General features: G+C 60.6%; 57 protein-coding genes (2 of these 57 running past the window's edge). 41 read left to right on the forward strand and 16 right to left on the reverse strand.

Going from position 1 to position 56,525, the window contains the following annotated elements:
• Positions 1-220 carry the 5' portion of a hypothetical protein gene (locus tag ELH03_RS08510; RefSeq protein ID WP_128410533.1) on the reverse strand. The gene continues 92 nt to the left of window position 1, outside the view, so the window shows 220 of its 312 coding nt (coding positions 1-220); the start codon lies at positions 218-220; its stop codon lies beyond the left edge, outside the window.
• A gap of 162 nt (positions 221-382) precedes the next feature.
• Positions 383-826 carry a DUF3597 domain-containing protein gene (locus tag ELH03_RS08515; RefSeq protein WP_128405297.1) on the reverse strand — a complete coding sequence of 148 codons (444 nt, stop codon included), beginning with the start codon at positions 824-826 and terminating at the stop codon, positions 383-385.
• Positions 827-1,330: 504 nt separating this feature from the next.
• Between ELH03_RS08515 and ELH03_RS08520 the strand changes: the two genes are divergently transcribed.
• Entirely contained in the window at positions 1,331-1,936 is a 606-nt protein-coding gene (locus ELH03_RS08520; protein ID WP_130766226.1) for a hypothetical protein, read from the forward strand.
• 162 nt (positions 1,937-2,098) lie between these two features.
• Here ELH03_RS08520 and ELH03_RS08525 read toward each other — a convergent pair whose 3' ends face one another.
• The 4 genes from ELH03_RS08525 to ELH03_RS08540 form a co-directional block, all read right to left on the reverse strand.
• A complete protein-coding gene (locus ELH03_RS08525; RefSeq protein ID WP_003559021.1) occupies positions 2,099-2,872 on the reverse strand; it encodes an amino acid ABC transporter ATP-binding protein in 774 nt (257 codons plus the stop codon).
• Positions 2,873-2,906: 34 nt separating this feature from the next.
• Complete coding sequence (locus tag ELH03_RS08530; RefSeq protein ID WP_003559022.1) at positions 2,907-4,061, reverse strand: amino acid ABC transporter permease; 1,155 nt, start codon at positions 4,059-4,061, stop codon at positions 2,907-2,909.
• Position 4,062: 1 nt separating this feature from the next.
• Positions 4,063-5,265, reverse strand: a complete 1,203-nt coding sequence (locus tag ELH03_RS08535; protein ID WP_128405299.1) for an amino acid ABC transporter permease — start codon at positions 5,263-5,265, stop codon at positions 4,063-4,065.
• Positions 5,266-5,369: 104 nt separating this feature from the next.
• Complete coding sequence (locus tag ELH03_RS08540) at positions 5,370-6,395, reverse strand: amino acid ABC transporter substrate-binding protein (RefSeq protein WP_018241875.1); 1,026 nt, start codon at positions 6,393-6,395, stop codon at positions 5,370-5,372.
• A gap of 363 nt (positions 6,396-6,758) precedes the next feature.
• Here ELH03_RS08540 and ELH03_RS08545 point away from each other — a divergent pair, with 363 nt between their 5' ends.
• Entirely contained in the window at positions 6,759-7,949 is a 1,191-nt protein-coding gene (locus ELH03_RS08545; protein ID WP_128405300.1) for a cystathionine beta-lyase, read from the forward strand.
• A gap of 33 nt (positions 7,950-7,982) precedes the next feature.
• On the opposite strand, the gene ELH03_RS08550 is transcribed toward ELH03_RS08545, so the two are convergent.
• Both ELH03_RS08550 and ELH03_RS08555 read right to left on the reverse strand, forming a co-directional pair.
• Positions 7,983-9,137, reverse strand: coding sequence for an FAD-dependent monooxygenase (locus ELH03_RS08550; RefSeq protein WP_128405301.1), 1,155 nt, complete (start codon positions 9,135-9,137; stop codon positions 7,983-7,985).
• A 27-nt stretch (positions 9,138-9,164) separates the two neighbouring features.
• Entirely contained in the window at positions 9,165-9,410 is a 246-nt protein-coding gene (locus ELH03_RS08555) for a zinc-finger domain-containing protein (protein ID WP_003539274.1), read from the reverse strand.
• 157 nt (positions 9,411-9,567) lie between these two features.
• Here ELH03_RS08555 and ELH03_RS08560 point away from each other — a divergent pair, with 157 nt between their 5' ends.
• The 6 genes from ELH03_RS08560 to clpA all read left to right on the forward strand — a co-directional run bounded on the left by ELH03_RS08560 (position 9,568) and on the right by clpA (position 15,436).
• A complete protein-coding gene (locus ELH03_RS08560) occupies positions 9,568-10,353 on the forward strand; it encodes an alpha/beta fold hydrolase (RefSeq protein WP_130766227.1) in 786 nt (261 codons plus the stop codon).
• 129 nt (positions 10,354-10,482) lie between these two features.
• Entirely contained in the window at positions 10,483-11,316 is an 834-nt protein-coding gene (gene cysE / locus ELH03_RS08565; RefSeq protein WP_003539276.1) for a serine O-acetyltransferase, read from the forward strand.
• A 140-nt stretch (positions 11,317-11,456) separates the two neighbouring features.
• Positions 11,457-11,660, forward strand: a complete 204-nt coding sequence (locus ELH03_RS08570) for a DUF3126 family protein (protein ID WP_003539277.1) — start codon at positions 11,457-11,459, stop codon at positions 11,658-11,660.
• A gap of 274 nt (positions 11,661-11,934) precedes the next feature.
• Positions 11,935-12,306 (forward strand): phasin family protein, encoded by a 372-nt coding sequence (locus ELH03_RS08575; RefSeq protein ID WP_128405303.1) that lies wholly within the window; start codon positions 11,935-11,937, stop codon positions 12,304-12,306.
• Positions 12,307-12,582: 276 nt separating this feature from the next.
• Complete coding sequence (gene clpS, locus ELH03_RS08580; protein WP_017988219.1) at positions 12,583-12,933, forward strand: ATP-dependent Clp protease adapter ClpS; 351 nt, start codon at positions 12,583-12,585, stop codon at positions 12,931-12,933.
• 10 nt (positions 12,934-12,943) lie between these two features.
• Positions 12,944-15,436 (forward strand): ATP-dependent Clp protease ATP-binding subunit ClpA, encoded by a 2,493-nt coding sequence (gene clpA / locus ELH03_RS08585; RefSeq protein WP_018073448.1) that lies wholly within the window; start codon positions 12,944-12,946, stop codon positions 15,434-15,436.
• Positions 15,437-15,507: 71 nt separating this feature from the next.
• On the opposite strand, the gene ELH03_RS08590 is transcribed toward clpA, so the two are convergent.
• The 5 genes from ELH03_RS08590 to ELH03_RS08615 all read right to left on the reverse strand — a co-directional run bounded on the left by ELH03_RS08590 (position 15,508) and on the right by ELH03_RS08615 (position 18,897).
• On the reverse strand, positions 15,508-15,798 hold the full coding sequence (locus ELH03_RS08590) for a Dabb family protein (protein ID WP_128405304.1): 291 nt from the start codon (positions 15,796-15,798) through the stop codon (positions 15,508-15,510).
• 57 nt (positions 15,799-15,855) lie between these two features.
• Positions 15,856-16,287 (reverse strand): HIT family protein, encoded by a 432-nt coding sequence (locus ELH03_RS08595; protein ID WP_105005871.1) that lies wholly within the window; start codon positions 16,285-16,287, stop codon positions 15,856-15,858.
• Positions 16,288-16,441: 154 nt separating this feature from the next.
• Positions 16,442-17,632, reverse strand: a complete 1,191-nt coding sequence (locus tag ELH03_RS08605; RefSeq protein ID WP_128405306.1) for a GNAT family N-acetyltransferase — start codon at positions 17,630-17,632, stop codon at positions 16,442-16,444.
• 78 nt (positions 17,633-17,710) lie between these two features.
• Positions 17,711-18,430 (reverse strand): glycerophosphodiester phosphodiesterase, encoded by a 720-nt coding sequence (locus ELH03_RS08610; protein ID WP_130766228.1) that lies wholly within the window; start codon positions 18,428-18,430, stop codon positions 17,711-17,713.
• On the reverse strand, positions 18,427-18,897 hold the full coding sequence (locus ELH03_RS08615; protein ID WP_027684848.1) for a RidA family protein: 471 nt from the start codon (positions 18,895-18,897) through the stop codon (positions 18,427-18,429). Before ELH03_RS08615 ends, ELH03_RS08610 begins: the two co-directional genes overlap by 4 nt.
• Positions 18,898-19,033: 136 nt before the next feature.
• On the opposite strand from ELH03_RS08615, the gene ELH03_RS08620 reads away from it, so the two are divergent.
• The 18 genes from ELH03_RS08620 to lpxB all read left to right on the forward strand — a co-directional run bounded on the left by ELH03_RS08620 (position 19,034) and on the right by lpxB (position 37,761).
• The gene (locus tag ELH03_RS08620) at positions 19,034-19,870 is read left to right on the forward strand and encodes a cell envelope integrity EipB family protein (protein WP_018241886.1); all 837 of its coding nucleotides are present in this window, start codon (positions 19,034-19,036) and stop codon (positions 19,868-19,870) included.
• Between the two features lie 191 nt (positions 19,871-20,061).
• Positions 20,062-21,138 (forward strand): toxic anion resistance protein, encoded by a 1,077-nt coding sequence (locus tag ELH03_RS08625; RefSeq protein ID WP_128409886.1) that lies wholly within the window; start codon positions 20,062-20,064, stop codon positions 21,136-21,138.
• A gap of 14 nt (positions 21,139-21,152) precedes the next feature.
• A complete protein-coding gene (locus ELH03_RS08630) occupies positions 21,153-22,721 on the forward strand; it encodes a substrate-binding domain-containing protein (protein WP_130659575.1) in 1,569 nt (522 codons plus the stop codon).
• Between the two features lie 7 nt (positions 22,722-22,728).
• Entirely contained in the window at positions 22,729-23,346 is a 618-nt protein-coding gene (locus ELH03_RS08635) for a 5-bromo-4-chloroindolyl phosphate hydrolysis family protein (RefSeq protein WP_128409887.1), read from the forward strand.
• On the forward strand, positions 23,346-24,452 hold the full coding sequence (locus ELH03_RS08640) for a type 2 periplasmic-binding domain-containing protein (RefSeq protein WP_128405310.1): 1,107 nt from the start codon (positions 23,346-23,348) through the stop codon (positions 24,450-24,452). The genes ELH03_RS08635 and ELH03_RS08640 overlap by 1 nt, the downstream gene beginning before the upstream one ends.
• A gap of 178 nt (positions 24,453-24,630) precedes the next feature.
• On the forward strand, positions 24,631-25,398 hold the full coding sequence (rpsB, locus tag ELH03_RS08645; RefSeq protein ID WP_003559062.1) for a 30S ribosomal protein S2: 768 nt from the start codon (positions 24,631-24,633) through the stop codon (positions 25,396-25,398).
• A gap of 255 nt (positions 25,399-25,653) precedes the next feature.
• Entirely contained in the window at positions 25,654-26,580 is a 927-nt protein-coding gene (tsf, locus tag ELH03_RS08650; protein WP_018241887.1) for a translation elongation factor Ts, read from the forward strand.
• Between the two features lie 96 nt (positions 26,581-26,676).
• Complete coding sequence (gene pyrH / locus ELH03_RS08655; protein ID WP_003539289.1) at positions 26,677-27,399, forward strand: UMP kinase; 723 nt, start codon at positions 26,677-26,679, stop codon at positions 27,397-27,399.
• A gap of 51 nt (positions 27,400-27,450) precedes the next feature.
• Positions 27,451-28,011: a ribosome recycling factor gene (gene frr, locus ELH03_RS08660; protein ID WP_018241888.1), complete on the forward strand. Its 561-nt coding sequence runs from the start codon at positions 27,451-27,453 to the stop codon at positions 28,009-28,011.
• Between the two features lie 37 nt (positions 28,012-28,048).
• Complete coding sequence (locus ELH03_RS08665) at positions 28,049-28,792, forward strand: isoprenyl transferase (RefSeq protein ID WP_018241889.1); 744 nt, start codon at positions 28,049-28,051, stop codon at positions 28,790-28,792.
• Positions 28,792-29,622 carry a phosphatidate cytidylyltransferase gene (locus tag ELH03_RS08670; RefSeq protein ID WP_128409888.1) on the forward strand — a complete coding sequence of 277 codons (831 nt, stop codon included), beginning with the start codon at positions 28,792-28,794 and terminating at the stop codon, positions 29,620-29,622. Before ELH03_RS08665 ends, ELH03_RS08670 begins: the two co-directional genes overlap by 1 nt.
• Before the next feature lie 28 nt (positions 29,623-29,650).
• Entirely contained in the window at positions 29,651-30,784 is a 1,134-nt protein-coding gene (gene rseP / locus ELH03_RS08675) for an RIP metalloprotease RseP (protein ID WP_128409889.1), read from the forward strand.
• Between the two features lie 199 nt (positions 30,785-30,983).
• Positions 30,984-33,323 carry an outer membrane protein assembly factor BamA gene (bamA, locus tag ELH03_RS08680; protein WP_128409910.1) on the forward strand — a complete coding sequence of 780 codons (2,340 nt, stop codon included), beginning with the start codon at positions 30,984-30,986 and terminating at the stop codon, positions 33,321-33,323.
• 50 nt (positions 33,324-33,373) lie between these two features.
• Positions 33,374-34,438: a UDP-3-O-(3-hydroxymyristoyl)glucosamine N-acyltransferase gene (gene lpxD, locus ELH03_RS08685; RefSeq protein ID WP_128409890.1), complete on the forward strand. Its 1,065-nt coding sequence runs from the start codon at positions 33,374-33,376 to the stop codon at positions 34,436-34,438.
• Positions 34,431-34,898 carry a 3-hydroxyacyl-ACP dehydratase FabZ gene (gene fabZ, locus ELH03_RS08690; RefSeq protein ID WP_027684836.1) on the forward strand — a complete coding sequence of 156 codons (468 nt, stop codon included), beginning with the start codon at positions 34,431-34,433 and terminating at the stop codon, positions 34,896-34,898. Before lpxD ends, fabZ begins: the two co-directional genes overlap by 8 nt.
• Entirely contained in the window at positions 34,895-35,713 is an 819-nt protein-coding gene (gene lpxA / locus ELH03_RS08695; protein WP_027684835.1) for an acyl-ACP--UDP-N-acetylglucosamine O-acyltransferase, read from the forward strand. The genes fabZ and lpxA overlap by 4 nt, the downstream gene beginning before the upstream one ends.
• A 3-nt stretch (positions 35,714-35,716) precedes the next feature.
• On the forward strand, positions 35,717-36,598 hold the full coding sequence (locus tag ELH03_RS08700) for an LpxI family protein (RefSeq protein WP_128404093.1): 882 nt from the start codon (positions 35,717-35,719) through the stop codon (positions 36,596-36,598).
• Positions 36,595-37,761 (forward strand): lipid-A-disaccharide synthase, encoded by a 1,167-nt coding sequence (lpxB, locus tag ELH03_RS08705; RefSeq protein WP_128409891.1) that lies wholly within the window; start codon positions 36,595-36,597, stop codon positions 37,759-37,761. Before ELH03_RS08700 ends, lpxB begins: the two co-directional genes overlap by 4 nt.
• A 32-nt stretch (positions 37,762-37,793) precedes the next feature.
• Here lpxB and gltA read toward each other — a convergent pair whose 3' ends face one another.
• Entirely contained in the window at positions 37,794-39,083 is a 1,290-nt protein-coding gene (gene gltA / locus ELH03_RS08710) for a citrate synthase (protein WP_018241898.1), read from the reverse strand.
• A 290-nt stretch (positions 39,084-39,373) separates the two neighbouring features.
• Here gltA and ELH03_RS08715 point away from each other — a divergent pair, with 290 nt between their 5' ends.
• Entirely contained in the window at positions 39,374-41,806 is a 2,433-nt protein-coding gene (locus tag ELH03_RS08715) for a ComEC/Rec2 family competence protein (protein WP_130766230.1), read from the forward strand.
• Here ELH03_RS08715 and lexA read toward each other — a convergent pair.
• Positions 41,787-42,506 (reverse strand): transcriptional repressor LexA, encoded by a 720-nt coding sequence (gene lexA / locus ELH03_RS08720; protein WP_027684831.1) that lies wholly within the window; start codon positions 42,504-42,506, stop codon positions 41,787-41,789. The two genes, ELH03_RS08715 and lexA, sit on opposite strands and share 20 nt — an antisense overlap.
• A 198-nt stretch (positions 42,507-42,704) precedes the next feature.
• On the opposite strand from lexA, the gene ELH03_RS08725 reads away from it, so the two are divergent.
• From ELH03_RS08725 to lipA, 13 genes are all read left to right on the forward strand, one after another.
• Positions 42,705-43,601 (forward strand): VOC family protein, encoded by an 897-nt coding sequence (locus ELH03_RS08725; protein WP_130766231.1) that lies wholly within the window; start codon positions 42,705-42,707, stop codon positions 43,599-43,601.
• Positions 43,598-44,443 (forward strand): 3-deoxy-8-phosphooctulonate synthase, encoded by an 846-nt coding sequence (gene kdsA / locus ELH03_RS08730; RefSeq protein WP_128404097.1) that lies wholly within the window; start codon positions 43,598-43,600, stop codon positions 44,441-44,443. The genes ELH03_RS08725 and kdsA overlap by 4 nt, the downstream gene beginning before the upstream one ends.
• A gap of 245 nt (positions 44,444-44,688) precedes the next feature.
• Complete coding sequence (gene eno / locus ELH03_RS08735) at positions 44,689-45,963, forward strand: phosphopyruvate hydratase (RefSeq protein WP_105005891.1); 1,275 nt, start codon at positions 44,689-44,691, stop codon at positions 45,961-45,963.
• 137 nt (positions 45,964-46,100) lie between these two features.
• Entirely contained in the window at positions 46,101-46,421 is a 321-nt protein-coding gene (locus ELH03_RS08740; RefSeq protein ID WP_128404099.1) for an FtsB family cell division protein, read from the forward strand.
• A gap of 145 nt (positions 46,422-46,566) precedes the next feature.
• Positions 46,567-47,613 carry a pyruvate dehydrogenase (acetyl-transferring) E1 component subunit alpha gene (gene pdhA / locus ELH03_RS08745; protein ID WP_003559100.1) on the forward strand — a complete coding sequence of 349 codons (1,047 nt, stop codon included), beginning with the start codon at positions 46,567-46,569 and terminating at the stop codon, positions 47,611-47,613.
• Positions 47,614-47,628: 15 nt separating this feature from the next.
• Positions 47,629-49,014 carry a pyruvate dehydrogenase complex E1 component subunit beta gene (locus tag ELH03_RS08750; RefSeq protein WP_128409893.1) on the forward strand — a complete coding sequence of 462 codons (1,386 nt, stop codon included), beginning with the start codon at positions 47,629-47,631 and terminating at the stop codon, positions 49,012-49,014.
• A gap of 15 nt (positions 49,015-49,029) precedes the next feature.
• Positions 49,030-50,391 (forward strand): pyruvate dehydrogenase complex dihydrolipoamide acetyltransferase, encoded by a 1,362-nt coding sequence (locus ELH03_RS08755; protein ID WP_130766232.1) that lies wholly within the window; start codon positions 49,030-49,032, stop codon positions 50,389-50,391.
• A gap of 19 nt (positions 50,392-50,410) precedes the next feature.
• On the forward strand, positions 50,411-51,052 hold the full coding sequence (locus tag ELH03_RS08760) for an SGNH/GDSL hydrolase family protein (protein WP_128404102.1): 642 nt from the start codon (positions 50,411-50,413) through the stop codon (positions 51,050-51,052).
• 2 nt (positions 51,053-51,054) lie between these two features.
• Complete coding sequence (locus tag ELH03_RS08765; protein WP_130766233.1) at positions 51,055-51,636, forward strand: GNAT family N-acetyltransferase; 582 nt, start codon at positions 51,055-51,057, stop codon at positions 51,634-51,636.
• 16 nt (positions 51,637-51,652) lie between these two features.
• Positions 51,653-53,101 (forward strand): dihydrolipoyl dehydrogenase, encoded by a 1,449-nt coding sequence (lpdA, locus tag ELH03_RS08770; protein WP_130766234.1) that lies wholly within the window; start codon positions 51,653-51,655, stop codon positions 53,099-53,101.
• 115 nt (positions 53,102-53,216) lie between these two features.
• Positions 53,217-53,471, forward strand: coding sequence for a GlsB/YeaQ/YmgE family stress response membrane protein (locus ELH03_RS08775; RefSeq protein WP_003539329.1), 255 nt, complete (start codon positions 53,217-53,219; stop codon positions 53,469-53,471).
• Positions 53,472-53,491: 20 nt separating this feature from the next.
• The gene (locus ELH03_RS08780; RefSeq protein WP_012757333.1) at positions 53,492-53,740 is read left to right on the forward strand and encodes a GlsB/YeaQ/YmgE family stress response membrane protein; all 249 of its coding nucleotides are present in this window, start codon (positions 53,492-53,494) and stop codon (positions 53,738-53,740) included.
• Positions 53,741-53,883: 143 nt separating this feature from the next.
• Entirely contained in the window at positions 53,884-54,855 is a 972-nt protein-coding gene (gene lipA / locus ELH03_RS08785; RefSeq protein WP_003559117.1) for a lipoyl synthase, read from the forward strand.
• 225 nt (positions 54,856-55,080) lie between these two features.
• On the opposite strand, the gene ELH03_RS08790 is transcribed toward lipA, so the two are convergent.
• The gene (locus ELH03_RS08790) at positions 55,081-55,743 is read right to left on the reverse strand and encodes a class I SAM-dependent methyltransferase (RefSeq protein ID WP_003559119.1); all 663 of its coding nucleotides are present in this window, start codon (positions 55,741-55,743) and stop codon (positions 55,081-55,083) included.
• 419 nt (positions 55,744-56,162) lie between these two features.
• Between ELH03_RS08790 and ELH03_RS08795 the strand changes: the two genes are divergently transcribed.
• A protein-coding gene (locus ELH03_RS08795) for an AAA family ATPase (protein WP_130766235.1) crosses the window boundary here: on the forward strand, positions 56,163-56,525 show its 5' portion. Its footprint extends 186 nt past the window's final position; the window shows 363 of its 549 coding nt (coding positions 1-363); its start codon is at positions 56,163-56,165; its stop codon lies beyond the right edge, outside the window.

Genomic DNA, 56,525 nt, shown 5'->3' on the forward strand with positions numbered 1-56,525 from the left:
TGAGAGCCGCATTGTAATACAGGCTTCGCGGGTCCGGCGAGCCTCGTCGCCACGAGCTTGCCTCCGGCACGCAGCGTTGCAGTGCCTTATCGTATCGAGCCAGGAGGGCCGGGTCGGTATCGACCCGAATGCCGCTATAGGATTGATAATTTGAAGGAGATTCTGCGGCCGAAATACAGGCAAGGCTAAGTGCAACACCAACGACTGCCATCAATCTCATCGGATTTAATTCTCCCTTGATCGATTATCGAAGTATCGAGCCGAACGTTATTGGTTCCAGTGCCTGCGGGCAAGCGGACGCCTCGTTCCGGCGTCCGCATCTGCCCGAGACGTTACCCGCATAGCTGCCGCCACAGACATGGCGGCAGCTATGCGTCATCGATCAATCCAGGAGATCGGCGGGTACTTTACCGCCATTTTCCGAAAGCCGCTTCATCAGCGCCTTGTGCAGCCACATATTCATTTTTGCGGAATCGTTGCTGTCGCCGGTATAGCCGAGTTCGGCGGCAAGTTCCTTGCGCTCGGTCAGGCTCGCATCCATCCCAACGGCTTTCATCAGGTCGACGATCGAGCGGCGCCAATCGAGCTTCTGGCCGCTCTTCTTCACTGCCGCGTCAAGGATCGGGACGATATCGACTGTGCCTGGAGCGGTGGCCGTGGCGGCCGGCTTGCTCTGCGGGGCAGGGGCCGCGGGCGTCGGACTGGGCGCTGCCGACGGTGAGGCAGGCGCTTGCGCCGGCTCTGTCTTTGGTGCGCCGGGGGCAACAGGTTCGGCTGCTTTCGCCTCTCCGAAAATTGCATGTTTGATCTTGTCGAAAATGCCCATTCTAAAACTCCAGTTCCATCAGATGAGAACAAGCTGAAACATGGACTTCCCGCTTGATATATCCAGACGGAAGGGGAGTTATTTTTAGTAATCTAAATCGGAGGTGGAAAAGTCAATTCGGGGGAAGGGTGTAGTCGATTTGCACGAAAACGCTGCAAATGGATCAATCACGGCCAATCTTATCGCGAACTGAGATTTGCTTGCTGGCTCTAAGTTTCCTGGCGCAATGGGGGAGGAAATACTCCGTCGGCTCTCCAGGCGCTGCGAGATATGTTTGCTTCTGGCACAGTCTGTCAGATAATTCGTATTTCAATAACCGTGAAACATCATCGCACGCCGCCGAACCGACTTGCCGCGCCGTGTTATGAAACATTCGTCATCCCTTCACGTTGCCTTGCCATGGACGTCCTGTAGTTGCAGGCGTCTGATCGATCGAAGGCACGCGCGTTCCTCGATTTTCGACTGCCGGGCAGATCGTTCGGCGGAATGGAAACGGAGGAAAACATGACCCATAACCACAATAGACTCTCCATTGCAGTGCTCGCATCCGCCTGCGCCCTCCTTGCCATGCCGGTAAGCGTTGCGCGCGCGCTCGATGTCGGCGTGTCGGTGAATGCCGGCGATGCTGTCAGCGCCGATGTCGGGGCTTCGACTGGCGGCGGGAGCGGCATCAGTGCCGATGCCGATGCTTCCGTGGGCGGCTCGAACGGCGTCAATGCCGATGCGACCGCCAATGCCGGCGGCGGCAACGGTGTCGACGCAGACGCTAACGGCCGGCTCGGCGGCGGGCGCGGCGTTGATGCCTATCTGAATGCGCGCACCGGCGGTTCCGACGGAATCGATACCAAGGCCACGGCCTCGGTCGGCAGCGGTAATGGCGTCGATGCCAATCTCGCCATCGGCGGGTTAGATGAAGCTGGTGGCAATGCCACGGCTACGCCCGGCACCACCCTCAGCGCGTCGCAGGCACGTACTCTGGAGGTCTTCCGCAGCAGGCCTGCCAATGACCAGCGCAAGATGCTCGTCCGTTGCGCCGACATCTCCGCCTCCGGCGGTGATTCCGGCCTTGCCGGTCTCTGCAGTTTGCTGCAGGCGACAGCTTCCCGCTGAACATACAAAACCCGCCGAGCCAGCGGCTCGGCGGGTCTTTTTCAAAGGATGCTTCGATCTAAAGCATGTCGCGCAAAACTGTGTAGCGGTTTTGCGACAACGACATGCGTAACAACAAAGACCTAAAGCGCGAGGAGCGAATCTGAAAGGTCGCAACGCGCTTTAGTGCAGGATCTGGCTGAGGAACAGCTTGGTGCGTTCGTGCTGCGGGTTATCGAAGAAGGCAGCCGGTTCGTTCTGTTCGACGATTTGGCCCTGGTCCATGAAGATAACCCGGTTGGCGACCTGGCGGGCAAAGCCCATTTCATGCGTGACGCAGAGCATGGTCATGCCTTCCTCGGCAAGCCCCACCATGGTGTCGAGCACTTCCTTGATCATTTCGGGATCGAGTGCGGAGGTCGGCTCGTCGAACAGCATGATCTTCGGGTTCATGCACAGCGACCGGGCGATCGCCACGCGCTGCTGCTGGCCGCCGGAAAGCTGTCCCGGATATTTGTTGGCCTGCTCCGGGATCTTGACCCGCTTCAGAAAATGCATGGCCACTTCCTCGGCCTGCTTCTTCGGCATCTTGCGCACCCAGATCGGCGCCAGTGTGCAGTTTTCGAGGATCGTCAGATGCGGGAAGAGGTTGAAGTGCTGGAACACCATGCCGACTTCGCGCCGCACCTCGTCGATCTTTTTCAGGTCGTTGGTGAGTTCGGTGCCGTCGACAATGATGCGACCCTTCTGATGCTCTTCCAGGCGGTTGATGCAGCGGATCATTGTCGACTTGCCGGAGCCCGACGGGCCGGCGATGACGATGCGCTCGCCGCGCATGACCTTCAGGTTGATGTCGCGCAGCACGTGGAAATCGCCGTACCACTTGTTCATGTTGACGATCTCGACCGCCACTTCCGTCGCGGAAACGGTGAGCTTTTTCGCTGGAGCTTCAGCCATAATATTTTCCCTCATTCTTATCGTTTTAGCGTTCTTATCGTTTGTGGCCGGTATCGAGATGGCGTTCCATGAAGCCTGAATAGCGCGACATGCCGAAGCAGAACAGCCAGAAGATGAAGCCCGCGAAGATCAGACCCGTGATCGGCGTGACGGCGCTTGCCCAGTTGGCATCGGAGAAGTTCAGCTTGACGATGCCAAGCAGATCGAACATGCCGATAATGGTGACCAGCGACGTGTCCTTGAAGGTTCCGATGAAGGTGTTCACGATGCTCGGGATGACCAGCTTGATGGCCTGCGGCATGATGATCAGCCGGGTCTTTTGCCAATAGCCGAGGCCAAGCGAATCGGCGCCTTCGAATTGTCCCTTCGGGATCGCCTGAAGGCCGCCGCGGATCACTTCCGCCATATAGGCCGAGGTGAAGATTGACACACCGATCAGCGCCCGAAGCAGTTTGTCCACGTTCCAGCCTGTGGGAAGGAAGAGCGGCAGCATGACACTTGCCATGAACAGAACGGTGATCAGCGGAACGCCTCGAATGACCTCGATGAAGGTAACGCAGAGCATCCGGATGACGGGCATCTTCGAGCGGCGCCCCAGCGCAAGCAGAATGCCGCATGGTAAGGATACGGCAATACCGACAAAGGACAGGACGAGCGTCACCATCAACCCGCCCCAGAGCGGAGTGTCCACCACTTCGAGGCCGAAGCCGCCGTGAAGAAGCCAGAAGGCGAGGACCGGCAGGACGGCGAACAGAAGAATGGCGTTCAGGCCCTTGCGCGGCGCCGAAGGGATGAGCATCGGAACCAGCAGCAGAATGAACAGGATCCCGACGATCGCCGGTCTCCAACGCTCATCGAGCGGATAGCGGCCGAATATAAACTGATCGTACTTGGCGCTGATGAAGGCCCAGCATGCACCACTCCAGCCGTCAGGCTGGATGCCGCCCTGGATCGTCGTCGCGCAGAATGTGCGGTCCGGCCCGGACCATACGGCCTGAATGAACAGCCAGTTGACGAGATGCGGCACGGCCCATGCGATGAGCGCAAGAGCCAGGATTGTCAGGATCACGTCCTTCGGGGTTGCCAGGAGATTGCGGCGTATCCAGGCGACGGCTCCCCTCTCGCCGGGGGGCGGCGGTTCGGCGGCAAGGATGGACGTTCTGACGAAGGGTTTATCGGCGACCGACATCTTATCTCTCCACCAGTGCCATCTTGGCATTGAACCAATTCATGAACAGCGACGTGAGAATGCTCAAGCTGAGATAGACGATACCCCAGATGCAGACGATCTCGATCGCTTGACCGCTCTGATTGAGGATCGTGCCACCGACGGCAACGAGATCCGAGAAACCGATCGCGATGGCGAGTGAGGAGTTCTTGGTCAGGTTCAGGTACTGGCTCGTCAGCGGCGGGATGATGATGCGCAGCGCCTGCGGCACCACGACAAGTCTCGTCACGCTCGACGGATGCAGCCCCAGCGCGCCGGCTGCCTCGGATTGTCCCTTTGGAACGCCGCGAATGCCGCCGCGAACGATCTCGGCGATGAACGAGGCGGTATAGAAGGACAGAGCGAGAAACAGCGACATGAATTCGGGGCCGACGACGGAGCCGCCCGTGAGGTTGAATTTTCCAGCAACCGGAACGTCGAAAGTGAGCGGAAAGCCGGAGACGACGAAGACCAGCAATGGCAAGCCGACGATCAGTGCGATCGACGTCCATACGGTGTGGAACGGCTGGCCGGTTGCGGCTTGGCGTTTGTGGGCCCAACGCGCGATGATGATGGTGGCGACAATCGCAATCACCAGGGCGATGCCGACCGCTATCATGCCTGTCTCGAAGATCGGCTTCGGGAAGGCCAGTCCTCTGTTGTTGAGGAACATGCTGAACGGCAGACCCACCGACTCGCGCGGCTGGGGCAAAACGGAGAGAACGCCGAGATACCAGAAAAAGATGACCAGCAGCGGCGGAATGTTGCGGAAAACCTCGACATAGACCGTGCAGAGCTTGGCAATCAGCCAATTGTGCGACAGCCGGCCGATCCCGATCAGGAAGCCGATGATGGTCGCCGTGAAGATACCGGTCACCGCCACTAGCAAGGTATTCAGAATGCCGACGACAAGTGCACGCGCATAAGTCGAGTCACTCGAAAAGCTGATCAGCGACTGGCCGATTTCGAAACCGGCGCGACCGCGAAGAAAGCCGAAACCCGATGCCGTATTGCTGCGGGCAAGGTTCACGGCCGTGTTGTGGGCCACCCACCACACAATGCCCACGAGAACAGCGATTGTTAGAACCTGGAAAAATATGCTCCGGTATTTCGGGTCGTACATTGCCGACCGGAAACTCCAGCCGGTGCCATGCAAAGGTGTCGTATCCACAGCCTCATGCGTCATGCCGCGCCAATCCCCTTGTGCCCGTTTTCGGGCTTTCTTTTTGCTTTTTTGGAAGATGGGAGGGCGGCTCGGCCGCCTTCCCGGGATTTCATGCCAAAGCTCGACTAACGAACCGGCGGTGCGTACTGGATGCCGCCCTTGCTCCAGAGAGCATTCAAGCCGCGTGCGATCTTGAGCGGGCTGCCCTGGCCGATGTTGCGCTCGAAGATTTCGCCATAATTGCCGACGCCCTTGATGACGTTGGCAGCCCAATCATTGGTCAGGCCGAGATCGGTGCCAATCTTGGTGTCGGTCTCGCTGCCGAGGAAGCGCTTGATATCAGGATTCGGCGAATTCTTCATCTCGTCGACATTTGCCTGGGTGATGCCGAACTCTTCGGCATTGATCAGCGCATAAGCCGTCCAGGAAACGATATCGAACCACTGATCATCACCTTGACGGACGGCCGGGCCAAGCGGCTCCTTGGAGATGATCTCAGGAAGGATGACGTGTTCGTCGGGGTTCTTCAGCGTCAGACGCAACGAATAGAGACCGGATTGGTCGGTCGTGTAAACGTCGCAACGACCGGCGTCGTAGGCCGCGTTGACCTCAGGAAGGTTTTCGAAGACGACCGGATTGTACTGCAGATTGTTCGTCTTGAAGTAATCGGCGAGGTTCAATTCGGTGGTCGTGCCCGACTGTACGCAGACTGCGGCGCCGGAGAGTTCGAGAGCCGACTTCACGTTCAGGCTCTTGCGCACCATGAAGCCCTGGCCGTCATAATAGGTGACAGGACGGAAGTTGAAGCCGAGTGCGGTGTCGCGATTGATTGTCCAGGTGGTGTTACGCGAGAGAACGTCGATTTCACCGGACTGCAGAGCGGTGAAGCGTTCCTTCGCGTTTGTCGGCGTGTACTTGACCTTGGTGGGGTCGCCGAACACGGCCGAAGCGACGGCCTTGCAGAAGTCGACGTCGAAGCCGGCCCAATTGCCGGAAGCGTCAGGTGCGGCAAAGCCGGTAAGGCCGGTATTGACGCCGCACTGAACGAAACCCTTTGCCTTGACATCCGTGAGTGTCGTGGCCGAAGCAGCCGAAGCGCCAAGAGCGAAAACTGCTGCGCCGATCGTTGCGGACAGAAGCTTGTTCTTCATTTTTTCCCAACCTTTTCCGTTGTCTTGTATTTTCTTGTGGGAAGTTCCGGCCGAAAAACTCTGCCGCCTCCCCATTTTCTCGACACCCTCCCGGCGCGAGTTGTTCTATCACAGTCGCAAATGTCACCATGGTCAAGTGTCGCGGTCAATAATTGCGGCAAATTTCAGCATTTTGGTAGATTGCGCTGCGTTCGTGGGCACTTGGCTATGAAATAGGCGCCTGATTGCGGAAAAATAACGCGAAAATCGTGGCTTCCACCGCTTCGCTACGTCGCCGGCGATCAACTCCTAGGGGTTGACCTGATATGGCGGGGCGTCCAAAAGTCCGGTTTTGCGTCTCCGTCGCCAAAGGCTATTCCCGACATGAAAGACAAAGACAGCTTGCTGCAGAATGCCGGCATCAACACCCGCCTGACCCATATCGGCAACGACCCTTTCGACTATCACGGCTTCATTAATCCGCCGGTCGTGCATGCCTCGACGGTGTTGTTTCCGAATGCGCGGGCGATGGAGACGCGCACGCAGAAATACACCTACGGAACGCGCGGCACACCGACGACGGATGCGCTCTGCGAGGCGATCGACGCACTCGAAGGCTCGGCCGGCACGATCCTCGTGCCCTCGGGCCTTGCGGCCGTCACCATTCCGTTCCTGGGTTTCGTCGCTGCCGGCGATCATGCGCTGGTGGTCGATTCGGTCTATGGCCCGACGCGCCATTTCTGCGACACGATGCTGAAGCGCCTCGGCGTCGAGGTGGAATATTATGACCCGGCGGTCGGCGCAGGCATCGAGGCGCTTTTCCGGCCGAACACCAAGCTCGTCCATACCGAGGCTCCGGGCTCCAATACCTTCGAAATGCAGGATATTCCGGCGATCTCGGCGGTTGCGCACCGCCACGGCGCCGTCGTCATGATGGACAATACCTGGGCGACGCCGCTCTATTTCAGGCCGCTCGATCACGGCGTCGACATCTCGATCCACGCATCGACGAAATATCCGTCCGGCCATTCCGACATTCTGCTCGGAACGGTTTCGGCCAATGCCGAGCACTGGGAGCGGCTGAAGGAATCGAACGGTGTGCTCGGCATCTGCGGCGCACCCGATGACGCCTATCAGATCCTGCGCGGATTGCGCACCATGGGCCTGCGCCTTGAGCGACATTATGAAAGCGCGCTTGCTATCGCAGAATGGCTGGAGGGCAGGGAGGATGTCGCCCGCGTGCTGCATCCGGCCCTGCCGAGCTTCCCCTCTCACCATCTCTGGAAGCGCGATTTCAAAGGCGCCAGCGGCATCTTTTCCTTCGTGCTGGCCGCTGAAGGTCCCGAAAAGTCCAGAGCAAAGGCGCATGCCTTCCTCGACGCGCTCAGGATTTTCGGTCTCGGCTATTCCTGGGGCGGCTATGAAAGCCTCGCTTTGCACGCCTATCTCAACGATCGCAAGGTCGCCAAGGCGCCGGCGGACGGTCCGGTCATTCGCCTCCAGATCGGCATCGAGGACGTGGCCGACCTCAAGGCCGATATCGAACGGGGTTTTGCCGCCGCAAGCGCGGTCTGATCGGACGCCTGGGGCGCTGTCGCTTGCAGCGCTCTATGGCAGACGCAGAGCCCGATAGCCGTAGATCCAGTCGAGATCCGCCGCCAGGCTTAGCGGCGGCTTGAGGCCGAGCACGAGATCGCGGCCGATCCGGATCGGCCCTTTCGCATGATAGGCAAACCGGTTGAAGGCGCCGCGCTGGCGAAGCTTGGCGATGCGCGGCGCCCGATGTCTTTCGAACAGCGACAGCGCATCCGCCACGGAACGGTTCGAAAGAAACGCGGCCAGTTCGTAGGCGTCTTCGATCGCCATCGCCGCTCCCTGGGCGGCAAAAGGCATCATCGCATGCGCTGCGTCGCCGATCAGAACCGTCCTGCGGCCGTCCTGCCATGCGCCTGATGTGGTTTCGAACAGCGGCCAGAACGTCAGCTTCCTATTTCTGTCGAGCAGCGAGACGATCGCGGTGTTCCAGCCGGAAAGGTGCGCCCGCAGCTGCGCCCGCTGCTCGGCCGTCGCTTCGCTTTGCCAGGCCTGCGGCGCGATATTGCCGGCGGTGATCGCCACCATGTTGAAGCTGCCGGTCTCCCTCAGCGGATAGCAGACGAGATGCGCCGAACCGCCGAGAAAAGCCGAAACGCTTGCCCGGTCGAGGAAACCCGGCGCCTCAGTTTCGGCAATCGTAAAACGGTAGGCGATATTGCCGGAAAAGCGCGGCGAGGGGCTACCCGGAATGGATTGCCGAAGCTTCGACCAGACGCCGTCAGCGCCGATCACAACATCGGCAGCCCGCTCGAAAGGCGGTAGGGTCGAATCCATCCGCACGCCAAGGTGAAGCCGGCAGAGCGGATCGGCCCTAACCGCATCCAAAAGCGCTTTCTGCAATGTGGTGCGATGCAGGACGCCATAGGGAGCGCCCCAGCGTTCCCGCGCGAATTTGCCGGCCGGCACCGCCGCGAGCTGGCGCAGCGACCCACCCGATATCAGCCGGATCGCGTCCGGCTCGAGCCAGACCTTTGACAGTCCTTCAAGGATACCGAGTTCGGCAAGGATGCGCGAAGCGTTCGGCGAAACCTGCAATCCGGCGCCGACGTCGGTGAGTTCGCCCGCCTGCTCGAAGATCTCTGAACTGATGCCCCGGCGCGAAAGCACAAGGGCAGTTGTCAGCCCTGATATTCCGGCGCCGATGATGGCGGCATGTTCGACCGGCATTGCCCGTCCGATCCGGATCTGGGCTGACTACGCCGCCTTCACGTGGAAAACGCATCCGGCCGGATTGGTCTGGCTGGGCTTGAGCGCGGAATTGAAGCGATAGAGCGTCGAGCAGTAGGAACAGACCTTCTCGTTGTCGTCGCCCATGTCGATGAAGATATGCGGATGATCGAAGGGAGCCGAAGCGCCGGTGCACATGAATTCCTTGACGCCGACTTCGATAACGCGGTGACCGCCGTCGTTCTGGAAGTGGGGAATGTTGTGGCCGGCCATGTCGCTCTCCGAATGCTTTGAAATGTGCGCGAACCTTATAAGCCTTCGCCGCAAATGTGTAGAGCCAAACCGCCGCGCCGGGCACAGTTTTTAGCCACAGTTTTTGGCTTCACGATGAAAGGCTGCTCGACTATGGTCGCGCCAAAAGGAAGGCCCGATGAACCTGAATACACCCGCATTTTCAAGCTTCACCCATGATGGATTGCAGCTCGCCTTCTTCGATGAGGGCGATCCGGCCGGTGTGCCGGTGTTGTTGATCCACGGCTTTGCCTCGACCGCAAACGTCAACTGGGTGCATCCGGGCTGGCTGAAGACGCTTGGCGATGCCGGCTACCGGGTGATCGCCATGGACAATCGCGGCCACGGCGCAAGCGACAAGCCGCACGATGCCGAAGCCTATCGTCCATGGGTCATGGCCGACGATGCGATCGCGCTGCTCGACCATCTTGGCATCCCCGAAGCCAATGTCATGGGCTATTCGATGGGCGCGCGCATTTCCGTCTTCGCCGCGCTTGCCAATCCGCATCGCGTCCGTTCGTTGGTCCTCGGCGGCCTCGGCATCGGCATGACCGACGGCGTCGGCGACTGGGACCCGATCGCCGATGCGCTGCTGGCGCCCTCGCTGGACGCGGTGACGCATGCCCGCGGCCGCATGTTCCGCGCCTTCGCCGAGCAGACGAAGAGCGACCGGGTCGCCCTTGCCGATTGCATCCGCGGCTCGCGCGATCTCGTCGCCCGCTCCGATATGGCCAAGCTCGACATGCCGACGCTGATCGGCGTCGGCACCAAGGATGATATCGCCGGCTCGCCGCAGGAATTGGCGGCGCTGATGCGGAATGCCGAAGCGCTCGATATTCCGGGCCGCGATCATATGCTCGCCGTCGGCGACAGGGTTTTCAAGCAGGCGGTGCTGGCCTTCTATGCAAGGGTCGCCCATCGCTGACAACATCGTGATGCCGAAAAAACCATGCTAAAAAACCATGGCGACGGCACCCATTTATGTTATTGGCGTTTTCCTCTATATATTGGCATTCCGAAAACGGCATTCCGGCTGGCAGCGAGGAGAGCGGCGATGGTCGCAAAGACTGACATTCGTGCTTTTGACACAGGCCATCCGCTGAAGGTGATGGATCCCATCTGGGACAGTCTGCGCGAGGAAGCCCGGCTCGCCGCCGAACGGGACCCGGTTCTCGCCGCCTTCCTTTATTCTACCGTGATCAACTACCATTCGCTCGAGGAATGCGTCATCCACCGCATCTGCGAACGTCTCGATCACCCCGACATGCAGGCGAACCTGCTTCGCCAGACCTTCGAGGAAATGCTCCTCGACTGGCCTGACTGGAGCTCCATTCTGCGCGTCGATATCCAGGCGATCTATGACCGCGATCCCGCATGCCTGCGCTTCATGGAGGCGGTGCTTTATTTCAAGGGCTTCCATGCGCTGCAGACACATCGTCTGGCCCATTGGCTCTTGAACCGCGGCCGGCGCGATTTCGCGCTCTATCTGCAGAGCCGCTCCTCCAGCGTCTTCCAGACCGACATCAATCCGGCCGCCCGTATCGGCAAGGGCATCTTTCTCGACCACGCCACCGGACTCGTCGTCGGCGAGACGGCCGTCATCGGCGACAACGTCTCGATCCTGCACGGTGTCACACTCGGCGGCACCGGCAAGGAGGGCGCCGACCGCCATCCGAAGATCGGCTCCGGCGTCATGATCGGCGCCGGTGCGAAGATCCTCGGCAATATCGAGATCGGCTATTGCTCACGCGTCGCCGCCGGCTCCGTCGTATTGAAGGCGGTGCCGCCCAAAAAGACAGTCGCGGGTGTGCCGGCCAAGGTCGTCGGCGAGGCCGGTTGTTCCGAGCCGTCGCGCAACATGGACCAGGTGATCGGCGCCGATATCTGAGCGCCCGTTGGAAACAAGGATAGGAAAAGTCGGCGGGATCCGAGCAGGGAGAGCCATGAGCAAACGGCAACCTTGCCTTTACACCGCTGCATTTCCTGTGCAAGAAGCGGCCAATCAAGACTGCTTACGGAGATGACAGAGTGAAGCCAGAAGAAATCAAGAAGCTCGACGCCTATTTCAAGCGCATGTTCAATCCGCAGATGATCGTCAAGGCGCGTCCGCGCAAGGATGATTCTGCGGAAGTCTATCTCGGCGAAGAATTTCTGGGTGTCGTCTATATCGATGACGAGGACGGCGATCGCTCCTACAACTTCTCGATGGCGATCCTCGACGTCGATCTCTGATCGTGCTCGAAAGCTTCAAAAGGACCGAACGGTGCGATCTGTTCGGTCCTTTTTTCGTTTTTTCGATTCGCAACGAGAATTTATTCAAAACTTCCGGTTGCGGCATTCTGATATATTTTAGCAAAATCAGTTAAAGACGTACGTGCCCCGGCGCGTGGGCTTTGTTATATTATTGTAATGCAACTCCTGGATGTTTTGCGGCGCACAAGACTACTTGACTATTTGTGCATTGCAGCTACCCTGCCGCCACCAACAGCCCAACGGAGGATGGCTCATGTTCAACTTTGAAGACGCCAACAAGAAGAGCAAGGAAGCCGTCGACACGGCCCTGAAGACCTATACCGACACGTCCAAGGGCTTTCAGGCAATCGCCGCAGAAGCCACTGAATATTCGAAGAAATCCTTTCAGGACGCGGTGACGCATTTCGAAACGCTGGCCGGCGTCAAGAGCTTTGAGGCTGCCTTCGAGCTGCAGACGAGCTTCGTCAAGGCGTATTTTGAAGGCTTTGTCTCCGAGACGACGAAGCTCAGTGAGATGTATGCCGATCTCGCCAAATCAGCCTACAAGCCCTATGAGGCACCGATCGCCGCTGCCGTCGTCAAGACTCCCAAGTCGGTGTCGGCGGCGACGCCTGCTGCTGCCTGAACTGATTTCAAAGGCGCAACCTGCGCTACATATTGAAAAATGAAGACCGGCTACGCATCTGTAGCCGGTCTTTTTGTTTCCACTTTCGCTGCAGCGCCCGCATGGGATCGACCGGGGACTTTTTTGGTCTTTCCCGTGCATGCCGGCCATTTCTTGATTGCAGTGTCTGACAGGGGGCTTAAAATCAGCCTATTATGAACTAAGTTAGTGTTTCAGATATTCGGCGGGAAAAGCACCCTCCCATGCTCCGCTGGATTGCTTGAGGAATGAATGACAATGATCGCAAAGCCGATCCGGATGCAGAACGACAGCGAAAGGAACGGGGACAACGCAAATCGAACCTCGGTCATCACGCGCACCAAGCCGAAGACCAAGAAGCCCAATCTTTATCGTGTGCTGCTTTTGAATGACGACTACACTCCCATGGAATTCGTCATCCATATTCTGGAGCGTTTTTTTCAGAAGGATCGTGAAAGTGCCACCCGCATCATGCTCCATGTCCATAACCACGGCGTCGGCGAATGCGGAATATTCACATACGAGGTAGCGGAAACGAAGGTCAGCCAGGTGATGGACTTCGCCCGGCAGCACCAGCATCCGCTGCAATGCGTCATGGAAAAGAAGTGAGGATCTGAACGTGCCAACATTTTCGCCTAGTTTAGAGAAGGCGCTCCATCAGGCACTGACCTTTGCCAACGAGCGGCACCACGAATATGCGACGCTCGAGCATTTGCTGCTCGCCCTGATCGACGATGCCGATGCGGCCGCGGTCATGGGTGCCTGCAATGTCGATCTCGACGCGCTGCGCAAGACGCTCGTCGAATATGTCGATAACGAACTTTCCAACCTGATCACCGGTTATGACGAGGATTCGAAGCCGACCTCCGGCTTCCAGCGCGTCATCCAGCGTGCCGTCATCCACGTGCAGTCGTCCGGCCGCGAAGAGGTGACCGGCGCCAACGTGCTCGTCGCGATCTTCGCCGAGCGCGAAAGCCACGCCGCTTATTTCCTGCAGGAGCAGGAGATGACCCGCTACGATGCCGTCAACTATATCTCCCACGGCATCGGCAAGCGCCCGGGCGTTTCGGAAGCGCGTCCCCCGCGCGGCGCCGAGGACGAAGCCGAAAGCAGCAAGCCGACGGCGCGCGGCGGCGAGGAAGAGGGCGGCCCCAAAAAGCAGCAGGACGCGCTCAAGGCCTATTGCGTCAATCTCAACGAGAAAGCCAAGGGCGGCAAGATCGATCCGCTGATCGGCCGTCACGCCGAAGTGAGCCGCACGATCCAGATCCTGTGCCGTCGTTCGAAGAACAATCCGCTCTATGTCGGTGATCCCGGCGTCGGCAAGACGGCGATCGCCGAAGGCCTTGCCAAGCGCATCGTCGAAGGCAAGGTTCCGGAAGCGCTCGCCGATGCAACGATCTTTTCGCTCGACATGGGCACGCTCTTGGCCGGCACGCGCTACCGCGGCGATTTCGAGGAACGCCTGAAGCAGGTCGTCAAGGAACTGGAAGAATATCCGGGCGCCGTGCTCTTTATCGACGAGATCCACACGGTGATCGGCGCCGGCGCCACCTCAGGCGGCGCAATGGATGCATCGAACCTGCTGAAGCCGGCCCTGTCATCGGGCGCGATTCGCTGCATTGGTTCGACCACCTACAAGGAATACCGCCAGTTCTTCGAGAAGGATCGGGCGCTGGTCCGTCGTTTCCAGAAGATCGACGTCAGCGAGCCGTCGATCGAAGATGCGATCGAGATCATGAAGGGCTTGAAGCCCTATTTCGAAGAGTATCACCACCTGCGTTATTCGAACGACGCCATCAAGTCGGCCGTCGAATTGTCGGCCCGCTACATCTCTGACCGCAAACTGCCCGACAAGGCGATCGACGTGATCGACGAAACCGGTGCGGCGCAGATGCTGCTGCCGCCGTCCAAGCGCCGCAAGCTGATCACCGAAAAGGAGATCGAGGCGACGGTCGCGACGATGGCGCGCATTCCGCCGAAGACCGTCTCCAAGGACGATGAAGCCGTGCTTGCCAATCTCGAGAAGGAACTGCGCTCGGTCGTCTACGGCCAGGATATCGCCATCGAAGCGCTTTCGACCTCGATCAAGCTGGCGCGCGCCGGCCTTCGTGAGCCGAACAAGCCGATCGGCGCCTATGTCTTCTCCGGTCCGACCGGCGTCGGCAAGACCGAGGTGGCAAAACAGCTGGCATCGTCGCTCGGCGTCGAACTCCTGCGTTTCGACATGTCGGAATATATGGAGCGGCACACGGTTTCGCGTCTGCTCGGCGCGCCTCCCGGCTATGTCGGCTTCGACCAGGGCGGCCTTCTCACAGATGGCGTCGATCAGCACCCGCATTGCGTGGTGCTGCTCGACGAAATCGAGAAGGCGCATCCCGACATCTACAATATCCTGCTGCAGGTCATGGACCACGGCACGCTGACCGACCATAACGGCAAGAAGATCGATTTCCGCAACGTCATCCTGATCATGACGACCAATGCGGGCGCATCCGAAATGGCCAAGGCGGCGATCGGCTTCGGTTCGTCCAAGCGCACCGGCGAGGACGAGGAGGCGCTGACCCGTCTGTTCACGCCGGAATTCCGCAACCGTCTCGACGCGATCATTCCTTTCGCGGCGTTGCCGACGGCCGTCATCCACAAGGTCGTGCAGAAGTTCATCATGCAGCTGGAGGCCCAGCTTTCCGAAAGGAACGTCACCTTCGACCTGCACGAGGATGCGATCGCCTGGCTGGCGGAAAAGGGTTACGACGAGAAGATGGGCGCCCGCCCGCTTGCTCGCGTCATCCAGGATACGATCAAGAAGCCGCTCGCCAACGAAATCCTCTTCGGCAAGCTGAAGAAGGGCGGTGTCGTCAACGTCACCGTCGGCCCGAAGGAAGACGGCAAGCCGGGCATCGTGCTCGAAGCCATCTCGGAAACGGCGCCGATCAAGCCGAAGCCCGAAGCCGAGGTCGTGCATCCCGAAGGCGATGATGGGGATGACGGCGAGCTGAAGACCAAGGCGGCCCGCAAGACCCGCGCCAAAGCGGTGCCGCAGGCCGAGCCTGAGGTCCGCGACGCCCCGAAGAAGGGAAGCGCGGTTCCGAAGGTTCCACGCAAGAAGTAAGATACCGTCACCGAATTGGAAAAGGCCGCGTTCTCAGCGGCCTTTTTCGTTTTCTGAACCCTGCCCACTCTTCAGAGCCTGGTGTAGTCGATCTCGAGAAAATCGGCGACCTCGGGCACCCAGCGGTCGCGCACGAAGGCAACATGCAGTGGATGGACGTTATAGACGTCATAGCCAGCCTGATCGTCGAACTCCATCGAGAAGCCGAAGGTGAAATCGTTTTTCCGGCTCGTCTGCCGAAGCTGCTCGAAATTTCGCACGCTCGGGATATTGGCAAGCACCAGCGCGTCGGCGAGGAATGACTTTTCTTCAGCCGAGCCGGATTTGTGCTTAAGTCGGAATGCGACCGTGTGGCGGATCATGATCTTGTTCCAAATGATTGTCTGGATTGAATTCTCTGAAATCGACAGGTGTTGACCCTACGCCAGCGCGGCCCTGATCTTTTCGGCATTGGCCGCAAGCACGGCACCATCCTCCATCTTGCCGGAATGCGGCTTGAGGGCCGCGCCCTCATGCCGCGGGATGACGTGGAAGTGCAGATGGAACACCGTTTGCCCGGCGGCCGGTTCGTTGAACTGGGCGATGAACACGCCATCGGCGTCGAAGACGTCCTTCACCGCATTGGCGATCTTCTGGACGACTGATATCGCATGGGTGAGGGTGGCTGGATCGGCATCGAGGAGATTGCGCGACGGCGCCTTGGGAAGGACGAGCACATGGCCCGGCGCCTGCGGCATCACATCCATGAAGGCGATGGTATGCTCATCCTCGTAAACCCGGTGCGAGGGGATTTCGCCGCGGAGGATCTTGGCGAAGATGTTGTTGTCGTCATAAGCGGCCGGGCTGGTCATCACGAATCTCCTCGTTTTTCACAGCGCCGTGCGTCTTTTCAAACGCGCAAAGGACGCTGTCGCACTTTGAATTGCTGCATAGTTTTATCCTTAAATCGATTCCGATTTAAGGAATATGCGTCGTTGATCGGGTAGCGCGGCCGGTGCGGCGGCGTCAATCCTCCTGCAGACGCTCGCCCTTGCGGAAAGGACTGTGCTCGGTCAACAGCTCGCTCATCTGTTCGACATCGGCGCGCTCGCGCGCGAGATAATCGCCGATCGCCCGGCGAAGACCGGCATGAGCGACATAATGGGCGGAATGCGTCGTCACCGGCAGATAGCCGCGGGCGAGCTTGTGTTCGCCCTGGGCGCCGGCCTCGACACGTTTCAGCCCTTTCGAAAGGGCGAAGTCGATCGCCTGATGATAGCAGACCTCGAAATGCAGGAAGGGATGGTCCTCGATGCAGCCCCAATGACGGCCGTAGAGCGTCTCGCCGCCGATGAAGTTGATCGCGCCGGCGATATAGCGCCCGTCGCGCTTGGCCATGACGAGCAGGATGTCGTCAGCCATGCGCTCGCCGATCAACGAGTAGAACTTGCGGGTGAGGTAGGGCCGGCCCCACTTGCGCCCGCCAGTATCCATGTAAAACTTGAAGAACTGGTCCCAGATGCGTTCCGTCAGGTCGCGGCCGGTCAGCCAGTCGATGCTGATACCGTTTTCGAGTGCGGCGTGGCGCTCCTTGCGCAACGCCTTGCGTTTGCGCGAGGCAAGCGTTTCGAGAAATTCCTCGTGATTGGCATAGCCGTCATTGATGAAATGGAACTGCTGGTCGGTGCGGTGCAGATAGCCGTCCATCTCGAAGACGCCGATCTCTTCGTCCGGCACGAAGGTGATGTGGGCCGAGGAGATGCCGAGCCGCCGCACGACCTCCTTCAGGCTTTCGGCGATCGCGCTCTGGATCGGCAGCCGCTGCAGCCCCTCGGCGACAAGAAGACGCGGGCCTGTCGCCGGGGTGAACGGGATCGAGCACTGAAGTTTCGGATAATAACGCCCGCCGGCCCGCTCGAAGGCGTCGGCCCAGCCGTGGTCGAAAACATATTCGCCCTGGCTGTGGTTCTTGAGATAGCCGGGCAGGGCGCCGATCAACTCGCCGCGCTCGGTCTCGAGCAGCAGGTGGTGGCCGAGCCATCCCGTCTCTGCGTCGGCCGAACCGGATTCTTCCAGCGACGATAAAAAGGCGTGTGAAACGAAAGGGTTGTAGGCAATCGTAGCGCAGGTCTTCGACGCTCCGGAAAGCTTGGCCCAGCTCTCCGGGGAAATCGCGGTGAAGGAGCGTTCGACGCGAATGGATAGTTCGTCAGTCATGGGACAAATGCGAAGCCTGTGGGAGGATGGTTTCGGCTCTGTCTCAGTCTGCGCATGATCTTGGCCAAAAAGCGAGCGTCAAGCAACCACACGCGGATCGAAGCCTTCGAAGGTCATCTGGTCTGCGTTTGCAAATGTAAGCCGACGCGCCCCTTCGTCACGCACCGTCCAGGTGATGACAGGAATGCCCTTTTCGCGTTGGCTGGTGATAAAGGGGTTCGGCAGGTCGCCATAATGATAAGAGATGAAATCGAGACCGATCTCCATCGCCTTCGCATGTGTCTTGAACGCCTCCGGCGTGTTGCCGTCGGCCGTCAGCCCGAGTGGGTAGGGTGAGCCAAGCGCCTTCAGATCGCGCAGCAGCCAGTGGTCAAAACTCATCAGCGCCACCTTGCCCTCATAGCCTTCGAGCACCTCGAGAACAGCCTCGGCGAAACCTTCGTCGTCGGCCTCGCGGCCCTTGAGCTCCAGCACCAGCGGCACCTTGCCCTTGACGAGGTCGAGGAGCTGGCGCAGCGTCGGCATCTTGTCGCTCGTGCCGCCAATGGCGATCAGTCCGAGTTCCCGGGACGTGCGCTCGCGGATGTCGCCGTGGAGGTTGCACAGGCGCTGCAGGTCCTCGTCGTGAAAGATGACCGGTACGCCGTCGGAGGCGTAGTGCAGGTCGCATTCGATCGCAAAACCCGCTTCGACGGCGCGCGAGAAGGCGGACAGTGTGTTTTCCCAGACATGCGTGTTGAGATCGTGATAGCCGCGATGGGCGACCGGCAGGTCCCTGATCCAGGCAACATTGGTCATTCTGCGATTTCCATGATAGCGTCTATCTCGACGGCGGCATTCAGCGGCAGGGCGGCCATGCCGACAGCGGCACGCGCATGTTTGCCGGCTTCGCCAAGCACGCCGGCAATCAGGTTTGAAGCGCCGTTGATGACGAGATGCTGCTCGACGAAGTCGGGCGCCGAGGCGACGAAACCGTTCAGCTTGATGACGCGCCGGATACGGCCGAGATTGCCGCCAAGTGCCGCCTTCGCCTGGGCAAGGATGTTGATGGCGCAGAGTTCTGCGCCGCGCTGGCCCGTTGCAACGTCGACGGTTTTGCCGAGATGGCCCGATACGGCGATCTTGCCGCCTTCGAGCGGCAGCTGGCCGGAGATGTAGAGAAGATTGCCGCTGATGACATAGGGAACGTAATTTGCAGCAGGCGCTGCTGCTTCGGGCAGGGTTATCCCCATCTCAATCAGGCGCGCTGCAATTTCATCGGACATTTTCGTCTCCGCTTTTGTTGTCAATTCTTCAAAAATTATGCATCAAGACTAGAATCTTTAATATGACAGTTTCGAGCCTCGATTTGGCCGAAAGCGTTCTTATAACATCGCGACCGAGTCCAACAGGAGTTAATGAATGTTCCGATCGAGTCTTGTCGCTCTGCTTCTCGCCAGCGTTTCCGCCAATGCATGGGCGGCTGCGCCCGCGGTTAGCGCTGCGATCGCGACCGGCCTCGTCGCACATCGCGCGGTCTACGATCTGGAACTGAAGGACGCTTCGGACCGCTCCGGCATCGCTGGCATGTATGGTCGCATGGTCTATGAGTTCGACGGCAGCTATTGCCAGGGCTTCACCACCAATTTCCGCTTCGTGACGCAGATCGACACCGGCGACAGCGTGCGTGTCAGCGACCAGCAGACCAAGACCTTCGAGAACCTGAAGGACGGCAAGTTCACCTTCGACACCAAATCCTTCACCGACGAGCAGCTCGACAAGGAGGTCAACGGTGCGGCGCAGGACCAGCCGGATGGTGTCAAGGTCGACCTCAAGCAGCCGGCGAACCGTGAGCTACAGCTCGCAGAAAGCCGTTTTCCCACTGAACATATGCTCGATGTGATCCAGCACGCCAAGGACGGCAAGCGCTTCTTCGAGGCGCGCGTCTTCGACGGTTCCGATGACGGCGACAAGTCGCTGGCGACGACGACGATCGTCGGCAAGCAGGAGACACCGATCGCCGAGGAAGCCGATGCCGGCAATGCCGGCGCCTTTTCCAAGACGGCCTTCTGGCCGGTGACGATCGCCTATTTCAACGAGAATGCGAAATCCGATGCTTTGCCAGTCTACCGCATGTCCTTCAAGCTCTATGAGAACGGTATCACCCGCGATCTGACGATGGACTACGGCGATTTCGTCCTGACCGGCAAGCTCGCCAAGCTGGAGCTCCTCGACCGCAAGGCCGAGGTTTGCAAGTAGGCGACGAGATCTCGCCTGTCATAAAACTGTATCATAAAATTCACTATGGTTCGGCGATCAGCGATGACTGAGTCGCCGTCTGTCGTCCTGCTTTTCGGGTCGGTGCGATCCTAGCGGGCAAGCCATTGCGATGACGTCTATCTTTTAGACTGCGTGGATCATTACGCATCGCAAGCTTGAAAGCCCGAACCATGGCCGATACCGATCTCGCGACTGTTCAAAATGCCGCCCTGCCGGTTGTCGTCGCCGATCCGGCGGAAATTGCCCGCATTTCCGATAGCATCAATATCACCGACCGCGCCGGCATCTCGGTCTATGGTGACCGCGCCCAGCAGGCGGTCAGCGATTATGCCGACAGGATCCTGCGCGAAGTCCGCAACAAGGACCTCGGCGATGTCGGCCGCTTGCTGACCGACATCATCCTCAAATCGAAGAGCCTCGATCCGGCATCATTGAAGGATAAGGGTTTCCTCAGTCGCATGTTTCTCTCGGCGAAGGCCCGGCTCGAACGCTTCAAGGCGGAATTCGAGGACGTGGCCGGCCAGATCGACCGGATCGGCCTCGAGCTCGACCGTCACAAGGATACGCTGAGGCGCGACATCGCGCTGCTCGACGACCTGCATGAGGAAACCCGGCAATCGATCATGCGGCTCGAGGCCTATGTCCAGGCCGGCAAGACTTTCGCCGAGCGTTTTCGCAGCGTCGAGCTGCCGAGGCTGAAGGCGCAAGCCGAGGCGGCGGCAACAGGCCCCGGCGGCGGCATGCTGGAGGCGCAGACCTATCAGGACAGCCTGCAGGCGCTCGACCGGCTGGAAAAACGGGTCTTCTACCTGCAGCAGGCCCGCCAGCTCGGTATCCAGCAATTGCCGCAGATCCGCATCGTTCAGGCGGGCGACGAAACGCTGATCGAGAACCTGCAGGCGACTTCGGCGCTGACGGTGCCGGCCTGGAAGCAGAAGATGGTGATCCTGCTCGGCCTGACGCGGCAGAAATCGGCGCTCGACCTGCAGAAGGCGGTGACCGACGCCACCAACGACATGATCCGCCAGGCATCCGAGATGATGAAGGATCAGGCGATCGCCATCGAGCAACAGTCGCAGCGCGGCATCGTCGATATCGACACGCTCGCCAAGGCGAACAGGGATCTGATCGACACGATATCAGGCGTGCTGCAGGTTCAGGAGGAGGGCCGGCGGATGCGGGCGCTCGCCGAGCAGCAGATGGAGCAGATGACGATCGAACTCAAGAAGGCGATGACCCAGGCGTGATCGGCAAGATGACGATGCGAGCACTGCTTTCAGGCCTGGCACTTCTTGCCGCTCTGCCCCTTGCCGGCTGCAATCCCTTCGGCCAGGGGCCGGACTTCTCGATCGTCTCGGGATCGGAGAATACCGTTCTGCAGCCGATCGTCGAGGAATTCTGCAAGCAGAAGAACGCCACCTGCACTTTCAAATATGAAGGCACGCTCGATATCGGCCTGGCGCTGCAGAGTGACCAGGGCGTCGCGCAGGATGCGGTTTGGCCGGCCTCCAGCGTCTGGGTCGACATGTTCGACACCAAGCGCCGCGTCAAGAGCCTGACCTCGATCGCTCAGACGCCGGTGGTCTTGGGCGTGCGCAGGTCGAAGGCGCAGCAGCTCGGCTGGATCGGCAAGGATGTCTTCATGAAAGACATTCTCGCTGCTGTCGAGAGCGGATCACTGAAGTTCCTGATGACCTCGGCGACGCAATCCAATTCGGGCGCAAGCGCCTATCTCGCCATGCTGTCGAGCGCGCTCGGCAACAAGCCGGTAATCGAACCCGGCGATCTCGACGACAGACACGTCCAGGAGAGCGTCCGGTCGCTGCTTTCAGGTGTCGTGCGCTCTTCCGGCTCCTCCGGCTGGCTTGCCGATCTCTATGTCGAATCCGCCGGCAAGGGCACGATCTATGACGCGATGTGGAATTACGAGGCGGTGCTGAAGGAAACCAACGACAAGCTCGCCGCCCTGTCGCAGGAACCGCTTTACGCCATCTATCCGGCCGATGGTGTGGCCATGGCGGATTCGCCGATTGGTTTCGTCGATCACGGCCGCGGGCCAGAAGTCCAGACCTTCTTCAACGATCTGCTCGCCTATCTGAGCTCGGCCCCGGTGCAGCAGCGCATCGCCGATACGGGCCGGCGCATTCCGCTGACCGGCGTTGCCGCAAAACCGAACCCAAGCTGGAATTTCGATCCCGCCCGGCTCGTGACGGCGATCCGCATGCCGGAGGCGGGCGTCATCCGCCAGGCGCTCACCCTTTATCAGGCAGCACTGCGCAAGCCGTCGCTGACCGCGCTCTGCCTCGATTTTTCCGGCTCGATGCAGGGTGACGGCGAGGACCAGCTGCAGAAGGCGATGCGTTTCCTGTTGACACCAGATGAAGCGAGCAAGGTGCTGGTGCAATGGTCGCCCGCCGATCAGATCATCGTCATTCCTTTCGACGGCAGCGTGCGCAACACCTTCATGGCGAGTGGAAACCCGCTGGAGCAGGAAGGGCTGCTGAACGAGATTTCCCGACAGAAGGCCGATGGCGGCACCAACATGTATGCCTGCGCCGAACGGGCCCTGCAGCAGATTGCCCGAACCGACAGGCTCTCGACCTATCTGCCTGCCATCGTCATCATGACCGACGGCAAGTCCGATGATCAAAGCCAGGCTTTCATGCGCGCATGGAACGCGACGGAGCCACATGTGCCGATCTTCGGCATCACATTCGGCGATGCCGACAAGACCCAGCTCGACAGCCTCGCCAAGCTGACCTCAGCGCGCGTGTTCGACGGCGGTTCGGATCTCGCCACCGCCTTCCGCACGGCGCGAGGCTACAATTAGGACAGGCATGCGCAACTGGCTCGGCAATGACGGCAACTGGATCGTGGCGGGACTGGCTGCGGCAATCACCGTGCCGCTCTTGAGTTTTGCCGCCGGCATGCCCTTCTGGATCGCCGCCATCATAGCCCTTCTGGTCTTTGCCGGCCTCGTCATTCTGCTTGCGCCGCGCCGGCTGTTCGAAGGCCTCGATATCAAGAGCATCGGCAGCGGACGCTTTGCCTTTGCCCGCGACCTGCTGGAGGCCGCCGCTCCCTTTGCCGAACGCCTGGAGACTGCCGCGGATGCGATCGGTGACAAGCAGATGGCAGCCGCTGTCCGCCATCTCGCGGAAATCGCCGCCGATGTCTTTCGCAAGGTCGAGGCCAAGCCCGAAAGCGCCAATGCCGTGCGGCGGTTCCTTTCCTACTATCTGCCGCGTGCCGCCGAGGTGGCGGAGGGTTTTGCCGTCATCGAGGCCAAGCGCGTTCCAGACCCCAAGCAGCTGGAGGAGGTCCGAACCGTGCTGGTCAAGCTTGAAGAGGCCTTCGTCCACTATGCGGACAGCTTGGTCGACGAGGAACTCGGCACGCTCGACACAGATCTGCGCCTCATCCAGGCATCGCTCAAAGAGGATATCGGACGCTGATGGCCCTTTCTCGTCGCGCCTTTGGAGTGGGACTGCTCGGAGCCGGCGTCGTCGGCACCGGCGGTTATTTCGCCGTCCGGGATCGGCCGGAATTGCAGGGCCTGCTCGGCAGCCGCACGACGTTGTTCGGCTTCGTCGGCGGCGAGAAGGAGGCCTTCCTCGCCGACCCCGACGTCGTCAGGGCGCTCGGCGGATACGGATTGACGGTGGACAGCCGCGTGGCCGGCTCCGTCGAGATGGTCCGCGAACAGGCGCTGCTGTCGCAGCATCCGCAATTCCTCTGGCCGTCCTCCTCGATCATGGTCGATATCGCCAGGCAGAACGGCATTTCTATCCGCAACGACCGCGTCGTGCTGAACACGCCGATCGTCGTCTATTCCTGGCAGCCCGTTGTCGATGGATTGATGAAAGCGGGATTGGTGACGGTGACGAACGAGGGCCATCATCAGCTCGACCTCAAGGCGCTGCTTGATGCGATCCTTGCCGGATCCGACTGGTCGAAGCTCGGCGTCAATTCGCTCTATGGCCGCGCTCGCATCGTCTCGACCGATCCCAACCGCTCGAACTCCGGCTTCATGTTTGCCGGCCTGGTGCTCAGCCTGTTCAGCGGCAATGTCGCGACATCAAGCGACCTCGCAACCTTCGGCGGCAAGGTGCAGGCGATCTTCCGCAACATGGGCTTCAAGTCGCCGTCGTCAGGCAAACTTTTCGACCAGTATCTCGCAGGCGGCCTCGGCGGTGAGCCGATGATCGTCGGCTATGAGAACCAGCTCGTCGAATGGATCCTCGCCGATCCCGCACGCTGGGACCGCATCAGGGCGAGTGCCGGCGCAAAGCCGGTGGTGCTCTATCCGCGCCCGACCGTCTATTCAGCGCATCCGCTGATCGTCGTCGACGAGAATGCCAACCGGCTGATCGAAGCGCTGTCCAGCCCGAAGCTCCAGGAACTTGCCTGGACGAGACACGGCTTCCGCGGTCCGCTGGGGACCGCCACCGGCAACGCTGACAGCGCGATTGGCACCCTGCTGCCGGCCGAGGTCGATGCCATCCTGCCGATGCCGGACGCAGGCGTCATGCTGTCGCTGCTGCCGACGCTGGCAAGCTGAGCCAGGTTTTTTCGGCATAAGCCTTGCTTTTGCGCCAAATCGAATGTATGGGCACCGGCATTCCACACGTAAGGCATGGGATCGTCCGGGAGAAATCCGGGCTGTTCCGCCCGGTGGCATCCTCGAAGAGGGTGCTGTTCGCCTTGCGGAGGTTCAACCGGAAAAGGAGTAACAAGGCATGGCATTGCCTGATTTTTCTATGCGCCAGCTTCTTGAGGCAGGCGTCCACTTCGGCCACCAGACGCATCGCTGGAACCCGAAGATGAAGCCGTACATCTTCGGCGATCGCAACAACATTCACATCATCGATCTGGCCCAGACCGTTCCGATGCTGTCGCGCGCCCTTCAAGTCGTCAGCGACACCGTTGCCCGCGGCGGCCGCGTTCTCTTCGTCGGCACCAAGCGCCAGGCGTCTGAGATCATTGCCGACAGCGCCAAGCGCTCGGCCCAGTACTACGTCAACTCGCGCTGGCTCGGCGGCATGATGACGAACTGGAAGACGATCTCCAACTCGATCCAGCGCCTGCGCAAGCTCGACGAGATCCTGAACGGCGAAGCCCAGGGCTTCACCAAGAAGGAACGCCTGAACCTCGAGCGCGAGCGTGAAAAGCTCGACAAGGCCCTCGGCGGTATCCGCGATATGGGCGGCACGCCTGACCTGATGTTCATCATCGACACCAACAAGGAAAAAATCGCGATCGACGAAGCTAAGCGCCTCGGCATCCCGGTTGTCGCCATCATCGATTCGAACTGCGATCCGGACCTGATCGACTATCCGATCCCGGGTAACGACGACGCATCGCGCGCGATCGCTCTTTACTGCGAGCTGATTTCCCGCGCCGCCATCGACGGTATCGCGCGTCAGCAGGGCTCTTCCGGCCGCGATCTCGGCGCATCCTCCGAGCTTCCGGTCGAACCGGCTCTCGAGGAAGCAGCCGAAGGCTGATGAAAGCGGGCGGATCGAAAGATCCGCCAATGCTTGCAGAGACTAGGCTTGCAGAGACTGGGAAAGGCCGCTTGCGACTCATCGAAGTTCGGCGGCCTTGCCTGTTTCAGGGCGAGGGCATCAGGCTCTTCGCCTGAGAAGTTTCGTTATGGCGCGTCTTCATCACGCTGTCATACATACAGGTACATTTCGTGCCTCAATCCGGTGCTGAGCCGCGCTTTACGGCCCACCGTATGAACCGACAAGAGGAAGCTAATGAGCGAGATTACGGCTGCAATGGTGAAGGAACTGCGCGAAAAGACCGGCGCAGGCATGATGGACTGCAAGAAGGCTCTTGCTGAAACCGGTGGCGACATGGAAGCGGCGATCGACTGGCTGCGCGCCAAGGGCATCGCCAAGGCCGACAAGAAGTCCGGCCGTACCGCTGCCGAAGGCCTCATCGGCGTTTCGAGCCAGGGCACCAAGGCCGTCGTCGTCGAAGTCAATTCCGAAACCGACTTCGTCGCCCGTAACGATGCCTTCCAGGAACTCGTCCGCGGCATCGCCAAGGTCGCCGTCTCGACCGACGGCACTGTCGACGCCGTTGCCGCTGCGACCTACCCGGCATCCGGCAAGTCCGTTTCCGACACGATCAAGGATGCGATCGCAACGATCGGCGAGAACATGAACCTGCGCCGTTCGACCGCTCTCTCGGTCGAGGACGGCGTCGTCGCCACCTATATCCACAATGCTGTTTCCGACGGCCTCGGCAAGCTCGGCGTTCTCGTGGCGCTGAAGTCGACCGGCGACAAGGAAGCCCTGAACGCCATCGGCCGTCAGGTCGCCATGCACATCGCAGCGACCGCGCCGCTGGCGATCCGCCCGGAAGAAGTCGATGCCGCCGTCGCCGAGCGCGAGCGCAACGTCTTCATCGAGCAGTCGCGCGCTTCCGGCAAGCCTGACAATATCATCGAAAAGATGGTCGAAGGCCGCATGCGCAAGTTCTTCGAGGAAGTCGCTCTTCTCTCGCAGGCTTTCGTCATCAATCCGGATCTGACGGTCGCCGCCGCCATCAAGGAAGCTGAAAAGGCCGTTGGCGCGCCGATCGAAGTTGCCGGCATGGCCCGTCTGCTGCTCGGCGAAGGCGTCGAGAAGGAAGAGACCGACTTCGCGGCCGAAGTTGCGGCTGCCGTCAAGGGTTGATCTTCCAGCCATAATTGGGAAAACACGAAGGGCATCGCGTGACAACGCGGTGCCCTTCGTGTATCGGGCATTCACGGCAATTTACGAGGAGCCAAGATGTCTTTAGAGCCTGTCTATAAACGCGTTCTACTCAAGGCTTCCGGCGAAGCGCTCATGGGTGGCCAAGGTTTCGGGATCGATGTGACGGTGGCGGACCGCATTGCATCCGACATCGCCGAGGCACGGCATATGGGCGTGGAAGTCGGCGTCGTCGTCGGTGGCGGCAATATCTTCCGCGGTGTCGCGGTGGCGTCCAAGGGTGGCGACCGGGTTACCGGCGACCATATGGGCATGCTCGGCACCATCATCAACGCGCTGGCGCTGGCGACCTCGCTGCGCAAGCTGAACATCGATACGGTGGTGCTTTCGGCCATTTCCATGCCCGAGATCTGCGAGAGCTTTTCGCAGCGCGCAACCCTTTATCATCTGTCGATGGGACGCGTGGTGATTTTTGCCGGCGGCACCGGCAACCCCTTCTTCACCACCGATTCCGCCGCAGCACTTCGCGCCGCCGAAATGGGCGCGGAAGCGATCTTCAAGGGCACGCAGGTGGACGGCATCTACACCGCCGACCCGAAGAAATATCCCGATGCGACTCGCCTCGACCGCTTGACGCACCAGGAAGTGCTGGACAGGGGGCTTGCGGTGATGGACGTTGCCGCCGTGGCGCTCGCCAGGGAAAATTCCATTCCGATCATCGTCTTCTCGATCCACGAGAAGGGTGGTTTTGCTGAAATCTTGACGGGCGGTGGCCTCAAGACCATCGTCTCCGACAACTGATAAAGCTGCGCCGCGGTTTCGGCGCAGCCCTCGCCAGACGGGAGCATCGACATGAGTGAAGGTATCGACATCAAGGAACTGAAGCGCCGCATGGACGGCGCGATTTCCGCATTCAAGAGCGACATCGCATCGCTGCGCACCGGCCGTGCTTCGGCCAACATCCTCGACCCAGTGACGATCGAGGCCTATGGTTCCCGCATGCCGCTGAACCAGGTCGCCAACATTACAGTGCCCGAGCCGCGCATGCTGTCGGTTTCCGTCTGGGACAAATCGATGGTCAGTGCCGTCGAGCGCGGCATCCGCGAATCCAATCTCGGCCTCAACCCGATCGTCGACGGGCAGAACCTGCGCATTCCGCTGCCGGAACTGAATGAGGAGCGCCGCAAATCGCTCGTCAAGGTGGCGCACGACTATGCCGAAAAGAGCAAGGTGGCGATTCGCCATGTCCGCCGCGACGGCATGGACGGCCTGAAGAAAGCCGAAAAGGATGGCGTCATCGGCCAGGACGAGAGCCGGGCGCAGTCGGAACGTGTACAGAAGATGACGGACGAGACGATTTCCGAAATCGACCGCTTGCTTGGCGAGAAGGAAAAGGAAATCATGCAGGTCTAGTGGATCTGTGCCTTTGCCTGGAAAGACCGGACGGGAAATGTCGGAATCTATATTTGTGACTGTGCCAGAGCATGTTGCCATCATCATGGACGGCAATGGCCGTTGGGCCAAGCAGCGTGGTCTGCCGCGCACGATGGGCCATCGCAAGGGCGTCGAGGCGGTGCGCGAGACAGTACGCGCCGCCGGTGCGGCCGGCATAAAATATCTGACCCTCTTTGCCTTCTCCTCGGAGAACTGGCGCCGGCCCGAAGCCGAGGTCTCCGATCTGCTCGGCCTGCTCAAGGCTTTCATCCGGCGCGACCTCGCCGAGCTCCATCGCCAGAACGTGCGGATCAAGGTGATCGGCGACCGCCACAGCCTGCGCAGCGACATTCTCGGCCTGCTGCTGGAGGCGGAGGAGACGACCAAGGACAACACGTCACTGACGCTCGTCATCGCCTTCAACTACGGTTCGCGCGACGAGATCGCCCGCGCCGTGGTGAGCCTCGCCAGGGATGTCGAGGCCGGCCGCCTGAGGGCGCAGGATATTACACCCGCGCTGATCAACGCCCGTCTCGATACGGCAGGTATCCCCGACCCGGATCTCATTATCCGCACCAGCGGCGAAGAGCGGCTTTCCAACTTCCTCCTCTGGCAGGCCGCCTATTCGGAATTCATCTTCCTTCCGGAATACTGGCCGGATTTCAGCCCTGAGATCTTCCGCTCGGCGCTCGAGACATTCGCCTCTCGCGACCGGCGCTTCGGCGGCCTGTCGTCGCAGGCGGCTGCGGTCGGCACCTGATGCAGCAGGAATTGAAGCTCCGCATCGTTTCAGGACTGATTCTTGCGGCCATCGTTCTTGCCGCCACCTGGTATGGCGGCCTTGCCTTCCGTATCCTGGCGGTCGTCATTGGCCTGCTGATCTACTATGAATGGTCGAAAATAACAGGCATCGCGCGGGATTGGGTCGTCAATGCCGTCGGCTGGATCGGCGAGGCGGCGATCGCCTTCCTCGTGCTTGTCGGCAATTTCGAATTCGCCGCCGGCATGCTGGTCGGCGTCACTGCCGTCGGCATAGCCCTGGTCATCCTGCACGGCACGAGCCGCTGGTTGCCAGTGGGCCTGTTTTATGCCGGCGCCACCGGCCTGGCGCTTGCCGCGATCAGAAGCGATGACCGGCCTGGCCTTTACGCCATGCTCTTCGTTTTTGCCGCCGTCTGGGCGACCGATATCCTTGCCTATTTCGTCGGCCGGGCGCTCGGAGGACCGAAGCTTGCTCCGTCGATCTCGCCGGGAAAGACCTGGTCTGGCGCAATCGGCGGCGCCGTTTCGGCAGTCGCAGCCGGCGTCGTTCTCATCCATTTTCTGCTTCCAGGCGCTGAAATCATCGCCGCCTTCGCAGCGCTTGTTCTCTCGGTTTGCAGCCAGTCCGGCGATCTTTTCGAATCGTTCATCAAGCGGAGATTCGGCGTCAAGGATTCGAGCCGTCTCATTCCGGGCCATGGTGGCGTCATGGACCGCGTCGACGGACTGATTTTTGCCTGTTTTTCGGCGTTCTTGCTTGCAGGGCTTTTTTCCCTGATAAAGGGGACCGGAATGACGTCGCTCGGCGCGGCATTGTTCGGGCTCTGACAACGCGGCAGTCTGACGGAAGGCACTCATGGAAACGCTGAGCGGCATATACGCATTTTTGATGGGGAATATCGTTACCTTCATCCTCGTGCTGTCACTGCTCGTCTTCGTGCATGAGATGGGCCATTACCTCGTCGGGCGTTGGAGCGGCATTCGCATCCTTGCCTTTTCCGTCGGCTTCGGTCCGGAGATATTCGGCTTCACCGACCGCCACGGAACGCGTTGGAAGATCTCGGTGATCCCGCTTGGCGGCTACGTCCGGTTCTTCGGCGACGAGGATGCCTCGAGCAAGCCTGACACCGACAAGATCGCCGCCATGTCCGAGGAGGACAGGGCGCGCTCCTTTGCCGGCGCCAAGCTGTGGAAACGCGCTGCAACCGTCGCGGCTGGCCCGATCGCCAATTTTCTGCTGGCGATCGCCATCTTCACCATTCTTTTCTCGGTCTATGGCCGCACGATCGCCGATCCTGTCGTTGCCGAGGTCAAGCCTGATGGCGCCGCGGCTGCCGCTGGCATCCTTCCAGGCGATCTGTTGGTCGCCATCGATGGCGGCAAGGTCGAGACCTTCGACGACGTGCGCCGCTATGTCAGCATCCGGCCGAGCCAGAAGATCGTCGTGACCATCGAGCGCGCCGGCCAGAAGCTCGATCTGCCGATGGTGCCGCAACGCGTCGACACGACTGACCAGTTCGGCAACAAGGTCGAGCTCGGCCAGATCGGCATCGTCACCAACCAGCAGGCCGGCAATTTCCGCCTGCAGACCTATACGCCGCTCCAGGCGCTGCGTGAGGCTGTGCTCCAGACCCGGGATATCGTTACCGGCACCTTCAAATATATCGGCAACATCTTCAGCGGAACGATGCGCGCCGATCAATTGGGTGGGCCGATCCGCGTGGCGCAAGCCTCGGGCCAGATGGCGTCGCTTGGGATAGGCGCAGTGTTGCAGCTTGCGGCGGTGCTTTCTGTTTCGATAGGATTGCTTAACCTGATGCCGGTTCCGGTACTTGATGGCGGCCATCTGATGTTCTATGCGGTGGAAGCGGTGAGGGGAAAACCGCTGGGCTCTTCGGCCCAGGAAATTGCCTTTCGCATCGGCCTGGCGATGATACTGACATTGATGGTTTTCACGACCTGGAACGACATTGGCTCGTTGAGAGGGTAAACGAGCAAGGCGAGGATAATTACTATTTATTTACGATGTTTCAAGGCTGTAGTGGCGAATGGGTCACGCTTGCAAATGAAGTAAACAGAAATTAACGACCTGCCTTGCTTGTATGTCAAAAGCGGGTAAAACGACACACGTGACCGGAATCGGGTTCTCCTGGAACCGGGGACGAGGGAAACAAAAGGTAATGGGTGAAATGAAGGCTGGTTCAAAGTTTTTGAACGCAGTATCGGCGGTTGCGCTGTCTGCTAGTGTTGTTGCTTCGGGCGCAGGTGCTTTGACGTTCGTTTCCGCTACGGCCGCTGAGGCCGCGGTTATCCAGCGCATCGATGTGCGCGGCGCAAGCCGTGTCGGCGCGGAAGCCGTTCGGTCGAACCTCACCATCGCTCCCGGAAAGAGTTTTTCGAACAGCGATATCGATGCCTCGGTCAAGCAGCTCTACGGGACGGGTTACTTCTCCGACGTCAAGATCTCGGTCTCCGGAAGCACGCTCGTCGTCAACGTCCAGGAAGCCCAGCTCGTCAATCAGGTCGTCTTCAACGGCAACCGCAAGATCAAGGACGACAAGCTCGCGACGATCGTCCAGACCCACGCTGCCGGTCCTTACAGCGACACCCAGATCCAATCCGACATCCAGTCGATCAAGGAAGCTTACGCTGCCACGGGCCGTAGCGAGGTCGAAGTCACGACGCAGGTGGTGCCGCTCGGTGAAGGCCGCGTCAACCTCGCCTTCGTCATCAACGAAGGTGACCGCACCAAGATCGATTCGATCAACTTCGTCGGCAACAATGCCTATAGCGCCGGTCGCCTGGCTGCTGTCATCAATACCAAGCGTTCGAACTTCCTGTCGTTCCTGACCCGCAAGGATGTCTACAACGAAGACAAGCTCCACGCCGACGAAGAAGCGCTGCGCCAGTTCTATTACAATCGCGGCTATGCCGACATGCGCATCGTCTCTTCCGATGCCACCTTCGACGATGCGACCAACAAATACACGCTCACCTTCAACATCGAGGAAGGCCAGCGTTACGACTTCGGACCAGTGACCGTCCAGTCGACCGTTGAAGGCGTTGGCTCCGACCAGCTGCAGCCGCTCGTGCGCACCCGCGAAGGCCAGGTCTACAACGCCAAGGAAGTGCAGAAGTCGATCGAGGCGATCTCTGATCAGGTGGCGTCTGCAGGTTATCCCTTTGCGCGCGTCACGCCGCGCGGCAACCGCGACCTCAACAACAACACGATCGGTGTCGAATATCTGGTCGACCAGGGCGAGCGCGCCTATGTCGAGCGCATCGAGATCCGCGGCAACAGCCGCACGCGCGACTACGTCATCCGCCGCGAATTCGACATGAGCGAAGGCGACGCCTTCAATCAGCAGATGATCACCAAGGCCAAGCGTCGCCTCGAAGCTCTCGGCTATTTCTCCTCGGTCAACATCTCCACCCAGCCGGGCAGCTCCCCGGACCGTGTCGTGGTGGTCGTCGACGTGCAGGATCAGTCGACCGGTTCGTTCGGTGTCGGCGCGGGTTATGCCGCCGGCGGCGACGGTCTGTTGCTCGAAGCCTCGATCGAGGAAAAGAACTTCCTCGGCCGCGGCCAGTACATCCGCGTTTCGGCCGGCGGCGGTCAGGAAGGCTCGCGCGCCTACGGCGTCAGCTTCACCGAGCCTTATTTCCTTGGCTACCGTCTGGCGGCAGGCTTCGACGTCAACCGCAGCGAAACGTCGAGCAATGACAACTACGATTACGAGGAAACCAGTGTCGTCCTGCGCGTCACCGCGCCGATTACCGAGGATCTGGCGACGACCTTCCGTTATAACTACAAGCAGATGAAGTATGATGCTGATAACAGCGATCTTTCCGATCTGTCTGCTCCGTATCAGCACCTCGTTGAGGACAGCCCGTGGACACGTTCTTCCGTCTCGCAGACGCTGACGTACAACACCCTCGACGATACGGTCCTGCCACGCGAAGGCATCTATGCGACGGCGACGCAGGAAATTGCCGGTCTCGGCGGTGACTCGCAGTTCTACAAGCTCTACGGCAAGGCGCGTTACTACCGTCTGCTCGCCGACGATGCCGATATCATCGGTTCGGTCTCGGCTTCGGCGGGTTATGTCATCGGCTTTGGCGACCATCTGAACGTCTTCGACCAGTTCACGCTGACCAACGGTGACATTCGTGGCTTCGAAAACAAGGGTATCGGCCCGCGCGTTTCCGGTACCAACGACGATCCGCTGGGCGGTACGACTTATTTCACAGCGTCGGCCGAAGCGACTTTCCCGATGCCCGGCTTCCCGCGTGACTTCAACCTGCGCGGCGCGGTCTTCGCCGACGCCGGCACGTTGTTCGGCAACGACGTTGACCTGAGGGGCGACGGCATCGACGGCGAAGACGCCTCCCTGCGCGCTTCCGTCGGTGTCGGTGTCGTCTGGCAGTCTCCCTTCGGTGCATTGCGTCTGGATTACGCAATCCCGGTCCTCAAGGAAGACTTCGACAAGACACAGAACTTCAAGTTTGGCATCAACAACCAATTCTGATATCGGCAGTCCGGAACTGTAAGACTCAATTCCGTTCTGGAGCATTGCCGATGGAGCAAAACGTTTTTTTTCTGCCCCATGAAGGTCTGAAGCTCGCTGAGCTGGCAGAGTTTCTTGGGGCGGAGCTTGTTAATTCCGACCATGCCGGTGTTGTCGTCAGGTCCGTTGCCCCCATCAGCCGGGCACGGGCAGGCGATGTCTGTTATATCCTGTCGCGCCGCAGCCGCGATGAGCTGGCGACATGCGAAGCCTCGGCGGTGATCTGCGACAAGGCGCTCGCCGATCTGGTACCCCAACGTATCCCGGTCATCCTGTCGTCCAATCCGCATGCGGCCTTCGCGATGGCGGGCGGCCTGTTCTATCCCGCGGCATTGCGCCCGGTCGCCTTTTCCGGTGAAAGCGAAATTGCGCCAAGCGCGGTGATCGATCCGAGCGCCAAGCTTGAAAAGGGCGTGATCGTCGAGCCGATGGCCGTCATCGGTGCGCATGCCGAGATTGGCGAAGGGACGCGTATCGGTGCGCACAGCATCATCGGCCCGAATGTCAAGATTGGCCGGGATTGTTCGATTGCGGCCGGCGCGAGCATTCTCTGCGCGCTGCTCGGCAATGGCGTCATCATCCACAACGGCGCCCGCATCGGCCAAGATGGTTTCGGTTATGCGCCGGGTCCGCGCGGCATGATCAAGATCGTCCAGATCGGCCGGGTGATCATTCAGGATAATGTCGAGATCGGTGCCAACACCACGATCGACCGTGGCGCCATGGACGATACGGTGATTGGCGAAGGCACCAAGATCGACAACCAGGTACAGATCGGCCACAACGTTCAGATCGGTCGCCATTGCGCCATCGTCGCGCAGGTCGGCATCGCCGGCAGCGCGAAGATCGGCAATGGCGTTCAGATCGGCGGCCAGGTCGGCATCAAGGGGCATGTGACGATCGGCGACGGCGTGCAGATCGCCGCCCAAAGCGGTATCATGACCGATCTTGCCGCCGGCGGACAATATGGTGGCACACCGGCGCGTCCGCTAAATGACTATCTGAGAGATGTCGCGCAAATGATGTCCAAGACCAGAGTGCGCGGGAAGAAACCTGGAGGCGAGCAAAATGACTGAGGAAGCCACGACAACGCTTTCTTCGGCTGACATCATCGAGATCATGAAACTGCTGCCGCATCGCTACCCGTTTCTCATGGTCGACAAGATCATCGAGATCGACGGCGACAACACAGCGATTGGCATCAAGAACGTCACCGTGAACGAACCGCATTTCACTGGCCATTTTCCGGAAGCTCCGATCATGCCCGGCGTTCTCTTGATTGAGGGCATGGCTCAGACCGCTGGTGCGATCTGTGCCAAGAAGGATGGCCAGCCCGGCAACCTCGTCTATTTCATGACCATCGAAAATGCACGCTTCCGCAAGCCCGTCGTGCCCGGCGATCGTGTTGAATTCCATGTCAGGAAGCACAAGCAGCGCGGCAATATCTGGAAATTCCATTGCGATGCCAAGGTCGACGGCGCGCTTGTCGCCGAAGCGGATATCGGCGCGATGATCGTTCGTAAGGATCAGGCATGAGCACTATCGCCGAAAGCGCCCGCATTCATCCGATGGCTGTCGTCGAAGACGGTGCTGTTATCGGTGAGGGCGTCAAGATCGGTCCCTTCTGCCATGTCGGGTCGCACGTCGTCCTGCATGCGAATGTCGAGCTTTTGTCGCATGCGGTCGTTACCGGCCGCACCGTGATCGGCAAGGGCACGCGCATCTTCCCGATGGCGGTCGTCGGCGGCGATCCGCAGAGCGTGCATCACGGCGGCGAGGAAACGACGCTGACGGTCGGCGCCAACTGCACGATCCGCGAAGGCGTGACGATGAACACCGGCACGGCCGATTTCGGCGGCCAGACGATCGTCGGCGACAACAACCTCTTCCTAGCCAATTCCCATGTCGCACACGACTGCCGGGTCGGCAATCACGTGATCATGTCGAACAACGTCATGCTCGCCGGTCATGTCGTCATCGAGGATCGCGTCATCCTGGGCGGCGGCTCGGCCGTTCACCAGTTCACCCGCGTCGGCCGTCAGGCCTTCGTCGGCGGGCTCTCGGCAGTGAGTTACGACGTCATTCCCTACGGCATGCTGAACGGCAATCCCGGGCTGCTGAGCGGCCTCAACGTCGTCGGCATGACGCGTGCCGGCGTCGACCGCGCCGTCATTCACAGAGTGCGCCGCGCCTACAAGTCGATCTTCGAAGGAACGGGCTCGGTCCGCGAAAACGCCGCCGCCATCCGCGAAGAATATGCCGATTGCGAGCAGGCGGTCCACATCCTCGATTTCATCGCCGCCGACAGCGACCGCGCCTTGTCCTCGCCGACCCGAGGACAGAAGGGCTAGTCCGTGACTCTTTCCGGCGACACCGCTGCGGGCCGGCTGGCGATCATCGCCGGCGGCGGCCTTCTGCCTTCCTATGTCGCGGAAGCTGCGCGCGCGGCGGGCGAAAATCCCGTCATCGTTGCGCTGAAGGATGAAAGCGACCGGCGCTGGGAAGGGTATGACCATGCCGTCATCGGCATCGGCGATTTTGCAGCTCTCGAGGGCCTCTTGAACCGCTACGGCATCGGCCGTGTCGTCATGTCCGGCAGCGTGCGGCGCCGGCCGGAATGGCGCGAGGTGCGCCCGACGCTGCGCACTCTGATGAAGATGCCGGCCGCGATCCGCACCTTGCTATCCGGCGGCGACGATACGGTGCTGCAGATGGTGATCCGGCTGATCGAGGGAAACGGCCGGCGTGTCGTTGGTGCCCATGAGATCGCCCCCGACCTTCTTGCCGCCGTCGGCCCGCTCGGCACGGCGATACCGGGCGAAGAAGACCGGCGCGATATCAACCGCGCGGCGGAAGCCGCCGAAATGCTCGGCCGGCTCGATGTCGGCCAGGGCGCCGTCGCCATCGGCGGGCGTATCGTCGCGCTGGAGGGTCTTGAGGGCACGGACGAGATGCTGGAGCGTGTCGCGGGTCTCAGAGCCGCCGGGCGCATCTCGCCGCGCCGCCGCGGCGCACTTGTCAAGCTCTGCAAGCCGCAACAGGATATCCGTGCCGACCTGCCGGCGATCGGCGTTTCCACGGTCTTGAACGCGAGGAAAGCCGGCCTTGCCGGCGTCGCCGTAGAGGCCGGCCGCTCGCTGGTGCTCGATCGCGCCGCCGTCATCAAAGCCGCCGATGAGGCCGGGCTTTTCGTCTGCGGCATCGATCGCGGCCTGCCGGCATGGGGGCTCGAATGAACGGGGCGCCGCTGAAGATCGCCGTCATTGCGGGTGAGGTGTCGGGGGATCTGCTCGGTGCCGATCTCATCGCCGCCCTGAAGCGGATTCATAGCGGACCGGTGGAACTCGTCGGCGTCGGCGGCGAGGGGCTGCAGGCGGAAGGCTTGCGATCTCTGTTCGATTTCTCTGAGCTGTCGATCATGGGCATCACCCAGGTGCTGAGCCGGCTGCCAAAGCTCTATAAGCTGATCCGACAGACGACGGCTGCCATCATCGCCGCAAGGCCCGATATTCTTCTCATCATCGACAGCCCGGATTTCACCCATCGCGTCGCCAAGCGTGTCCGCACCGCGCTGCCCGATCTGCCTGTCGTCAATTATGTCTGTCCGAGCGTCTGGGCCTGGAAGGAATATCGCGCCACGCGCATGCTCGCCTATGTCGATCATGTGCTCGCCGTCCTGCCCTTCGAGCCGGCGGTCATGCGCACGCTCGGCGGGCCGGAGACCACCTATGTCGGCCATCGCCTGATCGCCGATCCGGCGCTGCTCGAAGCGCGGCGGCTGCGCGCCGGGCGAGCGGCGGGCAAGACGATCCTGATGCTTCCTGGGTCAAGATCCTCCGAAGTTGCCAAGCTCCTGCCGTTCTTCGAGGATGCGGCCAAAGAACTCGTCGCCCGCAACGGCCCGATGCGCTTCCTGCTGCCGACCGTGCCGCACAACGAAGCGTTGGTGAAGGGTCTCGTCGCAGGCTGGGCCACGCCGCCTGAAGTGGTGGTCGGGTCGGCGCAGAAATGGAAAGCCTTTGCCGAAGCGGATGCGGCGATGGCAGCCTCCGGCACGGTGATCCTCGAACTCGCCCTTGCCGGCGTGCCGACGGTGTCCGCCTACAAGACGGATTGGATCATCCGCCTACTGAGCCCGCGCATCAAGGTATGGACGGGCGCATTGCCGAATATCATCGCCGATTATGCCGTCGTGCCGGAATATCTGAACGAGGTGGTCCGCGGCGCCAGCCTGGCGCGTTGGATGGAGCGGCTGTCGGCCGATACGTTCCAACTGAAGGCGATGAACGAGGGTTACGATCTCGTCTGGCAAAGCATGCAGACCGAAAAGCCGCCCGGCGAGCACGCCGCCGAGATCCTTCTCGACGTACTGAAAAAGAAAAAACCCGGTCGTTTCTGACCGGGTTTTCTTTTGGGTTCTTTCTGAAGCGATCAGCGCTTCGAAACCGGAATGTAGTCGCGCTTCGGTTCGCCGACATAGAGCTGGCGCGGACGGCCGATGCGCTGTTCCGGATCCTCGATCATCTCGTTCCACTGCGCGATCCAGCCGACGGTGCGGGCGAGAGCGAAGAGCACGGTGAACATGGTCGTGGGGAAGCCCAGCGCCTTCAGCGTGATGCCGGAATAGAAGTCGATGTTCGGATAGAGCTTCTTTTCGATGAAATATTCGTCGGTGAGCGCGATGCGCTCCAGCTCCATCGCCACTTCGAGCAACGGATCATCCTTGATGCCGAGTTCGCCGAGCACTTCATGCGTCGTCTTCTGCATGATCTTGGCGCGCGGATCGTAGTTCTTGTAGACGCGGTGACCGAAGCCCATCAGGCGGAACGGATCGTTCTTGTCTTTGGCGCGGGCGATATATTCCGGAATGTGGTCGACCGAGCCGATCTCATTCAGCATGTTGAGCGCTGCTTCGTTGGCGCCGCCATGCGCGGGGCCCCAGAGGCAGGCGATGCCGGCGGCGATGCAGGCGAACGGGTTGGCGCCCGACGAACCGGCGAGACGGACGGTCGAGGTCGAGGCGTTCTGCTCATGATCGGCATGCAGGATGAAGATGCGGTCCATGGCGCGGGCAAGCACTGGATTGACCACATATTCCTCGCACGGCACGGCAAAACACATGCGCAGGAAGTTCGAGGCGTAGTCGAGGTCGTTCTTCGGGTAAACGAAGGGCTGGCCGATATGGTACTTGTAGGCCATGGCGGCAAGCGTCGGCATCTTGGCGATCATGCGCAGGCTGGCGACCATGCGCTGGTGCGGATCGGTGATGTCTGTGGAGTCGTGGTAGAAGGCCGACAGCGCGCCGACGCAGCCGCACATGACGGCCATAGGATGCGCATCGCGGCGGAAGCCGGTAAAGAAGCGGCTCATCTGCTCGTGCACCATGGTGTGGTGCGTGACGCGATAATCGAAATCCTTCTTCTGCACGGTGGTCGGCAGTTCGCCGTAAAGCAAGAGGTAGCAGACCTCGAGGAAGTCGCCATGTTCGGCGAGCTGCTCGATCGGATAGCCGCGATGCAGCAGGACACCTTCGTCGCCGTCGATGTAGGTGATTTTCGATTCACAGGATGCAGTCGACGTGAAACCCGGATCGTAGGTGAAGGAAGCCGTGTTCTTGTAGAGGGCACCGATATCGATGACGCTCGGGCCGATCGTGCCGCTTTTAACGGCAAGGTCGACTGATTTGTCACCGATTTTTATTGTAGCGCTTTGATCCGTCATGCTGATCCTCCGAAATGGCGGTGGCGCCATAAAAGCGCCATAGGGGTTAAGCGTCCTCACCGATAGCTATATGATCGCGAGGCTAATGCCAAGTTACCGTGATGGCATTTTGTGCATTGCAGTATCACCTTTTAGGCACTGCAGCGATGAGCCGCGTGCATATCGGAAGCCGATGATTCGACTGCTCTTTTGGCTCTTTCAATTTTCCCTCACTTTTCAATCGATTATTCTTGCCGGATTTGATTGGTGGTTGCATTCTGCCTGCCTGGGCGGATGACCTTGGGCGGCACATGCAGGAGTTGACGACAGTCGAATTGCGGCCGGAAGCAGGCGCCGGCCTTGCCGACTCCGCCGGTTTTTCTTCGCCTGTCGTGGTGACGCGGCCGGCAAGGACGCAGTCGGCGACACCGTGGCGCCACCGGTTGCCGGCAGCAGCCTCGCAATCACTGCGTGCCGGCATGCGCATACTGGGCGAAGAGGCGGACCACGGCCGTCTGCTGCTGTTCTCGCCGGTCTTCCTCGGCGCCGGCTCAGCCTTCTGGTTTCTAGCGGCATCGGACTTCCCGCTGGTAGCATCGCTGCTCTGCCTATTGGTGCTGATCGTCGCGGTTCTCATCGCCAGCCGCAGCCGGGCGGCATTGCGGGCAACGCTGCTGGCGCTTGCGCTTGTGGCCTGCGGCGTGGTGTCTGCGCAGCTCGAGAGCCGGCGGGCCTCGACCGTGATCCTCGATTCCGCCGTGACGACGACGGTGACCGGCCGTGTCGAGCGGCGCGAAGGCGATGGTCGCGGGCGGTGGCGCTATATTCTTGCCGTCACCGACACTGAGGCACCGGAGGTGAAGCGGCCGCCGGGGCGCATAACCGCGATCGCCCGCGGCGCGGATGTGCCCTTCGAGATCGGTGACATTATCACCGGCAGGGCACGGCTGACGCCGCCGGCAGGTCCAGCGCTTCCTGAGCTCAACGACTTCTCCTTCGGTGCTTATTTCGATGGCATCGGCGCCAACGGCTTCTTCTACGGTGCGCCGACAAAGGTCGATTTGCAGGCAGGTCCGCAGGCGGCCAGATCGACAACGGAAGCGCTGCTCGAAGGACTCTACCGGCTGCGCAGCGGTATCGGTGACCGCATAAGGTCGATCCTGCCCGGCGACACCGGCGCTTTCGCCGCTGCTCTGGTGACGGACGAGCGGCGCGCAATCTCGAATGAGACGACGGAGGCGCTGCGCCAGTCCGGTCTGGCTCATATCATCGCCATCTCCGGCCTCAACATGGCACTGTCTGCCGGCATCTTCTTCGTCGGTTTCCGGATGCTGCTCAGCCTCTTTCCCGGCGTCGCCCAGGCCTATCCGACCAAGAAGATTGCTGCTGCCGGCGCGCTCATCGCCGTCACCGCCTATTTCCTGATTTCCGGCTTTGCGGTCTCGGCCGAACGCGCATTCATCATGATGGCCATCATGTTGATTGCCGTCTTCTTCGACCGGCCGTCGATCAGCCTGCGCAATGTCGCTCTCTCTGCGCTTGTCATCCTCGCCATTTCACCGTCCGAGGTCTTGGGTCCGAGCTTCCAGATGTCCTTTGCCGCGACCTTGGCGCTGGTATCGGGCTATCAGCTGTGGAAGGACCGGCGCGTCCGCGAAAACGCCTTCCTGAAGCTGCCGGTGTTTCGGCCCATCGTTACGGTTGCGGGTTTCTTCGGCGGCGTCTTTCTGACCTCGCTGATCGGCGGCTTTTCCACCGCGCTGTTTTCCATCGAGCATTTTCATCGCCTGACCGCCTACGGCCTGCCGGCAAACCTCGCGACGATGCCGATCATCTCCTTCATCATCATGCCGGCTGGCCTGCTGGCGATGCTGCTCATGCCTTTCGGTCTGGACGTTTTGCCTTGGAAGGTCGTCGGATTCGGCCTCGATCTGGTGATCGCTGTCGCAAAGACGGTGTCCGGCTGGGGTGGCGATATCGGCATCGGCCGCTTGCCCGCCTGGTATTTCGCGATAGCCGTCGCAGGCTTTCTGCTGCTGACGCTGCTCCGCACCCGGCTGCGCCATATCGGCACATCGATCATCGTGGTCTCGACGCTCATCCTGCTGCTTCTGCCGGCTCCCCGGCCGCCGGATCTGGTGATTTCGGAGGATGGTGGTCTCGTCGCAATCGTCGAGGCGGCGGCCATGGCGTCCAACCGTGAAAGACCGCCGGATTTCATCTTCGACCAGTGGCAGAGAGCGCTGGTCCTGCCGACGCATCACCCGCCGAAGATGCTGGAGGGTCCTGCTATCCCGCCGGAGGGAGAAGACCGCCGCGTCAGGCTTTCCCGCGATCAGCAGAACGAAGCAAGGTCGGCGATGCGGGCGGCTGCAGCTGGTGGTGAAGCAAACCGCTTTTCCTGCGTCAAGAAGGCCTGGTGCACATCAAGGCTTGGCAATGGTCATGTGGTTGCTGTCATCGATAACGCCGCCTATCTCGGTCCGGCATGCGATGCGGCCGATATCGTCGTGACGTCGGTCCGACTGCGCTTCAACAGCTGCCGCTCAGGGGCGACGCTCTTCACCGGCGAAACGCTGCGCAGGACCGGTTCCGTCGAGTTGCGCTTCGCCGACGCCGGCCTGGAGGTCGCAACCGCATTCGATGCATTGTCGCGGCCGTGGATGCGGCATCGCGCCTATGATTGGCGCAGCAACAGTTTTGCCGAATCCGGACTGCCTGATGTCAGTGATAGCGGCGAATGAGGCCGACGAGCTTGCCCTGAACCTTGACGCGATCCGGCCCGAAAATCCGGGTCTCGTAGGCCGGGTTGGCCGCTTCCAGTGCGATCGAGGCGCCCTTGCGGCGGAAGCGCTTGAGTGTCGCTTCCTCGTCGTCGACGAGAGCAACGACGATGTCGCCAGGGCTTGCGGTGCTGCCGTTGCGAATGATCACGGTGTCGCCGTCGAAAATGCCGGCGTCGATCATCGAATCGCCTTTGACCTCCAGCGCATAATGTTCACCGGAACCGAGCATGTCGGCAGGAACGACGATGTCGTGGGTGTTGTTCTGGATCGCCGAGATCGGAACGCCGGCGGCGATACGGCCCATGACCGGCACGGAGACCGAGTTGCCGTTGTCGGCGACGGGTTTTGCGGGAGCAGGATTAGCGACCGGCTGCGGCTTGCCAAGGCTGCCCTCGATGACGCTCGGCGAAAAGCCGCGCCGGGGCTGAATGCTGGGGCTGTAGGCTTCCGGAAGCTTGATGACCTCGAGCGCGCGGGCGCGATTCGGTAGGCGGCGAATGAAGCCACGTTCCTCGAGCGCCGTAATCAGCCGGTGAATCCCGGACTTGGAGGCGAGGTCCAGGGCATCCTTCATTTCGTCGAAAGATGGCGGAACGCCGGATTCCTTCATGCGCTCATGAATGAAAAGGAGAAGCTCCTGTTGTTTGCGCGTGAGCATCGACGTTGTGACCTCGTGATTGAAACAAATCCAGAACAGACACTATATGTTCCATATGTGTTCCGCAAGTAGCTAAATTTCCGTAAAACTTGGTGCCAACTCGTTGAGATTTTTATTTTCATTCGCCGGATTGGGACACATCTCTTGCATTGAGGGGCGCGCCGTCGCACATCTCTTGCCGTTTCCAGGAGGGATATCATGAACGAGCATTCCGCCAAACCGCACCCGCTGGATCATGTCGTGCTGCCCGTCGTCAATATCGATCTGGCGCGCGAGAGGCTCGGCAAGCTCGGCTTCACCGTTGCCGCCGATGCACGCCATCGCTTCGGAACGGAAAACGCCTGCGTCTTTTTTGCTGACAAGACCTATCTGGAACCGCTGGGGATTGCGAGTGTCGAGGAGAGCGAGGCATCGGCGCGCCTAGGCAATGTCTTCACCGCCCGCAACCGGGCCTTCCGCTTCCGCTGCGGCGAGGAGGGACTTTCGGGGCTTGCCTTCGGTAGTAAGGATGCCAGCATCGATCATCAGAACTTCGTCGGCAACGGATCGAGCGCCGGCGAGATGCTGCAGTTCACCCGGCCGATGACGATGCCGGACGGTTCCGAGAGCATTGCCGGTTTCAAGCTGGCCTTTGCCGGCGACTTGCGCGCGCCCGATCTCTTCCTTTTCAGCGTCGAGCGCGTCAATCCGCTGCCGGCCGACCGCGGCGCGCTGGAAACGCATGCCAATGGCGTCACCGGCATTGCCGAGATCGCGCTCTGCGCGCCTGATGCCGCCGCTTTCGCCGCCTTCGTCGGCCTTGCCGTGGCGCAAGCGGCAGTCGAGAAAACCGGTTTCGGCGTCAATGTCGCGGCGTCGAACGTGAAAATCAGCCTGATGACGCCGGAAGGGCTGGAAGCCTATTTCGAGATCGCAGGCTCATCCGCCGATCGCGGCCTGCGTGGCCGGGCAATCCTCTTCATTGTCGCTGATCTTGCCGTGACAGAAGCGCATTTGGCTGCTAACGGGGTGACATACACGCGCAAGAACAATCGCATTCTGGTGAAGCCCGCGCCCGGGCAGGGCACGCTCTTCGCCTTCGAGGAGACACGATGAGCACTGAGACGAATTCCGAAGTCAAGATCGGCGAAGGCCAAGGCCAGGTCACCTTTTCCAATACCGGCCGCCTGTCGCTGATTGCCGGTCCCTGCCAGATGGAGAGCCGCGACCACGCCTTTATGGTTGCCGGTACGCTGAAAGAGCTTTGCGGAAAGCTCGGCATCGGCCTCGTCTACAAGAGCTCCTTCGACAAGGCGAACCGCACCTCGCTCTCGGCTGAACGCGGCATCGGAATCGAAAAGGGCATGGAGGTCTTTGCCGACCTCAAGAAGGAATTCGGCTTTCCTGTCCTGACCGACGTTCATACCGCCGAGCAATGCGCCGAGGTGGCAAAGGTCGTCGACGTCCTGCAGATCCCGGCCTTCCTTTGCCGACAGACCGACCTTCTCATCGCCGCCGCCAAGACCGGCCGCGTCGTCAATGTCAAGAAGGGCCAGTTCCTCGCTCCCTGGGACATGAAGAACGTCCTGAGGAAGCTCAATGCCAGCGGCAATCCGAACGTGCTGCTGTGCGAGCGCGGCGCCTCCTTCGGTTATAATACGCTGGTTTCCGACATGCGTTCGCTGCCGATCATGGCGGCTATGGGCGCGCCCGTTATCTTCGATGCCACCCATTCCGTGGCGCAGCCGGGCGGGCAGGGCGATTCCTCCGGCGGTCAGCGGGAATTCGTGGAAACACTGGCGCGCGCAGCAGTGGCTGCCGGTATTGCCGGCGTCTTCGTCGAAACCCACCAGGACCCCGACAATGCACCTTCGGACGGCCCCAACATGGTCTATCTCAAGGACATGCCGCGGCTGCTTGAAAAGCTGCTTGCCTTCGATGCGGTCGCCAAGGCTTGACGTTCAACAGCCTGACATGATCGTGCTATAGGCATGTCGCGAAAAAGTGTGCAGCGGTTTTGCGACAACGACATGCGGAAAGCCAAAGACCTAAAGCGTGGCAAGCGAATCTGAAAGATCGCGACGCGCTTTAGGCGAGATCCGAACGCTGGTTCGAAGGCTGGAAATTGCAGCATTGTAATTTGCACGCCTTCGACTAAGACAGGTTTCGAACCGACTTATCACCCACCGAGCAGGAAGAACCCATGACTGCAATCACCGATATCATTGCCCGCGAGATTCTCGATAGCCGTGGCAACCCCACCGTCGAAGTCGATGTCTATCTCGAAGATGGCAGCATGGGCCGCGCGGCCGTTCCCTCGGGCGCCTCGACGGGTGCGCATGAGGCGGTCGAGCTGCGCGACGGCGGCAAGCGCTACCTGGGCAAGGGTGTCGAAAAAGCGGTGGAAGCCGCCAACACCGAGATCTTCGACGCGATCGGTGGCATCGACGCCGAGAACCAGATCCAGATCGACAACATCATGATCGAGCTGGACGGCACGCCGAACAAGTCGCGCCTCGGCGCCAACGCCATCCTCGGCGTGTCGCTCGCCGTCGCCAAGGCTGCCGCCCAGGCGTCCGGCCTGCCGCTCTACCGTTATGTCGGCGGCGCTTCCGCCAGCCTGCTGCCGGTACCGATGATGAACATCATCAACGGCGGCGCCCATGCCGACAATCCGATCGATTTCCAGGAGTTCATGATCCTGCCGGTCGGCGCCGATTCGATCGCCGAAGCCGTGCGCATGGGGTCGGAAGTCTTCCATACGCTGCGCAAGGAACTTGCCGCGCAGGGCCATAACACCAATGTCGGCGACGAAGGCGGTTTCGCACCGGGTCTGAAGAGCGCTTCGGAAGCCCTCGACTTCATCGTCAAGTCGATCGAGAAAGCCGGCTACAAGCCGGGCGAGGACATCTACCTCGGCCTCGACTGCGCCTCAACCGAATTCTTCAAGGACGGCAAATACGTTCTCGAAGGTGAAGGCCGCACGCTGGAATCGGGCGCCATGGCCGAATATCTGGCCGAACTCGCCGCCAAGTATCCGATCATCTCGATCGAGGACGGCATGGCCGAAGACGACTGGGACGGCTGGAAGACGCTGACCGACCTGGCCGGCAAGAAGACCCAGCTCGTCGGCGACGATCTCTTCGTTACCAACTCCGCCCGTCTTCGCGACGGCATCCGCATGGGCGTCGCCAACTCGATCCTCGTCAAGGTCAACCAGATCGGCTCGCTGACGGAAACGCTCGATGCCGTCAACACGGCGCACAAGGCGGCTTACACCGCCGTCATGTCCCACCGCTCCGGAGAGACCGAAGATTCGACCATCGCCGATCTCGCGGTCGCCACCAACTGCGGTCAGATCAAGACCGGCTCGCTGTCGCGTTCCGACCGTCTTGCCAAGTACAACCAGCTGATCCGCATCGAAGAGGGCCTCGGCCCGCAGGCCCAGTATGCCGGCCGCTCGATCATTCGCGGCTGATCGGATCTGATTTCCAATGGTTTGACCCGCGCCTTGCCGGCGCGGGTTTTTTATTGCGCGGTTTTTAGAGTCAACGAACGGTTAATCTCTGCGCGTTAGATTGAACGAATTGGTAATGCGTTCAAGAGCATGCGTGTATGTGGACAAAGCATCATAAGAAGAGAAAGATCGGTCGCTTCGTCATTCCGGCCATGACGGTCGCCTTCCTCTCCTATTTCGGTTATCATTGCATTCATGGCGATTACGGCCTGCGCGCAACGGAGTCGTTCGAGCATCAGCGTGTTGCGCGTGAAAAAGAGCTTGCAGTCTTGAAGGCGAAGCGCGAACATCTGGAAAATCAGGTCGCGCTCCTCAGTGACGGCTCGCTCGACAAGGATATGTTGGACGAAAAAGCGCGTTATCAGCTCAATATGTCGCGCGCGGACGAGATCGTCATATTCAACCACTATTCCAATTAACCGGAAACAGGTTAATTGGAATTTTCATAGCTTTTCCAATAATTTAGCGCCGAATACGAGCCATGCAATTATGGCATTGCTGCGGTCATATTTCTTCCCTATGGTACGCGCGACCAAGAAACGACAAACCCATAGGGAGGGTTGAATGGCGCCGCGAAAGACCGCGACCGTTTCCAGCCGCAAAACTGCAGCAAAACCGGCAGCCAAAGCATCGAATGGAGGTCCTGTAGCCGACTTCGATCGCAATGAAGAGCTCAAGGCCTATCGCGAGATGCTGCTGATCCGCCGCTTCGAGGAGAAGGCCGGTCAGCTTTACGGCATGGGCTTCATCGGCGGCTTTTGTCACCTCTACATCGGTCAGGAAGCTGTCGTCGTCGGCATGCAGATGGCGCAGAAGGAAGGCGACCAGGTCATCACCGCCTATCGCGACCATGGCCACATGCTGGCAACCGGCATGGAAGCGCGCGGCGTCATGGCGGAACTGACCGGGCGTCGCAGCGGCTATTCCCACGGCAAGGGCGGCTCGATGCACATGTTCTCGAAGGAGAAGCATTTCTATGGCGGTCACGGCATCGTCGGTGCCCAGGTCTCGCTTGGAACGGGTCTTGCCTTCGCAAACCGCTACCGCGGCAACGATAATGTCTCCATCGCCTATTTCGGCGACGGCGCTGCCAACCAGGGCCAGGTCTACGAGAGCTTCAACATGGCTGCTCTCTGGAAGCTGCCGATCGTCTATATCGTCGAGAACAACCGTTACGCCATGGGTACGTCGACCGCGCGCGCCACCGCACAGTCGAACTACTCGCTTCGCGGATCCGGCTTTGGCATCCCCGGCATTCAGGTCGATGGCATGGACGTCCGCGCCGTCAAGGCTGCGGCCGACGAGGCGCTCGAACATTGCCGTTCCGGCAAGGGCCCGATCATTCTCGAAATGCTGACCTATCGTTATCGCGGTCACTCCATGTCCGACCCGGCGAAGTATCGCTCCAAGGACGAAGTGCAGAAGATGCGCTCCGAGCATGACCCGATCGAACAGGTGAAGGCACGCCTCGTCGAAAAGGGCTGGGCTTCCGAAGACGATCTGAAGGCGATCGACAAGGATGTCCGCGACATCGTCGCCGACAGCGCCGATTTCGCCCAGGCCGATCCGGAGCCGGATGCATCCGAGCTCTATACCGACATTCTGCTCTAATCGGGGAGGGAACCCATGCCTATCGATATCCTCATGCCCGCCCTCTCTCCGACCATGGAAGAAGGCACACTGTCCAAATGGCTGAAGCAGGAAGGTGACAAAGTCACCTCCGGCGACGTGATTGCCGAAATCGAAACCGACAAGGCGACGATGGAAGTCGAAGCCGTCGATGAAGGGATCATCGGCAAGCTGCTCGTCGATGCCGGCACCGAAGGCGTCAAGGTCAATACCAAGATCGCCGTGCTGCTGCAGGACGGCGAATCCGCTTCGGACATTTCCGCCGCCAAGCCGGCGGCCGCGGCAGCGCCTGCGGTTGCCCAGGAAGAGAAGCCGACCAACACCGGTTCTGCCTCCGCACCGCTTCCGGCCGAGCCGAAGGCTGTCGTTCCGAATGACCCCGAAATCCCGGCCGGCACCGAAATGGTGTCGACCACCGTGCGCGAAGCGCTCCGCGACGCCATGGCCGAAGAAATGCGCGCCGACGAAAACGTCTTCGTCATGGGCGAGGAAGTCGCCGAATACCAGGGCGCTTACAAGGTCACGCAGGGGCTGCTGCAGGAATTCGGCCCCCGCCGCGTCGTCGATACACCGATTACCGAGCATGGCTTTGCCGGCGTCGGCGTCGGTGCCGCAATGGCCGGTCTTCGGCCGATCGTCGAATTCATGACCTTCAACTTCGCCATGCAGGCGATCGACCAGATCATCAACTCCGCCGCCAAGACGCTCTATATGTCCGGCGGCCAGATGGGTGCTCCGATCGTCTTCCGCGGCCCGAATGGTGCTGCGGCTCGCGTCGGCGCCCAGCACAGCCAGGATTATGCAGCCTGGTACAGCGCAATCCCCGGCCTGAAGGTCGTCATGCCCTATACGGCATCCGACGCCAAGGGCCTGCTGAAGGCTGCGATCCGCGATCCGAACCCGGTCATCTTCCTCGAAAACGAAATTCTCTACGGCCAGCACTTCGATGTGCCGAAGCTCGACAATTTCGTTCTGCCGATCGGCAAGGCCCGCATCCATCGTCCGGGCAAGGACGTCACCGTGGTCTCCTTCGGCATCGGCATGAGCTATGCGACCAAGGCTGTCGCCGAACTCGAAAAGCTCGGCATCGACGTCGAACTGATCGACCTTCGCACCATCCGCCCGATGGACCTACCGACTGTCATCGAATCGGTGAAGAAGACCGGCCGTCTCGTCACCGTCGAGGAAGGTTATCCGCAGTCCTCCGTCGGCACCGAAATCGCCACTCGCGTCATGCAGCAGGCCTTCGATTATCTCGATGCGCCGATCCTGACGATCGCAGGCAAGGACGTTCCGATGCCTTACGCCGCCAATCTCGAAAAGCTCGCCCTTCCGAACGTCGGCGAAGTGGTCGATGCGGTGAAGGCTGTTTGCTACAAATAAGGGGAGGGTGTTTCGATGCCGATCAATATCACGATGCCCGCCCTCTCTCCGACCATGGAGGAAGGCAATCTTTCCAAATGGCTGGTCAAGGAAGGCGACAAGGTCAAGTCTGGCGATGTGATCGCCGAGATCGAGACCGACAAGGCGACGATGGAAGTCGAAGCCGTCGATGAAGGCACGGTCGCCAAGCTCGTCGTTGCCGCCGGCACCGAAGGCGTCAAGGTCAATGCGCTGATTGCGGTTCTCGCCGCCGATGGCGAGGATGTCTCTGCTGCCGCAAGCAGTGCGGGTTCCGCCGCTCCGGCACCGAAAGCTGACGGGGCAGCCGCGCCGAAGGCCGAGGCTGCAGCGGCTCCGGCCCAGTCTACTCCGGCTGCGGCGCCCGCGCCCGCTGCCGCAACCGCCTCGGCTTCATCTGATGGCAGCCGCACCTTCTCTTCGCCGCTTGCCCGCAGGTTGGCCAAGGAAGCCGGTATCGACCTTTCGGCAGTCGCAGGCTCCGGCCCGCACGGCCGCGTCGTCAAGAGCGACATCGAAGCCGCCGTTGCCGGTGGTGGCGCCAAGGCCGCAGCCCCTGCCGCTGCTGCTTCCGCTCCGCAAGCCTCCGCAGCTCCGGCTCCGGCCGCCGCGCCGAAAGGCGCGTCCGAAGAAGCCGTGCTCAAGCTCTTCGAACCGGGCTCCTACGAGCTCGTTCCGCATGACGGCATGCGCAAGACGATCGCCAGGCGCCTGGTCGAATCCAAGCAGACGATCCCGCATTTCTACGTCAGCGTCGATTGCGAGCTCGATGCATTGCTGGCGCTGCGTGCCCAGCTGAACGATGCGGCTCCGCGCAAGGACAACGCTCCGGCCTACAAGCTCTCGGTCAACGACATGGTCATCAAGGCCATGGCGCTGGCGCTGCGCGACGTTCCGGATGCCAATGTCTCCTGGACCGAGAGCAACATGGTCAAGCACAAGCACGCCGATGTCGGCGTTGCTGTCTCGATCCCCGGCGGCCTGATCACCCCGATCATCCGCAAGGCCGAGGAAAAGACCCTGTCGACGATCTCCAACGAGATGCGCGATCTCGGCAAGCGGGCCAAGGACCGCAAGCTGAAGCCTGAGGAATATCAGGGCGGCACCAGTTCGGTCTCGAACATGGGCATGATGGGCGTGAAGAACTTCGCAGCCGTCGTCAACCCGCCGCATGCGACGATCCTCGCGGTCGGCGCCGGCGAACAGCGGGTTGTCGTCAAGAAGGGCGAAATGACGATTGCCACCGTGATGTCCGTCACGCTCTCGACCGACCATCGCTGCGTCGACGGCGCGCTCGGCGCCGAGCTGCTCCAGGCCTTCAAGGGCTACATCGAGAACCCGATGGGCATGCTTGTCTGATAGCGGCACGGAGGCGGAAATGACCAAGACCGTTCTTTGCTATGGTGACTCGCTGACCTGGGGTTATGACGCCGAGACGATCGGCCGTCATGACTACAAGAATCGCTGGCCGAGCGTGCTTCAGGCAGCGCTCGGCAGTGAGGCCCGCGTCATTGCCGAAGGCCTGAACGGTCGCACCACCGCTTTCGACGACCATCTCGCCGATTGCGACCGCAACGGTGCGCGCATTCTGCCGACGATCCTGCAGACGCATGCGCCGCTCGACCTCGTCATCCTTCTGCTCGGCACCAATGACATGAAGCCGGTTGTGGCAGGCTCCGCCTTTGCCGCATGCCAGGGCATCAGCCGGCTCGTGCGGCTGATCCGCAATCATGCCTGGCCCTTCGAATTCGATGGGCCGGAGATTCTGATCGTGGCGCCGCCGGCGATCCGCGCGACGGGCAATGTGCCCTTCGCAGCATCCTTTCCCGGCGGTATCGAGGAATCGGCAAAGCTTGCAACGCTTTATCGTGATCTTGCCGACGAACTCGGTTGTGGCTTCTTCGACGGCAATTCCGTTGCCAAGACCACACCGATCGATGGCATTCACCTTGATGCGGACAATACGCGTGCGCTCGGACGCGGGCTGGAATCGATCGTGCGGATGATGCTGGGGATCTGACCATGGCCTCCTTCATCGCCCTCCGGCAGGCCTCACGGCGGGATGCCTCGGAGCTGGCGATTCTGGCGGATATCGCATCGCGCGGTTTTGCCTCCTGGCTCTGGTTTGCCGATATGGAAAACGGCGTGAGCGACACGCCGCTGGAGCGGGGGCGGCTGAAGATGAGCCAGGAGAAAGCTGTCGGCGGCTGGCGGGATGCCGTCATCGCCGAGGCCTATGGCGAGGTCGCGGGTGTGGCGATCGGCCATGCGCTGGGTGAGGGGATAGGCGATATCGAGGCGACGATTCCGGCAACCGCACCGATGCTCGCCTTGCAGAAAGCGGTTGTAGGAAGCTGGTTCATCGGCAGTCTCGGCGTCTATCGCCATCTGCGCGGCATCGGCATCGGACGCAGGCTGCTGGACGATCAGATCGAAAGGGCCGATCGGAGGCCCGTCAGCCTGATCACCGCAAGCGACAACGAAGCGGCTTTGTCGCTTTATGGAAGAAACGGATTCCTGGAGGCTGCGCGCGCCGATGCCGTGCCGCTCTTCGAAAACAGCAAGAGACACGCGTGGGTGCTCATGACCCGCAGCGCAGCGTAACAAAGGCAGGAAACACATGGCTGAATCCTACGACGTCATCATCATCGGCTCGGGTCCCGGCGGCTATGTCGCCGCCATTCGTGCCAGCCAGCTCGGCCTCAAGACCGCGATCGTCGAGCGCGAGCATATGGGCGGCATCTGCCTGAACTGGGGCTGCATCCCGACCAAGGCGCTGCTGCGCTCGGCCGAGGTGCTTGACCACGCCAATCACTTCAAGGATTACGGCCTCGTTCTCGAAGGCACGGTCAAGCCGGATGCCAAAGCCGTCGTCGGCCGCTCGCGCGCCGTCTCCGCCCGACTGAATGCCGGCGTCGGCTTCCTGATGAAGAAGAACAAGATCGACATCATCTGGGGCGAGGCGAAGATCACCAAGCCCGGCGAGATCGTCGTCGGCAAGTCGTCGAAGCCGGTCGTCGAGCCGCAGCATCCGCTGCCGAAGAACGTCAAGAGCGGCGAAGGCACCTATACCGCCAAGCACATCATCATCGCCACCGGCGCCCGCCCGCGCGCGCTGCCCGGCATCGAGCCGGACGGCAAGCTGATCTGGACCTATTTCGAGGCGCTGAAGCCGAATGTGCTGCCGAAGTCGCTGATCGTTATGGGCTCCGGCGCGATCGGCATCGAATTCGCCAGCTTCTATCGCTCGATGGGCGTCGATGTGACCGTCGTCGAAGTCATGCCGACCATCATGCCGGTCGAGGATGCCGAGATAACGGCGATCGCCCGCAAGCAGCTTGAAAAGCGCGGCCTCAAGATCTTCACCAGCGCCAAGGTCTCGAAGGTCGACAAGGCCACGAACAGCGTTACCGCCCATGTCGAGACGGCCGATGGCAAGGTGCAGCAGATCACTGCCGACCGGCTGATTTCGGCCGTCGGCGTTCAGGGCAATATCGAAAACCTCGGTCTCGAGGCACTCGGCGTCAAGACAGACCGCGGCTGCGTCGTCATCGATGGTTACGGCAAGACCAATGTCGCCGGCATCTATGCGATCGGCGATGTCGCCGGCCCGCCGATGCTGGCGCACAAGGCAGAGCATGAGGGCGTCGTCTGCGTCGAAAAGATTGCAGGCCTGCCGAATGTCCATCCGACCGACAAGGGCAAGGTCCCGGGCTGCACCTATTGCAACCCGCAGGTCGCCTCCGTCGGCATCACCGAAGCCAAAGCCAAGGAACTGGGCCGCGACATCCGCGTCGGCCGCTTCTCCTTCGCAGCGAACGGCAAGGCGATCGCGCTCGGCGAAGACCAGGGCATGGTGAAGGTGATCTTCGACAAGAAGACCGGTGAGCTGCTCGGCGCCCACATGGTCGGCGCCGAAGTCACCGAACTCATTCAGGGCTTCGTCGTCGCGATGAACCTCGAAACGACCGAGGAAGAGCTGATGCACACCATCTTCCCGCATCCGACCGTGTCCGAAACGATGAAGGAAGCGGTGCTCGATGCTTACGGCCGTGTGCTGAACGCTTGAGAATTTCCGAAGCTGCCCTTTATCCCGGGGTGGAGAATCCATCCCCTCGGGGTGGGCCATCCCCCAGGAGTGGAAAGCCACTCCGCTGGGGTGGAAAAAACGAAAGGAAATCATCATGTCTATGGAGACGCAGGCGTTGCTGGTATTTTTGCTGATCGGCCTGGTTGCAGGCTTCCTCGCAAGCCTGGTCGTCGGTGGCGGCGGGCTGATAAGATGCCTGCTGAGCGGCATCATCGGCGCCTTTGTCGGCGGTTATCTGTTCAGCGCGCTCGGCATTTCGCTGGGCATTGAAAATGCGCTGGTCGTGCAGATCATCCACGCCACCGTCGGCGCCATCATCGTGGTTCTGATCGCCAGAGCGGTCGCTTGAGGCGGAACTGAGGGCAGGGTATGGAAAGCGTCGGCTGGATTTCGGCAATCATCATCGGCGGGCTTGCGGGCTGGCTCGCCGGCAAGCTGATGGAAGCGCGATACGGGATTTTCCTGAACATCGTGCTCGGCATCGTCGGTTCGGTCGTCGCAAGCGCTGTCCTTGCGCAGTTCCATGTCGAGGTGGTCGGCGGACGGCTCGGTTACTTCGTGACGGGTTTCCTCGGCGCCTGCCTGTTGATATTCCTTGCGCGGCTGGTGCGGCGCTAATGCATGTCGCCCAAAAGTGTGCAGCGGTTTTGGGATAACGACTTGCATAAAACAAAGACTTAAAGAGCGTCGCATTAATCCGATTTGACGCGATGCTCTTTAGATGATTTGCCGCATAGGGGCGGTAGAAAGCTGAAACTGCAATGGTGACGATCCTCGATACGATCAATCCCGACGCCAAGCGCGTGCGGCATCCCGAGAAGGCGCATCGGCCTGATACGGAAGTCATGCGCAAGCCGGACTGGATTCGCGTCAAGGCGCCGACCTCCAAGGGTTATGCCGAGACGCGCGCGATCGTGAAGGAGCACAAGCTCGTCACGGTCTGCGAGGAGGCCGGCTGCCCGAATATCGGCGAGTGCTGGGACAAGAAGCACGCGACCTTCATGATCATGGGCGAGATCTGTACCCGCGCCTGCGCCTTCTGCAACGTCGCCACCGGCAAGCCGAATGCGCTCGACATGGCCGAGCCGGAGAATGTCGCCAAGGCGGTCAAGGAGATGGGCCTATCCCACGTCGTCATCACCTCGGTCGACCGTGACGACCTGGAGGACGGCGGCGCCGAACACTTCGAAAAGGTGATCTGGGCGATCCGTGCCGCTTCGCCGATGACGACGATCGAGATCCTGACGCCCGACTTCCTGAAGAAGCCGGGTGCGCTGGAACGCGTCGTTGCCGCCAAGCCCGACGTCTTCAACCATAATATGGAAACGGTGCCCGGCAACTATCTGACCGTTCGCCCCGGCGCCCGTTACTTCCATTCCGTTCGCCTGCTGCAGCGGGTGAAGGAACTGGATCCCACCATGTTCACCAAATCGGGCATCATGGTCGGTCTTGGCGAAGAGCGAAACGAAGTCCTGCAGCTGATGGACGATCTGCGCACAGCCGATGTCGACTTCCTGACGATCGGCCAGTACCTGCAGCCGACCCGCAAGCACCACAAGGTCGAAAGCTTCGTCACCCCCGACGAGTTCAAGTCTTATGAGACCGTCGCCTACAGCAAGGGCTTCCTGATGGTCGCCTCCAGCCCGCTGACACGCTCTTCTCACCATGCCGGCGACGACTTTGCCCGGCTGAGAGCAGCGCGTGAGAAGAAGCTGTTGATGGCGGCCGAGTAACATCCGGCATTTGCCTTTTGATTGAACCGCGGCGATTTTCGTCGCGGTTTTTCTTTGGGCAGTCGATGATGAACATCACCTGCGGCTTGAAATCGACGCTCATCGAACCACCGTATCCTGGTGATCGGCTGTCCCGGCAGCGGCGAGAAGCACGCTGGCGGCTCTCGCGAGCGAGCGGCCTTCGCCAAGTGTCCAGCAAATCAAAAATGCAACTGCAATGTCAGCTTAGGGCCGTCGGATCGCCCATTGCAACGCGGGATAACTGCCGATCATCTCGAACGCGCCAGCGCCGACGGCTTCGCGAACGGCGACCGCGACGCCACTATGGGCATGATCGAGAGCGTCGTGCCAATCGTCGCCGGCAATGATACCGCCCGATTTGACTTTACGCTTCAGCACTTTGAGCTCCTCGACCGTGCCATCATAAGAGTGCGAAGAATCCAGATAGACCCAGTCGAGATGGTCGTCGGGAAGCTGCTCTAGGAAAGGCACCGAATAGTCGACATGGACCGATACGTTTGCGCCTTGCGCAGACCTTTTGATACGTCGCGAGGCCACATCGTGGGCGCGGCTCGTCGATAACCGGCCATTGGCGGTATAGATGCCCCAGTCCGGATAGAAATTTCCGAAAATCAACCACCAAGGGTCGACGAAATAGGCGGACTTCGGTTTGGCCCGGTCAAGCAGAATGGTCGAGAACAATCCGGTGAACACGCCAAACTCGGCGCCGACACCACCCTTGGGGAACAAATCGCAGAGGAATTGCCTGCTCTTCAATCGGTGGTCGGACAAAAACTCAGCCCGTAGAAATTTCGAGTCTAACGGTATGCTCCCGACCGAAAGTATATCTTGTGCGTTTCTGATAAAATGCTCTGTCAGGAAGCTCATTCGTGCCGCACCTATAATTTTCGGCAATGTATATGTTGTGAATAGGGAGCGGGCAAGAGATATTATTGGATATGTTCTAGATTATTCATAATTATACTATTTCAATAAATTGAGTATCGACGGGATATAAAGAGCATTGTATGGGATTCTCGTTTTATTTCTATTGGCTCACCATGGCGAGGGAGACGCAACAGCCTTCGGTTCATATTTGATACGGCACGTTGCGTGGTCAGGTTCGAAAATTCAGCTGTGCTACAACTGACGGCCCGCCTGGGTGCATGTCCGCCTGTGGACGATTTAGCCCGGCTGAGAGCGACGCGCGAAAAGAGGCTGTTGATGGCAGCCAAGTAACATCCGGCACTTGCTTTTTGATTGAACCGCGGCGATTTTCGCCGTGGTTTTTCTTTGGGAGGCCGACGATGAACATCACCTCCGGATTGAAATCGCCGCTGATCGAAGCCAACCGTATCCTGGTGATCGGCTGCCCCGGCAGCGGCAAGAGCACGCTCGCAAAGCGGCTCGCGCGAATGCTCGACCTTGACTACATCTCCATGGACCGCGACTTCTACTGGCAACCGGGCTGGAGAAAGAGACCGCGCGACGAGATCGACCGCCGGATCGTCAAGGCGGTGGCGGAACAACGCTGGATCATGGATGGGACCGGCCTCAGCTCCTTCCGTCTTCGCCTGCCGCGCGCAGACGCCGTCATTTGGCTTCGGCTGCCCAGATATGCATGCCTGTACGGCGCGGTCTCGAGAACATTCCGTTATTTTGGGCGCAAC

Origin of the sequence: Rhizobium beringeri (assembly GCF_004306515.1) — a bacterium.
Lineage (GTDB): Bacteria > Pseudomonadota > Alphaproteobacteria > Rhizobiales > Rhizobiaceae > Rhizobium > Rhizobium beringeri.

Bases quoted from the DNA above. Each gene is read 5' to 3' on its own strand.
- ELH03_RS08515 (WP_128405297.1), bottom strand. From the start codon at position 826: ATGGGCATTTTCGACAAGATCAAACATGCAATTTTCGGAGAGGCGAAA.
- ELH03_RS08520 (WP_130766226.1), top strand. From the start codon at position 1,331: ATGACCCATAACCACAATAGACTCTCCATTGCAGTGCTCGCATCCGCC.
- ELH03_RS08525 (WP_003559021.1), bottom strand. From the start codon at position 2,872: ATGGCTGAAGCTCCAGCGAAAAAGCTCACCGTTTCCGCGACGGAAGTG.
- ELH03_RS08530 (WP_003559022.1), bottom strand. From the start codon at position 4,061: ATGTCGGTCGCCGATAAACCCTTCGTCAGAACGTCCATCCTTGCCGCC.
- ELH03_RS08535 (WP_128405299.1), bottom strand. From the start codon at position 5,265: ATGACGCATGAGGCTGTGGATACGACACCTTTGCATGGCACCGGCTGG.
- ELH03_RS08540 (WP_018241875.1), bottom strand. From the start codon at position 6,395: ATGAAGAACAAGCTTCTGTCCGCAACGATCGGCGCAGCAGTTTTCGCT.
- ELH03_RS08545 (WP_128405300.1), top strand. From the start codon at position 6,759: ATGAAAGACAAAGACAGCTTGCTGCAGAATGCCGGCATCAACACCCGC.
- ELH03_RS08550 (WP_128405301.1), bottom strand. From the start codon at position 9,137: ATGCCGGTCGAACATGCCGCCATCATCGGCGCCGGAATATCAGGGCTG.
- ELH03_RS08555 (WP_003539274.1), bottom strand. From the start codon at position 9,410: ATGGCCGGCCACAACATTCCCCACTTCCAGAACGACGGCGGTCACCGC.
- ELH03_RS08560 (WP_130766227.1), top strand. From the start codon at position 9,568: ATGAACCTGAATACACCCGCATTTTCAAGCTTCACCCATGATGGATTG.
- cysE (WP_003539276.1), top strand. From the start codon at position 10,483: ATGGTCGCAAAGACTGACATTCGTGCTTTTGACACAGGCCATCCGCTG.
- ELH03_RS08575 (WP_128405303.1), top strand. From the start codon at position 11,935: ATGTTCAACTTTGAAGACGCCAACAAGAAGAGCAAGGAAGCCGTCGAC.
- clpS (WP_017988219.1), top strand. From the start codon at position 12,583: ATGATCGCAAAGCCGATCCGGATGCAGAACGACAGCGAAAGGAACGGG.
- ELH03_RS08590 (WP_128405304.1), bottom strand. From the start codon at position 15,798: ATGATCCGCCACACGGTCGCATTCCGACTTAAGCACAAATCCGGCTCG.
- ELH03_RS08595 (WP_105005871.1), bottom strand. From the start codon at position 16,287: ATGACCAGCCCGGCCGCTTATGACGACAACAACATCTTCGCCAAGATC.
- ELH03_RS08605 (WP_128405306.1), bottom strand. From the start codon at position 17,632: ATGACTGACGAACTATCCATTCGCGTCGAACGCTCCTTCACCGCGATT.
- ELH03_RS08610 (WP_130766228.1), bottom strand. From the start codon at position 18,430: ATGACCAATGTTGCCTGGATCAGGGACCTGCCGGTCGCCCATCGCGGC.
- ELH03_RS08615 (WP_027684848.1), bottom strand. From the start codon at position 18,897: ATGTCCGATGAAATTGCAGCGCGCCTGATTGAGATGGGGATAACCCTG.
- ELH03_RS08620 (WP_018241886.1), top strand. From the start codon at position 19,034: ATGTTCCGATCGAGTCTTGTCGCTCTGCTTCTCGCCAGCGTTTCCGCC.
- ELH03_RS08625 (WP_128409886.1), top strand. From the start codon at position 20,062: ATGGCCGATACCGATCTCGCGACTGTTCAAAATGCCGCCCTGCCGGTT.
- ELH03_RS08630 (WP_130659575.1), top strand. From the start codon at position 21,153: ATGCGAGCACTGCTTTCAGGCCTGGCACTTCTTGCCGCTCTGCCCCTT.
- ELH03_RS08635 (WP_128409887.1), top strand. From the start codon at position 22,729: ATGCGCAACTGGCTCGGCAATGACGGCAACTGGATCGTGGCGGGACTG.
- ELH03_RS08640 (WP_128405310.1), top strand. From the start codon at position 23,346: ATGGCCCTTTCTCGTCGCGCCTTTGGAGTGGGACTGCTCGGAGCCGGC.
- rpsB (WP_003559062.1), top strand. From the start codon at position 24,631: ATGGCATTGCCTGATTTTTCTATGCGCCAGCTTCTTGAGGCAGGCGTC.
- tsf (WP_018241887.1), top strand. From the start codon at position 25,654: ATGAGCGAGATTACGGCTGCAATGGTGAAGGAACTGCGCGAAAAGACC.
- pyrH (WP_003539289.1), top strand. From the start codon at position 26,677: ATGTCTTTAGAGCCTGTCTATAAACGCGTTCTACTCAAGGCTTCCGGC.
- frr (WP_018241888.1), top strand. From the start codon at position 27,451: ATGAGTGAAGGTATCGACATCAAGGAACTGAAGCGCCGCATGGACGGC.
- ELH03_RS08665 (WP_018241889.1), top strand. From the start codon at position 28,049: ATGTCGGAATCTATATTTGTGACTGTGCCAGAGCATGTTGCCATCATC.
- ELH03_RS08670 (WP_128409888.1), top strand. From the start codon at position 28,792: ATGCAGCAGGAATTGAAGCTCCGCATCGTTTCAGGACTGATTCTTGCG.
- rseP (WP_128409889.1), top strand. From the start codon at position 29,651: ATGGAAACGCTGAGCGGCATATACGCATTTTTGATGGGGAATATCGTT.
- bamA (WP_128409910.1), top strand. From the start codon at position 30,984: ATGAAGGCTGGTTCAAAGTTTTTGAACGCAGTATCGGCGGTTGCGCTG.
- lpxD (WP_128409890.1), top strand. From the start codon at position 33,374: ATGGAGCAAAACGTTTTTTTTCTGCCCCATGAAGGTCTGAAGCTCGCT.
- fabZ (WP_027684836.1), top strand. From the start codon at position 34,431: ATGACTGAGGAAGCCACGACAACGCTTTCTTCGGCTGACATCATCGAG.
- lpxA (WP_027684835.1), top strand. From the start codon at position 34,895: ATGAGCACTATCGCCGAAAGCGCCCGCATTCATCCGATGGCTGTCGTC.
- lpxB (WP_128409891.1), top strand. From the start codon at position 36,595: ATGAACGGGGCGCCGCTGAAGATCGCCGTCATTGCGGGTGAGGTGTCG.
- gltA (WP_018241898.1), bottom strand. From the start codon at position 39,083: ATGACGGATCAAAGCGCTACAATAAAAATCGGTGACAAATCAGTCGAC.
- ELH03_RS08715 (WP_130766230.1), top strand. From the start codon at position 39,374: ATGCAGGAGTTGACGACAGTCGAATTGCGGCCGGAAGCAGGCGCCGGC.
- lexA (WP_027684831.1), bottom strand. From the start codon at position 42,506: ATGCTCACGCGCAAACAACAGGAGCTTCTCCTTTTCATTCATGAGCGC.
- ELH03_RS08725 (WP_130766231.1), top strand. From the start codon at position 42,705: ATGAACGAGCATTCCGCCAAACCGCACCCGCTGGATCATGTCGTGCTG.
- kdsA (WP_128404097.1), top strand. From the start codon at position 43,598: ATGAGCACTGAGACGAATTCCGAAGTCAAGATCGGCGAAGGCCAAGGC.
- eno (WP_105005891.1), top strand. From the start codon at position 44,689: ATGACTGCAATCACCGATATCATTGCCCGCGAGATTCTCGATAGCCGT.
- ELH03_RS08740 (WP_128404099.1), top strand. From the start codon at position 46,101: ATGTGGACAAAGCATCATAAGAAGAGAAAGATCGGTCGCTTCGTCATT.
- pdhA (WP_003559100.1), top strand. From the start codon at position 46,567: ATGGCGCCGCGAAAGACCGCGACCGTTTCCAGCCGCAAAACTGCAGCA.
- ELH03_RS08750 (WP_128409893.1), top strand. From the start codon at position 47,629: ATGCCTATCGATATCCTCATGCCCGCCCTCTCTCCGACCATGGAAGAA.
- ELH03_RS08755 (WP_130766232.1), top strand. From the start codon at position 49,030: ATGCCGATCAATATCACGATGCCCGCCCTCTCTCCGACCATGGAGGAA.
- ELH03_RS08760 (WP_128404102.1), top strand. From the start codon at position 50,411: ATGACCAAGACCGTTCTTTGCTATGGTGACTCGCTGACCTGGGGTTAT.
- ELH03_RS08765 (WP_130766233.1), top strand. From the start codon at position 51,055: ATGGCCTCCTTCATCGCCCTCCGGCAGGCCTCACGGCGGGATGCCTCG.
- lpdA (WP_130766234.1), top strand. From the start codon at position 51,653: ATGGCTGAATCCTACGACGTCATCATCATCGGCTCGGGTCCCGGCGGC.
- ELH03_RS08775 (WP_003539329.1), top strand. From the start codon at position 53,217: ATGTCTATGGAGACGCAGGCGTTGCTGGTATTTTTGCTGATCGGCCTG.
- ELH03_RS08780 (WP_012757333.1), top strand. From the start codon at position 53,492: ATGGAAAGCGTCGGCTGGATTTCGGCAATCATCATCGGCGGGCTTGCG.
- lipA (WP_003559117.1), top strand. From the start codon at position 53,884: ATGGTGACGATCCTCGATACGATCAATCCCGACGCCAAGCGCGTGCGG.
- ELH03_RS08790 (WP_003559119.1), bottom strand. From the start codon at position 55,743: ATGAGCTTCCTGACAGAGCATTTTATCAGAAACGCACAAGATATACTT.